The 57280-nt window shown below is 67.9% G+C and carries 52 protein-coding genes and 1 pseudogene (2 of these 53 cut by a window edge); 33 read left to right on the top strand and 20 right to left on the bottom strand.

All coding sequences use genetic code 11. The features are described from left to right. Positions 1 to 780, bottom strand: partial view of an integrase core domain-containing protein gene (locus tag ACQE2J_RS06150; protein WP_135540133.1) — the 5' portion only. The gene continues 513 nt to the left of window position 1, outside the view; only the first 780 of its 1293 coding nucleotides appear in the window; it begins with the start codon at positions 778 to 780; its stop codon lies off the left edge, out of view. A gap of 161 nt (positions 781 to 941) precedes the next feature. Between ACQE2J_RS06150 and ACQE2J_RS06145 the strand changes: the two genes are divergently transcribed. From ACQE2J_RS06145 to ACQE2J_RS06070, 16 genes are all read left to right on the top strand, one after another. Beyond that, complete coding sequence (locus ACQE2J_RS06145; RefSeq protein ID WP_135540135.1) at positions 942 to 1370, top strand: hypothetical protein; 429 nt, start codon at positions 942 to 944, stop codon at positions 1368 to 1370. A gap of 11 nt (positions 1371 to 1381) precedes the next feature. Beyond that, on the top strand, positions 1382 to 1555 hold the full coding sequence (locus tag ACQE2J_RS06140) for a hypothetical protein (protein ID WP_167854426.1): 174 nt from the start codon (positions 1382 to 1384) through the stop codon (positions 1553 to 1555). 262 nt (positions 1556 to 1817) lie between these two features. Next, on the top strand, positions 1818 to 2912 hold the full coding sequence (locus tag ACQE2J_RS06135) for an ArdC-like ssDNA-binding domain-containing protein (RefSeq protein WP_135540136.1): 1095 nt from the start codon (positions 1818 to 1820) through the stop codon (positions 2910 to 2912). 38 nt (positions 2913 to 2950) lie between these two features. Beyond that, entirely contained in the window at positions 2951 to 3844 is an 894-nt protein-coding gene (locus ACQE2J_RS06130; RefSeq protein WP_135540447.1) for a bifunctional DNA primase/polymerase, read from the top strand. After that, the gene (locus ACQE2J_RS06125) at positions 3841 to 4665 is read left to right on the top strand and encodes a DUF2637 domain-containing protein (protein WP_205683350.1); all 825 of its coding nucleotides are present in this window, start codon (positions 3841 to 3843) and stop codon (positions 4663 to 4665) included. Before ACQE2J_RS06130 ends, ACQE2J_RS06125 begins: the two co-directional genes overlap by 4 nt. After that, complete coding sequence (locus ACQE2J_RS06120; protein WP_135540138.1) at positions 4646 to 5035, top strand: hypothetical protein; 390 nt, start codon at positions 4646 to 4648, stop codon at positions 5033 to 5035. Before ACQE2J_RS06125 ends, ACQE2J_RS06120 begins: the two co-directional genes overlap by 20 nt. A 101-nt stretch (positions 5036 to 5136) precedes the next feature. Beyond that, positions 5137 to 6006, top strand: coding sequence for a hypothetical protein (locus tag ACQE2J_RS06115; protein ID WP_135540140.1), 870 nt, complete (start codon positions 5137 to 5139; stop codon positions 6004 to 6006). Positions 6007 to 6037: 31 nt separating this feature from the next. After that, a complete protein-coding gene (locus tag ACQE2J_RS06110; protein WP_135540142.1) occupies positions 6038 to 7126 on the top strand; it encodes a ParB N-terminal domain-containing protein in 1089 nt (362 codons plus the stop codon). Between the two features lie 60 nt (positions 7127 to 7186). Further along, positions 7187 to 7867 carry a hypothetical protein gene (locus ACQE2J_RS06105; protein WP_135540144.1) on the top strand — a complete coding sequence of 227 codons (681 nt, stop codon included), beginning with the start codon at positions 7187 to 7189 and terminating at the stop codon, positions 7865 to 7867. A gap of 23 nt (positions 7868 to 7890) precedes the next feature. Then, on the top strand, positions 7891 to 9540 hold the full coding sequence (locus ACQE2J_RS06100) for a M23 family metallopeptidase (RefSeq protein ID WP_135540146.1): 1650 nt from the start codon (positions 7891 to 7893) through the stop codon (positions 9538 to 9540). After that, positions 9540 to 9806 (top strand): DUF6112 family protein, encoded by a 267-nt coding sequence (locus tag ACQE2J_RS06095; protein ID WP_135540148.1) that lies wholly within the window; start codon positions 9540 to 9542, stop codon positions 9804 to 9806. The genes ACQE2J_RS06100 and ACQE2J_RS06095 overlap by 1 nt, the downstream gene beginning before the upstream one ends. Positions 9807 to 9936: 130 nt before the next feature. Then, entirely contained in the window at positions 9937 to 10263 is a 327-nt protein-coding gene (locus ACQE2J_RS06090; RefSeq protein WP_135540150.1) for a DUF6112 family protein, read from the top strand. Positions 10264 to 10304: 41 nt separating this feature from the next. Beyond that, a complete protein-coding gene (locus ACQE2J_RS06085) occupies positions 10305 to 11741 on the top strand; it encodes a conjugal transfer protein TrbL (RefSeq protein WP_205683351.1) in 1437 nt (478 codons plus the stop codon). Positions 11742 to 11746: 5 nt separating this feature from the next. Further along, on the top strand, positions 11747 to 13228 hold the full coding sequence (locus ACQE2J_RS06080) for a PrgI family protein (protein ID WP_205683352.1): 1482 nt from the start codon (positions 11747 to 11749) through the stop codon (positions 13226 to 13228). A gap of 61 nt (positions 13229 to 13289) precedes the next feature. Next, positions 13290 to 14240, top strand: a complete 951-nt coding sequence (locus ACQE2J_RS06075) for a hypothetical protein (RefSeq protein WP_167854427.1) — start codon at positions 13290 to 13292, stop codon at positions 14238 to 14240. A gap of 120 nt (positions 14241 to 14360) precedes the next feature. Beyond that, the gene (locus tag ACQE2J_RS06070; protein ID WP_135540154.1) at positions 14361 to 15845 is read left to right on the top strand and encodes an ATP-binding protein; all 1485 of its coding nucleotides are present in this window, start codon (positions 14361 to 14363) and stop codon (positions 15843 to 15845) included. Positions 15846 to 15958: 113 nt separating this feature from the next. Here ACQE2J_RS06070 and ACQE2J_RS06065 read toward each other — a convergent pair whose 3' ends face one another. Then, positions 15959 to 16324, bottom strand: coding sequence for a hypothetical protein (locus tag ACQE2J_RS06065; protein ID WP_135540156.1), 366 nt, complete (start codon positions 16322 to 16324; stop codon positions 15959 to 15961). 116 nt (positions 16325 to 16440) lie between these two features. On the opposite strand from ACQE2J_RS06065, the gene ACQE2J_RS06060 reads away from it, so the two are divergent. The 4 genes from ACQE2J_RS06060 to ACQE2J_RS06045 all read left to right on the top strand — a co-directional run bounded on the left by ACQE2J_RS06060 (position 16441) and on the right by ACQE2J_RS06045 (position 20029). Continuing rightward, entirely contained in the window at positions 16441 to 16950 is a 510-nt protein-coding gene (locus ACQE2J_RS06060) for a hypothetical protein (RefSeq protein WP_135540158.1), read from the top strand. Continuing rightward, complete coding sequence (locus ACQE2J_RS06055) at positions 16947 to 18731, top strand: TraM recognition domain-containing protein (protein ID WP_425119757.1); 1785 nt, start codon at positions 16947 to 16949, stop codon at positions 18729 to 18731. The genes ACQE2J_RS06060 and ACQE2J_RS06055 overlap by 4 nt, the downstream gene beginning before the upstream one ends. A gap of 87 nt (positions 18732 to 18818) precedes the next feature. Next, positions 18819 to 19394 carry a single-stranded DNA-binding protein gene (locus ACQE2J_RS06050; RefSeq protein WP_135540162.1) on the top strand — a complete coding sequence of 192 codons (576 nt, stop codon included), beginning with the start codon at positions 18819 to 18821 and terminating at the stop codon, positions 19392 to 19394. 17 nt (positions 19395 to 19411) lie between these two features. Continuing rightward, positions 19412 to 20029 carry a hypothetical protein gene (locus ACQE2J_RS06045; protein ID WP_135540163.1) on the top strand — a complete coding sequence of 206 codons (618 nt, stop codon included), beginning with the start codon at positions 19412 to 19414 and terminating at the stop codon, positions 20027 to 20029. A gap of 108 nt (positions 20030 to 20137) precedes the next feature. Here the strand turns inward: ACQE2J_RS06045 and ACQE2J_RS06040 are convergent, their stop codons facing one another. Beyond that, positions 20138 to 21676 carry a recombinase family protein gene (locus tag ACQE2J_RS06040; protein ID WP_167854428.1) on the bottom strand — a complete coding sequence of 513 codons (1539 nt, stop codon included), beginning with the start codon at positions 21674 to 21676 and terminating at the stop codon, positions 20138 to 20140. Between the two features lie 17 nt (positions 21677 to 21693). On the opposite strand from ACQE2J_RS06040, the gene ACQE2J_RS06035 reads away from it, so the two are divergent. The 4 genes from ACQE2J_RS06035 (at position 21694) to ACQE2J_RS06020 (ending at position 26317) form a co-directional block, all read left to right on the top strand. Then, a complete protein-coding gene (locus ACQE2J_RS06035; RefSeq protein ID WP_425119758.1) occupies positions 21694 to 23130 on the top strand; it encodes an ABC-F family ATP-binding cassette domain-containing protein in 1437 nt (478 codons plus the stop codon). Beyond that, positions 23131 to 23481 (top strand): TraR/DksA family transcriptional regulator, encoded by a 351-nt coding sequence (locus ACQE2J_RS06030; RefSeq protein WP_425119759.1) that lies wholly within the window; start codon positions 23131 to 23133, stop codon positions 23479 to 23481. A 48-nt stretch (positions 23482 to 23529) separates the two neighbouring features. After that, positions 23530 to 25029, top strand: a complete 1500-nt coding sequence (locus tag ACQE2J_RS06025; RefSeq protein ID WP_425119760.1) for an acyltransferase family protein — start codon at positions 23530 to 23532, stop codon at positions 25027 to 25029. A gap of 238 nt (positions 25030 to 25267) precedes the next feature. After that, positions 25268 to 26317, top strand: a complete 1050-nt coding sequence (locus tag ACQE2J_RS06020) for a homocysteine S-methyltransferase family protein (protein WP_426937307.1) — start codon at positions 25268 to 25270, stop codon at positions 26315 to 26317. Positions 26318 to 26483: 166 nt separating this feature from the next. On the opposite strand, the gene ACQE2J_RS06015 is transcribed toward ACQE2J_RS06020, so the two are convergent. Both ACQE2J_RS06015 and gndA read right to left on the bottom strand, forming a co-directional pair. Further along, positions 26484 to 27626 carry an alanine--glyoxylate aminotransferase family protein gene (locus ACQE2J_RS06015; RefSeq protein ID WP_425119762.1) on the bottom strand — a complete coding sequence of 381 codons (1143 nt, stop codon included), beginning with the start codon at positions 27624 to 27626 and terminating at the stop codon, positions 26484 to 26486. An 83-nt stretch (positions 27627 to 27709) separates the two neighbouring features. Further along, positions 27710 to 29293 carry an NADP-dependent phosphogluconate dehydrogenase gene (gene gndA, locus ACQE2J_RS06010; RefSeq protein WP_425119763.1) on the bottom strand — a complete coding sequence of 528 codons (1584 nt, stop codon included), beginning with the start codon at positions 29291 to 29293 and terminating at the stop codon, positions 27710 to 27712. An 84-nt stretch (positions 29294 to 29377) separates the two neighbouring features. Between gndA and ACQE2J_RS06005 the strand changes: the two genes are divergently transcribed. Both ACQE2J_RS06005 and ACQE2J_RS06000 read left to right on the top strand, forming a co-directional pair. Beyond that, positions 29378 to 29890: a gluconokinase gene (locus ACQE2J_RS06005; RefSeq protein WP_425119764.1), complete on the top strand. Its 513-nt coding sequence runs from the start codon at positions 29378 to 29380 to the stop codon at positions 29888 to 29890. 50 nt (positions 29891 to 29940) lie between these two features. Continuing rightward, entirely contained in the window at positions 29941 to 31344 is a 1404-nt protein-coding gene (locus ACQE2J_RS06000; RefSeq protein ID WP_425119765.1) for a GntP family permease, read from the top strand. 49 nt (positions 31345 to 31393) lie between these two features. Here ACQE2J_RS06000 and ACQE2J_RS05995 read toward each other — a convergent pair whose 3' ends face one another. From ACQE2J_RS05995 to ACQE2J_RS05985, 3 genes are read right to left on the bottom strand one after another with little or no spacing between them, the layout of a single operon-like run. Next, complete coding sequence (locus ACQE2J_RS05995) at positions 31394 to 32170, bottom strand: FadR/GntR family transcriptional regulator (protein ID WP_425119766.1); 777 nt, start codon at positions 32168 to 32170, stop codon at positions 31394 to 31396. Further along, positions 32170 to 33120 (bottom strand): 4-(cytidine 5'-diphospho)-2-C-methyl-D-erythritol kinase, encoded by a 951-nt coding sequence (locus tag ACQE2J_RS05990; protein ID WP_135540185.1) that lies wholly within the window; start codon positions 33118 to 33120, stop codon positions 32170 to 32172. The genes ACQE2J_RS05995 and ACQE2J_RS05990 overlap by 1 nt, the downstream gene beginning before the upstream one ends. Beyond that, on the bottom strand, positions 33117 to 34103 hold the full coding sequence (locus ACQE2J_RS05985; RefSeq protein WP_425119767.1) for a ribosomal RNA small subunit methyltransferase A: 987 nt from the start codon (positions 34101 to 34103) through the stop codon (positions 33117 to 33119). The genes ACQE2J_RS05990 and ACQE2J_RS05985 overlap by 4 nt, the downstream gene beginning before the upstream one ends. Before the next feature lie 116 nt (positions 34104 to 34219). On the opposite strand from ACQE2J_RS05985, the gene ACQE2J_RS05980 reads away from it, so the two are divergent. From ACQE2J_RS05980 to ACQE2J_RS05970, 3 genes are all read left to right on the top strand, one after another. Next, entirely contained in the window at positions 34220 to 35437 is a 1218-nt protein-coding gene (locus tag ACQE2J_RS05980; protein ID WP_426937306.1) for a class I SAM-dependent methyltransferase, read from the top strand. A gap of 67 nt (positions 35438 to 35504) precedes the next feature. Continuing rightward, positions 35505 to 36338 (top strand): sulfurtransferase, encoded by an 834-nt coding sequence (locus ACQE2J_RS05975; protein WP_426937305.1) that lies wholly within the window; start codon positions 35505 to 35507, stop codon positions 36336 to 36338. A gap of 339 nt (positions 36339 to 36677) precedes the next feature. Next, positions 36678 to 37544 (top strand): C40 family peptidase, encoded by an 867-nt coding sequence (locus ACQE2J_RS05970; protein WP_425119770.1) that lies wholly within the window; start codon positions 36678 to 36680, stop codon positions 37542 to 37544. A gap of 67 nt (positions 37545 to 37611) precedes the next feature. Here the strand turns inward: ACQE2J_RS05970 and ACQE2J_RS05965 are convergent, their stop codons facing one another. From ACQE2J_RS05965 to ACQE2J_RS05945, 5 genes are all read right to left on the bottom strand, one after another. After that, on the bottom strand, positions 37612 to 39276 hold the full coding sequence (locus tag ACQE2J_RS05965) for a glycoside hydrolase family 3 N-terminal domain-containing protein (protein ID WP_425119771.1): 1665 nt from the start codon (positions 39274 to 39276) through the stop codon (positions 37612 to 37614). A 52-nt stretch (positions 39277 to 39328) separates the two neighbouring features. After that, positions 39329 to 40843 carry a mannitol dehydrogenase family protein gene (locus ACQE2J_RS05960; protein WP_426937304.1) on the bottom strand — a complete coding sequence of 505 codons (1515 nt, stop codon included), beginning with the start codon at positions 40841 to 40843 and terminating at the stop codon, positions 39329 to 39331. Continuing rightward, a complete protein-coding gene (locus ACQE2J_RS05955; RefSeq protein WP_240689850.1) occupies positions 40840 to 41799 on the bottom strand; it encodes a carbohydrate ABC transporter permease in 960 nt (319 codons plus the stop codon). Before ACQE2J_RS05955 ends, ACQE2J_RS05960 begins: the two co-directional genes overlap by 4 nt. Next, entirely contained in the window at positions 41796 to 42737 is a 942-nt protein-coding gene (locus ACQE2J_RS05950; RefSeq protein WP_426937303.1) for a carbohydrate ABC transporter permease, read from the bottom strand. Before ACQE2J_RS05950 ends, ACQE2J_RS05955 begins: the two co-directional genes overlap by 4 nt. 124 nt (positions 42738 to 42861) lie before the next feature. Beyond that, positions 42862 to 44220: an ABC transporter substrate-binding protein gene (locus ACQE2J_RS05945; protein ID WP_425119774.1), complete on the bottom strand. Its 1359-nt coding sequence runs from the start codon at positions 44218 to 44220 to the stop codon at positions 42862 to 42864. A gap of 131 nt (positions 44221 to 44351) precedes the next feature. Between ACQE2J_RS05945 and ACQE2J_RS05940 the strand changes: the two genes are divergently transcribed. The 4 genes and pseudogenes from ACQE2J_RS05940 to ACQE2J_RS05925 all read left to right on the top strand — a co-directional run bounded on the left by ACQE2J_RS05940 (position 44352) and on the right by ACQE2J_RS05925 (position 49340). Further along, complete coding sequence (locus ACQE2J_RS05940) at positions 44352 to 45407, top strand: sugar-binding domain-containing protein (protein ID WP_168216743.1); 1056 nt, start codon at positions 44352 to 44354, stop codon at positions 45405 to 45407. Continuing rightward, a pseudogene (locus tag ACQE2J_RS05935) lies at positions 45404 to 46976 on the top strand (xylulokinase). The gene ACQE2J_RS05940 and the pseudogene ACQE2J_RS05935 overlap by 4 nt, the downstream one beginning before the upstream one ends. Positions 46977 to 46983: 7 nt before the next feature. After that, a complete protein-coding gene (locus tag ACQE2J_RS05930) occupies positions 46984 to 48081 on the top strand; it encodes an ABC transporter ATP-binding protein (RefSeq protein ID WP_135810101.1) in 1098 nt (365 codons plus the stop codon). A gap of 131 nt (positions 48082 to 48212) precedes the next feature. Beyond that, entirely contained in the window at positions 48213 to 49340 is a 1128-nt protein-coding gene (locus tag ACQE2J_RS05925; RefSeq protein WP_135810102.1) for a glutamate--cysteine ligase, read from the top strand. Between the two features lie 184 nt (positions 49341 to 49524). Here ACQE2J_RS05925 and ACQE2J_RS05920 read toward each other — a convergent pair whose 3' ends face one another. From ACQE2J_RS05920 to ACQE2J_RS05890, 7 genes are all read right to left on the bottom strand, one after another. After that, positions 49525 to 50079, bottom strand: coding sequence for an NUDIX domain-containing protein (locus ACQE2J_RS05920; RefSeq protein ID WP_168216744.1), 555 nt, complete (start codon positions 50077 to 50079; stop codon positions 49525 to 49527). Continuing rightward, positions 50066 to 51145: a tRNA (adenosine(37)-N6)-threonylcarbamoyltransferase complex transferase subunit TsaD gene (gene tsaD, locus ACQE2J_RS05915; protein ID WP_135810104.1), complete on the bottom strand. Its 1080-nt coding sequence runs from the start codon at positions 51143 to 51145 to the stop codon at positions 50066 to 50068. The genes ACQE2J_RS05920 and tsaD overlap by 14 nt, the downstream gene beginning before the upstream one ends. Next, positions 51142 to 51729: a hypothetical protein gene (locus ACQE2J_RS05910; RefSeq protein ID WP_135810105.1), complete on the bottom strand. Its 588-nt coding sequence runs from the start codon at positions 51727 to 51729 to the stop codon at positions 51142 to 51144. The genes tsaD and ACQE2J_RS05910 overlap by 4 nt, the downstream gene beginning before the upstream one ends. After that, positions 51726 to 52673, bottom strand: a complete 948-nt coding sequence (locus ACQE2J_RS05905; protein WP_168216745.1) for an aldo/keto reductase — start codon at positions 52671 to 52673, stop codon at positions 51726 to 51728. The genes ACQE2J_RS05910 and ACQE2J_RS05905 overlap by 4 nt, the downstream gene beginning before the upstream one ends. Before the next feature lie 94 nt (positions 52674 to 52767). Beyond that, on the bottom strand, positions 52768 to 55065 hold the full coding sequence (locus ACQE2J_RS05900) for a hypothetical protein (protein ID WP_425117986.1): 2298 nt from the start codon (positions 55063 to 55065) through the stop codon (positions 52768 to 52770). Positions 55066 to 55112: 47 nt separating this feature from the next. After that, entirely contained in the window at positions 55113 to 56471 is a 1359-nt protein-coding gene (locus ACQE2J_RS05895) for a hypothetical protein (protein WP_168216747.1), read from the bottom strand. Between the two features lie 3 nt (positions 56472 to 56474). After that, a protein-coding gene (locus ACQE2J_RS05890) for a heme ABC transporter ATP-binding protein (RefSeq protein ID WP_101638844.1) crosses the window boundary here: on the bottom strand, positions 56475 to 57280 show its 3' portion. It continues 40 nt past the right edge of the window; 806 of the gene's 846 nt are visible here — the last part of the coding sequence; its start codon lies beyond the right edge, outside the window — the gene reads right to left on this strand; its stop codon occupies positions 56475 to 56477.

The following is a 57280-nucleotide window of genomic DNA, read 5'->3' as shown; positions in this document are numbered from 1 at the left end:
GAACAGAGTCTGGTGAAACCTTTCGTTCTTGCCCTGTGTGGTGGGTCGACCGGGCTTTCCGGTGATCGCCTCGACGCCGAGCGAGGTGGCGTAGGTGACGAGCTGTCCTTCCCAGCCCCGCCGGGACGGGTTCAGCGCCATCCCGTTATCGGTCAGCAGGCGCTGGGGCACCCCACGCGAAGCGACGCCCTTGTTGAAGACCGCCAGAGCGCCCACGCTGGTCTCGCCACCTGCGACCTGGGAAGCGACCGCGACCCGGGAATGGTCGTCCTCGAGCTGGAAGATCACGCACTTGCGGCCCCAGGTGAGGACGTACTCGGTGGCGTCCAGCTGCCAACACGCGTTCGGCGCGGGATAGACGAACCTGCGGTAGGCGGCCCTCGGCTTCTTCCTCGGTTCGAAACGAGCGACACCGGCCTCGCGGAAGATCCGTGCCAGCGAAGCAATCGCGGGAGCGCCCATGCTCATCGCTTCCATCTTGTCATGCACGCTGATCGGTCCGTGATCCAGCCCCGAGGCCTCCAGTGAGGCGCGCACGTGAAGGGCGTGTTGTTTGGTCTCCTCTGTGATCCGGGTGGGGTTGGTCTGCGGGCGGCGTGAGCGAGGTTCCAGCACTGCGGCGGGGCCCTCTGTGTCCGCTCTCTTCCGCAGCGCGTAGAACGTCTTACGAGAGATGCCATGCTCCGCGCAGAACGTGCTCACCGCCCCACGTGGAGCATCATCGGGCCACCGGGCGATAGCGAGACGGACACGAGGCTCAACAGGCTGATTTCTACTCATCCACCCATCAGAGCGGTAGAAGTGTCACCACCAACACCGCCCACAGTGTCACCGATGTCCTGAGGTAGAACTGTTACCGAAGTCCTGCGACATAACACCCGCAGACGCAACCGTGCAGGACGCAACCGCAACCCTTCGCAATCTGGAATCCGACCGATGGGGTGTGGGAGACCAGTCAGCTCGACCTCTTCGGGCGCTCGGCGCCGTTCTCGGGGATTTGGCCGACCTCGGGCTTCATGCACGATGGCTCGGCCTACCGGCTTCCCGCGTCGGCGCTGCGCACAATCGCTTCCGGGTCTTCATCCTCGCCTACCGTGACGGCGCTGTTTCGGACGCCGCTGGCCTCGGACTCCTCGCGGGGCGGGGAGAGCCTGGACCAGGTGCGAGCGCGGCGGGGCACGATCGCCCTGTCGCATCAGATCATCGACTTCGCCCTGCACCGGCCGGATGGCTCGCCGGCCAGGCGGAACGAGTCGGAGACCCTGTTCGCGTTGATCGAGAGCATCTTCGCCGATGGGGGCGATACGCCTACGCCATCGCCCGGTGGGAGCACATCACCGGACGATGCGTCCCCGCGCCAGCGCTCGTGACCAAGGAGCAGATGCCGCGTCCAGCGCCGGAGTTCGTGGAATGGTTCATGGGCTTGCCGTCGGCCTGGGTCACGGGCCCCGAGCACGAACTGACACCGAATCAGCAGATCACCGCGCTGGGCAACGGGGTGCTGCCGCTCCAAGCGCTGACCGCGATCCAGGCGCTGACACCCGAGGGCGAATGACGCCGGACGCCGAGGGCTGCCCAGGTTCAGGACGTCGCCACCAGCCTTCAAGACCCCATCTCCGGGCTCCGTCACTGCGGCGCCCGGAGGGCTGGTAGGCCGGATTGTCCAAGGGTCAGGTGCAGCCGTTGTTCCTGATGGCCAACCTACCGATCTTGTTGTTCGCTGACCGTCTCGACTCGCCGGGTACGCCTGACTCACCTCGCAGGTGCAGGGCCAGCCACCGCTCCTGGTGGCTGGCCTACCGGGAGGAGGCTGCACGATGGCGACGAGGCAGGAGGAGGCCCGCCAGGCGCGGGAGGCGAAGCTCGACGAGCTCCACGAGAAGCTGACCGGCGCGGTCGAGCAGCTGGTCACGGGTGAGGACTGGGCCGATGCGCTGACGTTCGCCGCGAGGTTCCGGTCGCGCTCGTTCAACAACGTGATGCTCATCTGGGAGGCTCACGGGGCCAACTACGAAGCCGGAAACGTGCCCTCGCCGTTCCCCACGTATGTCGCCGGATACAAGCAGTGGCAGCAACTCGGCCGGCAGGTCGAGAAGGGCCAGGGCGGGTATCAGATCCTCGCTCCGGTCACCGGCAGGTTCGCCTCTGCGAACCCCTCGGACCCCGCCTCGTGGTATCGGCTGAATCGTGGCGAGAAGCCCAAGCCGGGCGAGGTGGTGCGCTCGCGGATGGTCGGGGTGCGTCCGGCCTACGTCTGGGATGTCTCGCAGACCGCCGGTGACCCGATCCCCGAGCCGCCGGAGCCGGCCCTGCTGGAGGGTGAGGCACCGGACGGGCTTTGGGAGGGGCTGGCCGGGCAGGTGGAGGCCGCCGGGTACGAGCTGGTGCGGGTGCCGCATGAGGGCATGATCGACGGCGCCAACGGGCGGACGAGCTTCACCGAGCGGTGGGTCGCGGTGCGCGAGAACATGGACCCCGCCGCACAGGTGAAGACACTGGCTCACGAGCTTGCCCATGTGCTGCTGCACGACCCCGACCAAGAGGACGCCCGCCAGCACCGCGGGATCGCCGAGGTCGAAGCCGAATCCGTCGCGCTCATGATCGGCGCTGCCCACGGAATGGACACCACCGGGTACACGATCCCGTACGTGGCCGGGTGGGCGGTGAACGTCGACGGCAAAGAGCCCGTCGAGATCGTCAAGGCCACCGGGGAACGAGTGCGCAAGGCCGCCGCCGGGATTCTCGACCAGCTCGACACCGCCCAGGTGCCCGATGGCACCCCGCCGGGTCTGACCCGCGAGATTCCGGACCGCAAGCTCCCGGAGCAGCGCTCGCCAGAACGAGGAGTGGAGCCGTTGCCTGAACCCGAGCGCGGCCGCGAGCGGTCTGGTGTCCAGGGGCGGGGGCTGTGATGGCCGCCCGGAGCAGGTTCACTGCCGCGGTGGCGCGGATGGATGCCTCCTGGACGCTGCCGCGGGCCGCGGCGGCATTCGCTGAGGCGGGGGTGCCGGTGTTCCCGTGCGCGCCGGAGGGCAAGCAGCCGATCACCCGGCGCGGGTTCCACGATGCGACCGCGGACACGGCGCAGGTGCAGGCGTGGTGGTCGCGGTTCCCGGCCGCGAACATCGGGATGCCCACCGGCGCCCGCAGCGGCGTGGTCGTCATGGACGTCGATGTGCACGGCGTCAACGGCTACGACGCCCTGCGCCGAGCGCGCCGGTCCGGGCTGGTGAACGGGTGGGAGACGATGGTGCGCTCACCGACCGGTGGCTTGCACATCTACTACCCGGCCGGGAGCGGCGAGCAGCCATCGTGGCAGGCCGGGAAAGCGGGGATCGACTTCCGCGGGGATCGCGGTTATATCATCGTCCCGCCCTCGCGCCGCCGGATCGACGGCGAGAGCGTGCTCTACCACCCCACCTCCTTCGCCCCGACCGACAGCCGGCCCCTGGACGCGCAGCGCCTGCGCGAGTTCCTGACCCCGCCCCGGCCCCGCCCGAAGGGGGTATGCCGGGATGGGGCGGCGCCGGTAGATGCGCAGCGGATGGCGTCATGGTTGGGCGGACAGAGCACGGATCGGAATCTCAAACTGTTCTGGGCCGCGTGCCGTCTGGCCGAGGGCAACGTGCCCGAGGACGAGGCACTGGATGCGTTCGTCCGCGTGGAGCAACCTGACTTCGGGGAGCGGGAGATCACCCGCACCGTCCAGTCGGCCTACCGCACCATCGCCACCGGGCCCCGAGGAACGCGTGGCCCCGAGACGCCATTGGCCGGGGCAGCCAGCGACCTCCTCACACCCGTCAAGGCAGACAGGCCGGCGTCGATGGGCAGGGGGCTGGGATGAACGCGCTCTGGGGCCGCCGGTGGGCGGTGGTCGCCGCGGCATCGGGCACGGTGCTGATCGGCGGCGGCGCGTTCTGGCTGAGCTTCGTCGCCCTGGCCGATCTGGCGGTGCGCTCGGGCATCGACGCGGGGCAGGCGTGGATATGGCCGCTGCTGGTCGATGGGCTGATCGTCGTCGCCACCGTCGCGGTCGTCGCCCTCGACCGGCACCGCTCGGCCTGGTATCCGTGGGCACTGCTCATCGCCGGCGCGCTGGTGTCGGTGACTGCGAACGCCGCCCACGCGATCGTGGCCGCCACCGCGTCCGTGCCGGGCCTGCTGGCCGCGACCGTCGCGGCCGTCCCGCCGCTGGTGCTGCTGGCGTCCACGCATCTGACCGTCGTCCTCACCCGCTCCACCAAGCCCCCCGAGGCCTCGACACCGCTGGCGGACGCGCTGGCCCGCGCACCGCGTCCGGCGCTGACCGAGGAGATGAGCGCGAGCCTCGTCGCACAGGTCGATCCTGTCCGGCCGCCGGAGCTGCCCGAGCGCGTTGCGCCAGCCGGCACCGAGCCAGAGACACCGCAGCCCCAGCCTCAACCTCAGGATGAGCCCGCCCTGACGCCGACGCCTGAACCGTCGGAGCCGGTGGGGGCCGGCCCGGGCCGTCGGGAGCGGGCAGAGGCGCTGCGTGAGGCGGGGTGGTCGAACAAGGCGATCGCCCGCGAGCTCGGCGTGCACGCCTCGACGGTTGGCCGCTGGTTCCCCCGGACCCCCGGCCCGGAGACCACGAAGGAAGAAGACAAGGAGAAGGAGTCTGATCATGAACCCCAACGAGTATGAGCATCCGGCCCGGCGCACACCGGCGCCTGAGGAGGCACGGCCCGACCCGGTGGAGGCGACGGGCGCACCCGATGCGATCCAGGCCGCCGACGTCGACCGCAAGCCCAACGCGGAGGCTGTTGATCCGGCGAAGCGGAAGGCCCGCGGGGTCGATTGGTTGCGCTCCTCGGACCTGCTGGCCCGTGGCAGCGGGGTCATCTCGCGCCTGGCCATCGACTTCGATGCCCATCTGGCCCACAAGGCCCATGATCCGCTGGCCCGCGGCGTCAAGGACGTGGCCTCCCGTGCGCGGGAGCTGCCGCCGATCTCGGCGTTCGGACGCGGCACCAGTCACGACAGCGCCGGGCGCGGCCCGGTCGGGATGAGCTGAGGTGACCGGCCATGACGACCACCGTGCCCGCCGATCTCGCAGGCCGCGCTTCGCGCGGTGGGGCGGGGTCGTGCACCTGCTCGCCAGGAGGTGCCTGAACCATGACGACCCCAACGATGACCGCCAGCGCCCCGGATGAGGGCGGCGGTGAGGACTACACGACCAGCGCCGGGTTGCGCGCCCTGCTGCGACGGCTCCACCAGGCCGGGGAGGGTGCGTGGGAGCACGACACCCTCGCCCGGGAGCTGATGCGGTTCGCCGCGGAGAAATACGGCGCGCTGGCCCGCAAGCACGGGTTGGACCCGTGGGAGGCCGCGTCCGCGGCGTTCGATGTGATGCGCACCCGCTCCGCCCGCGAGGCCGTCGATCCGTGGGGCGTGGTCACCCACGCGGTGCGAATCACCTGCATCGCCGAGGAACGCGCCCAAGGGCTGCTGTGCTCGACGCATCAGGCTCGCCGTCCGCACATCTCCGCGTTCCACGACGCCGAGCGCATCTCGGATCGGGAGACGCCGCTGTCGGAGTATCACCCGGCGTTCCAGGTCACCGACCCCGCACCCGAGGATCAGGCCGACCACGGCGAGGCAGCGTCGGCGCGATCATGCGTCTCGGCTGGCTCGGCGGTGGAGGACGCGATCGCTCTGGTGACGATGCTCGGCTGGGAGCCGGCAACCGCGCGGGCGTCGGTGGAGCACATCTGCGCAGCGCTGGCGAAAGCCGGGGCCAGGCACACCGCCTACGAGAACCTGCGCCGCGACAAGCATGCCCGCGCCTTTCTCGATCTGCCAGGCCGGTCGTGGACGGGGCTTCTCAAAGCGCTGCTGGGCAACCCGCACCCGGCGCTGGCGGCGACCAGCGCGGGCCGGGGTGTGCTGCTGCGGCTGCTGATCGGCGAGTCGCTGCCGATGCTGCTGTGCGATGACGACCTCGTGCTGACGATCTGCCTGGCCGCGCCCAAGCGCCGGAAGTAACACAACAAGGAAGGATCGGGGGTGAGCGGTAATGGGTATCGAGCTGGAACGCACGGTCGATTCGATCCAGGTCGGTGCCCGACACCGCACCGACCTCGGCGAGATCGAGGCGCTGGCGGCCTCGATCCACGAGCACGGCCTGTTGCAGCCGATCACCGTGACCCCCGAGGGGGTGCTGGTGTGCGGGCGGCGCCGGCTGGAGGCGATCCGCCGGCTGGGCTGGCGGAAGGTGAGCGTCTGGGTGCGCTCGGGCCTCTCGGACAGGCTCGGGCACCTGCTGGCCGAGCAGGACGAGAACCTGCACCGCAAGCCGCTGACCCAGCTCGAGGCCGCCGCCCTCTACCGGGAGCTCAAGCAGTTGATGGCCGAAGACGCCGCCCGGCGGCAGGCCGCCTCCCAGTTCAGCGCCGATCATCAGCCCGGAAGTGACGGTGGTGCAAAATTTGCACCACCGTCGAACGGGCCGGCAGGCAAGGCTCGCGAGCAGGCGGCGGCGATGATCCCCGGCGGTGCCTCGCATGCGACGTTGGAGAAGATCAGCCAGGTCCAGCGCATCGCCGACGACCCGCAGCAGCCCGAGCCGCTGCGGGAGCAGGCAGCCGCCGCCCTGGCGCAGATCGAGGCCGGCGGGCCGGTCGACCCGGCCTACCAGCGGGTGCGCGCCGCGGCGGCGGAGGCTGAGCAGGCCCGGCAAGCCGAGCTGCACGCGATGGCCGCCGACGCCGTCGCCCGCGTCACGACCTCAGGAGAGGGCAAACCTCGGAAGAAGCCCGGCTCCGCGGTGCCCGCGCAGGTGCCGGGGCGGTGGCCGGTGGCCGCGTTCGTGCAGACCTGGACCTCGTTGACCGGATGGTGGAACCACTACGACGCAGGCGAGCTCGCCGGAGAGCTCACAGAGGAGCAGGCCACGATCTTCCTGGATGTAGCCGAAGGCACGGCCGCGTTCGCCGCCCGCCTGCGCACCCTCCTCACCACCGACACCGGACAAGCCGAGGCAGGGCACGTCGAGGACAGCACCGATGCCGGTCCCGGCGGCGGGTCTGTCGAGACCGAGACCACTGCCGAGACCGAGACCACAGGCGAGACCGTGCCCTCGCGGCGGCATCTTCGCGCCCTCTAGATCGCGGACTCTCGCCCGGCGCCACTGTCGCGTGGGGTAGGGCCGGTGCACCTGGGCGGCATGAAGACTACCTCTGCCGACTCTCACTCACGTCAGCGTCTGATCGTGCTGCTGGCTGCCGGTCTGACCGTCCTGCTCCTCGCCGGGATCGGCGTCTACGGGCTGATCTTGGGGCCACGAACCGGGCCGCCCTCCGACGACGACGATGCGCCGGCGGCGACCGCGCCCTCAGAGCCTCCTCCCGCCTATCCCGAGCGGATCGCCCCGGTGCGAGCCAGCAGCGACCCGGACGTGTTCGCCCGCAACGTCGCCGAAGCGTTGTTCGCGTGGGATACCGGGGCGGGGTTCATGCCGCTGGACTACACCGCGGTGCTGATGGAGGTCGCCGACCCGACCGGCACCGAGCAGGCCGGGCTGGCCTCCGATATCGCCACCTACCTGCCCACGCGGGAGACATGGGGCGATCTGCGCCAGTACGCCACCACCCAGCACCTGGAGATCACCGACTCGTTCGTGCCCGAGGCGTGGGCGGACGCCGAGGCGCAGGCGCGACCGGGGCAACTGACCCAGGGCACCACGGCGATCACGATCGAGGGCGTCCGTCACCGAGCCGGGGTCTGGAACGACGAGGACGTCACCAGCGAGCACGAGGTGAGGTTCACCGTGTTTGTGATCTGTGAGCCCGCCTACGACACCTGCCATCTGCTGCGGCTGTCCGAGCTGGACAACCCCCTGCGCTGACCCGGAAGGAGAGGAGTGTCGTCGTGTTGAAGAAGCTCGCCATCGCCCTGCTCGCGCTGGTGCTCGCCGCACCGTTCATGTCGCTGGTGGGGATCGGGCTGCTGATGAACCCCGCCGCCACCGCGACGTGCACCGTCCCTGGCGGGAACATCATCGTCGGAGAGGTCCCCGACGAGCTCGACGTGGAAACCCGCGACGGGGAGACGTTCACCCTGAACCAGCAGCAGCTGACCCACGCGGCCACGATCATCGAGACCGGCTCGGGCATCGAGGGGGTCGGGCGCGACGGGATCATCATCGCGCTGATGGCGGCGCTGACCGAATCGACGCTGCGACAGCTGTCCAACACCAGCGTCTACCCGGAGTCGGCGGATTACCCCAACGACGGCGACGGCAGCGACAACGACTCCTTGGGCCTGTTCCAGATGCGGCCACAGGCCGGATGGGGCTCGGTCGAAGAGCTCATGGACACGACCTACCAGGCGGAGGCCTTCTTCGGCGGCCCGACCGGGCCGAATCATCCCTCGCCGCGCGGTCTGCTGAACATTCCCGGTTGGCAGGACATGGGCAAAGGCGAAGCGGCGCAGAGCGTGGAAGTCTCCGCGTACCCGGACAGGTACGACAACTACGAGCCCGTCGCCGAACAGATCATCGCCGCCCTCGCCGGCGCCGGCGGTCCCGCCACGGCCACCCCGGTCGCGCAGGCCGCGCCGGCGAACCCGTTGGCGGAGTCCTCGCGGGTGGTGTTCCCGTTGCCGGAAGGCACCTGGGTGCTCACCGACGAGTTCGGGCCGCGCACCCACCCGATCACCGGGGAGCAGTCCTTCCATACGGGAACGGACTTCTCGGCCCCCGACGGCACCGCGATCCTGGCGGCCGCGGATGGAACGGTGACCGTCGCCGAATACTCCGACCAGTGGGGCGGGCAGGTCGTCATCGAACACCAGATCGACGGCGCGACCGTGGCGACGGCGTACATCCATTCCTGGGCCGATGGCATCCATGTCGCTGCCGGCGACCAGGTGACGGCCGGGCAGCACATCGCTGATGTCGGCAGCTCGGGCATGTCCACCGGCCCCCACCTGCATTTCGAGGTCCGCGACGGCGGCACCGACGGGGAGCACATCGACCCGGCGCAGTGGCTCAACGCCAACGACGCCGCCGATCTGCCCGAGGCCGAGGTCGGCCCACCCGAGAACGGCTGCGACCCAGAGGGCGAGGGCGGCCAGGGCGGCGAGCCGGACCCGTTCGAGGGCGAGAACCCGGACGAGCTGGTCGATGACCCGACCACGGACGGGCAGATCACCCGCCGCACCCTCCACCTGTATGAGCAGACGGCCGCGGCGTTCCCCGAGACGACGTGGGCCTGCTACTCACCCCGCCCCGGCACGGTCTCGGAGCATCCGCTCGGGCGGGCGTGCGACCTGGCTTTCGGCAATGCCATCGGCCAGATGCCCACCCCACAGCAGCTCGAATACGGATGGGAGGTCACGAATTGGATGAAAGACCATGCCGAGGCCCTCGGGGTGGACTATCTCATCTGGCAGGACAAGATCTGGTCCCTCGCCCGCGATTCGGAAGGGTGGCGCGACTACGCCCACGGCACCGATATCACGACCCGTCATGAAGACCACCTCCATGTGACCGTCGCTGATTCGGGCGGTGATTCCTGATGGGCGTTTTCCCCGATTTCGAGGGCCTGGCCGGGATCGGGGACCTGGAAGAGGTCATCGGAGCATTGTTGACGTTCGTGCTGGTGATCGCGGTGCTGATGCTCATCGTATCGGGCATCATCTGGGCCATCGCCTCCTCGACGGGGAACTACGCCGCCGCCGGCAAGTCCCGCACCGGCGTGCTCGTCGCCCTGGGGGCGGCGATCCTCGCCGGCGGCGGGGTCGCGTGGATGAACTGGCTCATCGGCGTCGGCCAGCAGCTCTGACCCCGCCACTTGGCGGCATCGCGCTCCTTCCCGGCTCGCCGGGGGCGGGCGCTTCTGCGTGTCTGGGAAGGCGGGTGCACCTGATCGCGAGAACCCCTCTCTCGCCGTAGCCACAAAGGAGCGCCCTGCCATGACCATCCTGACCCTCGTCACCGAAGCCGCCAGCCTCGTGCCGGTCATCCCGGCCGAGATCGACATCAACCCCAATGACTCGGGGCTACCCGGAATCGACCAACTGCGCACCATCGTCGGCGCGATCATGACCGTCGGCCTGATTCTCAGCGTCTTGGCATTGATCGTCTCCGCGATCGTGTGGGGTTTCGGCTCCAATTCCTCGAATCCGCATTTGAGCGGGAGGGGAAAGATCGGCGTTCTGATCTCCTGCGGTGCGGCGGTGATCTGCGGCGCGAGCGTCACATTGATCAATTTCTTCTGGAACGTCGGCCAAAGCGTCTGAAACCGACTCGCGTCGACCCTGCTCTGTAAGGGAGGTTTGCGATGGCGCTGTGCGATATCCCCGTCATCTCCAATGTCTGCGATTCCGCCGGTGAGGCCGCTGCGTCGCTGATCTCTGCACCGTTCGACTGGTTCGCCCAAGCCGTCGGCGGGGCGGCGGGTTGGCTACTGGAGGCGATGTGGACGGTGTTCGACACCACCACGATGGTCGATGTCACCCAAGACGGCTACGTGTCCGTCTACAACCTGCTGTTCGGGATCGGGGTGTTCATCATCCTGATCTTCTTCTGCTTCCAGCTCATCCTCGGCCTGATCCGCCGAGACCCCATCGCCCTGAGCCGGGCGGCACTCGGGGCGGGGAAAGCCGTGCTCGGATCGTTCGTGGTCATCACCCTGGCCGCCCTCGCACTGGAGATCACCGATCAGCTGACCACCGGGATCGTCCAGGCCGCCGGGGAGACCACCGAGTCGATGGGCGACAAGATCATCCTGCTGGCCGCCGGGCTGACCGCCATCAACGTCTCCGCCCCCGGCGTCGGCGCGATCGTCACGATCTTCCTGGGCGGGCTGATGGTCGCCGCGATCGCGATCGTCTGGTTCAGCTTGCTGATCAGAAAGGCGCTGCTGCTGATCGCCATCGTGCTCGCGCCTTTGGCGTTCGCGGGGGCGGCGTGGGATGCCACCCGCGGGTGGATCGGCAAATGGGCCGCGTTCGTCCTCGCCCTGATCATCAGCAAGCTCGTGCTGGTCGTGGTGTTCCTCATCGCGATCACCCAGATGGCGACCCCCATCGAGGCGGACCTGACCGCGATCACCGAGCCGATCACCGGGATCGTGATGCTCGCGATCGCCGCGTTCGCCCCGTACATGGTATACCGCGTCATCGCGTTCCTCGGCTTCGACCTCTACAACGCCATGGGGAGCGAACAAGAAGCCAAGAACGCGATGAACCGGCCGGTGCCGGTCCCCGCCAAGCCGCAGGGCGACGGACCGAAGAAGGTCCTCGACGACGGCAACAACAAGGGAGGCGGAGGCGGCGGTGACGATCCGCCCCCACCCGGCGGCGGTGGAGGCGGCGGGAACCCGCCCCCGCCCGGTGGCGGAGGGGGTGGCGGCACCCCACCACCTCCCGGCGGCGGCGCCGGCGCGGGAGCCGGCGCAGGGGCGGGCGCGGGCGCTGGTGGTTCTGCCGCCGGAGCCGGGGCCGCAGCAGGACCCGCCGCGGCCGTGGTGATCGGCGCGGAGGTCGCCAAGAAGGCCGCCACCGCCGGCCCGGAGGCCGGGAAGGCCGTCGGCTCTCAGGCCGAGGCCGCCACCGACGGCGCCAACCAGAACACCGACAGCAGTGGCGGCGGCAGCGGTGGGTCGCCTGCCTCGCAGGCGCCCCCGCATCAGAATCCGCAGCCCCACGCCCCGTCTGGCCCGAACCCGCCTCCAGCCGGCGGTGACGCTAAGCCGCCGGCGGGCGGGAAGGAGTGAGACCTGTGAGCACAAAACACAGCATCGAGGACGCCGGCACGAGCACGGGCACCGAGTTGGTGCCGGTGAAGTTCTCCCGCTTGACGCGCCGCGGCGTGTTGTTGGGACTGTCCGCCTCGCAGCTCGCGGCCCTGGGCGTGGGCGTCCTGGCCCTGGTGGGCGCGTTCTACGCCGGCGGCGGGATGCTTATCGCCTACACCGCACCGGTCTGGATGCTCTCGATCGTGCTGACCTGGATGCGCATCGCGGGCCGTCCGCTCGTGGAATGGATACCCGTGGCCGGCTGGTGGCTCTGGCGCACCACGGGCGGCCAGCTGCTGTATCGGCGCCGGATCGTGGCGCCCCGGCCGGCGGGAACGCTCGCGCTGCCCGGCGACATGGCCAGGCTGCGCGAACATCTGGACCCCGAGACGGGAGCCGGGATGATCCACGACCCCCATCAGGGCACGTTGACGGTGGTGTGCCAGGTACGGCATCCCGCGTTCGTGCTGCTGGACCCGGCCGAGCAGCATCGCCGGGTCACGTCCTGGGGGCGGGTGCTGGCGACCGTGTGCCGGTCGGGGCGGATCGCGACCCTCCAAGTGCTGGAGAGGACCCTGCCGGACTCGGGCACCGGCTTAGCGGAGTGGTGGGCCGCCCACGGCACGCAGGATGACTCGTGGGCCTCGACCACCTACCAAGAACTCATCGACCGGGCCGGCCCCGCCGGGGAACGTCATGCGACCACCATCTCGCTGTCGCTGGACATGAAGGCCGCCGCCCGTCAGATCCGGACCGCCGGCGGTGGCCTGCGCGGGGCCGCCGGGGTGCTGCGGCAGGAGATGGGCACCCTGACCGCCGCGCTACGGTCCGCGGACCTCACCCCGACCGGGTGGCTGACACCGGGCCAGATCGCGGTGACCCTTCGCAGCGCCTACGATCCTGCGGTCGCGGCCACGCTGGAGCGCCACGGCGAGCTCGGTCAGTCTTTGGCGACGGCCGGACCGGTGGCGGTGAACGAGTCCTGGACGAGCCTGCGCACCGATTCGGCTCGTCACGTCGTGCTCTGGATCAGCGAGTGGCCCCGCTCGCTGGTCTTCCCAGGATTCCTGGCCCCGCTGGTGCTCTCCTCCGGGATCGGACGGGCGCTGTCGCTGCTCTACACCCCGATGCGCACCGATCAGGCCGCCCGCGACATCCGCAAGAAGAAAGTGGAGCACATCTCCGACGCGGCACAGCGGCGACGGATCGGTCAGATCGAGGACGCGAGCCAGACCGCCGAATACGAAGACGTGCTGCAACAGGAGGCCGATCTGACCGCCGGACACGGGGTGCTGCGTCCTTCCGGACTCATCGCCGTCTCCGCGCCGACGACCGAGGAGCTGGACGCGGCGGTCTCGGCGGTCGAGCAGGCCGCGATCCAGGCCTCCTGCGAGACCAGGCGGCTGGTCGGGCAGCAGGCCGCGGCGTTCACCGCCGCCGCCCTGCCCCTGGCCCGCCACATCTGACCCGGTCGCCGGGGTGCACCTGCTGGGCATCCGTGACCGTTCATCATCCGGGAGGCCCGTCATGCCCACGTTCTACGACCCTGTCGCCGACGCCAGCGAAGCATCGGAGGCGCTACGCGGCCTGGCCCACGCCAGCCGCGACTTCACCCACCCCGAAGACGCTTACGGGGTGATCGGCGACCTGCTTGCCGCGGCCCGCCGGTTCGAGCAGGTCCTCGACCAGCTCGCCCGCATCCATGCCGAGCCCGACGGCCGGGCCTTCGACGATCACGGCGACCAGGCCGCCGGCGTTCGTGACGCCAGCGAGACCGCGGTCGAGCTGAGCCGAGCCGCCCGCGTGCTCGGCCTGGCCGAGGAGCGGCTGAACGCCGCCTCGCAGGCTGCCGGACGCATCGCCTGGCACCCCGCCGCCGTGGACGCGGTTCAGGCGGAGGCCCCGGTGTCGCGGTGGGTGAACGTCGTGTTCCTCCAAGGCGGCGAGGCTGACGAGGTGCTGTGGCTGATCGACCGTGACGGCCCCGACGCCGCGATCGAGCACCTGGCCGGTTACGACTACGGCGCCGAGACCACGGACGCGGCGATGGAGAACGGCTACGTCTACGACACGCCACCGGTGGCCGCGCTCGACAAAGAGGCGACCTCGGGCGAGTACACGATGACCTACAACCCCGACATGGGGCATGTCGGCCTCTACCGCCGCCACCCGATCCCGCCCGAAGACAGCCTCGACGCCGAGACCCCCGCGCCCGCACCGACCGCCCCGGCCCAGGGTGCAGGCGGTGTCGCCGGTGGCGCGGCAGGCGCAGGAGCCGCGATGGGTGCCGGCGCGGCGACCGGTGCCGCAGCGGCGCTATCAAGACGGGCCACTGGGCCTCGCGATCCCGTCGCCCGCGGGCACCAGAGGCCCGCGCACACGGCGAAAGGCGAGCCGCCGATGCCGGAGACGGACGGGTCCTGGTTCGCCCATCCCGGAGTCGCGGCCGTCAAACGCGATCGCGGCCTCGGCCTCTGAGTCACCCCGGTTCGTGGTGCCGTCGATCCCCAGCGGGTCGGCGGCATCGCCGCGTTCCGGGGTCGGCCTGGTGCACCTTGGCCGCATCACCGTGTTCGCACCCGTCTGGGAAGGTCGCCGATGCCCACATACGAAAAGGAACGTCTGCATACCGCGGTGCTGGTCGCTCCGGCAGCGGAGCGGCGCCGGCTGCGCAAGCAGCGCCGCCAGGCCGCCGCGAAGCTCCAGGCCGAGCAGAAGCGGCAGGAGATGGCCGAGGCGAAAGCCAAAACCGCCGCCGAGCGTGCCGAACGCAGGGCCACCCGGTACCTGCCCGCCGCGGGAGAGCCCGGCCCGGCCGCGCTGAGATCGCCGGTCCGGTTCCGGCTGCCGCGGCACCAGGACACCTCCGCAACGCTCGCGGCACAGTACCCGTTCCTCGCCGAAGGCGGCCTCGGTGCTGCGGGCGTGTTCGTCGGCCAAGACCTCTACTCGGGAGGAAGCTTCGTCTACGACCCGTGGGTGCTGTACCAGGCCGGGGTCATCACCGCCCCGAACCTGGTGCTCGCCGGCATCGTCGGTTCGGGGAAGTCCTCGCTGGCGAAGTCGCTCTACACCAGGAGCCTGCCATTCGGCCGGCGCGTGTATGTGCCCGGTGATCCGAAGGGCGAGCACACCGAGATCGCCCGAGCGGTCGGAGGCCGGGCGATCCAGCTCGGCCACGGCCTGCCCACCAGGCTCAACCCGCTCGATGAGGGATACCGGCCCAGCGGGCTCAGCGACGCCGAATGGGAAACCACCGTCGCATCACGCCGCCGCGATCTGATCGGAGCGTTGACGGAGACGGTGCTGGCCCGATCGATGTCACCGTTAGAGCACACCGCGATCGACACCGCTTTGACCGAGACCGTGCGTGAGAACACGGTGCCGATCCTGCCGATGGTCGTCAACCATCTGCTGCACCCCTCCAACGACCCCGACGGGCGCCTGGCCGAGGACGGACGGATCGTGGGCCACGCGCTGCGCCGACTCGTCGCCGGTGATCTGTCCGGGTTATTCGACGGCCCCAGCACGGAGGTGTTCGATCCGACGCTGCCGATGGTCTCTCTCGATCTTTCCCGCGTCACGGAGAACTCCACCCTCGTATCGGTGCTGATGACCTGTTCGAGCGCGTGGATGGAGTCGGCGCTGCTGGACCCGAACGGCGGGCAGCGCTGGTGCATCTACGACGAAGCCTGGCGGCTGATGAGCGAGCCGGCGCTGTTGAAAAGGATGGATGCGCACTGGAGGCTTGCCCGCGCCTACGGCATCAGCAACATGCTGATCTTCCACAAGCTCACCGACCTGGAGAACGTCGGCGACCAGGGATCGGCCATGAGATCGCTCGCCAACTCCCTGCTCGCCAATGCGGAGTCGAGGATCATCTACCGGCAGGAGTCCGACCAGCTCGGCACCACCGCCAAGACCCTCGGACTCACCGGCACCGAACGCGAACTGCTGCCGACGCTGGGCACCGGGCAAGGGCTGTGGCGGATCAAGGACCGATCCTTCGTCGTTCAGCACCAGCTCCACCCGGCCGAATACGAGCTCTTCGACACCACCAGACGTATGGTCGAGAAAAGCTAAAAGTTCGCGCTATTTCTGAAGGTTTCGGCGGGAAATTTCTGCGGTCGATGATGTTGACAGACTAGTCGAAAGCGGATGTTCGGGGAAGGTGCTTTCTCACTTGCCGGGGCCGGCTATCGCGGCGGCGGCGAATCGTGAGCGGGTGCCGGGTCGATCTCGGCTGCGAGTACGGCGAGAAGCGCGGAGGCCTGTTCGGCGACGACGGTCTCCCGCTCGCGGGAGATGCCCTCGGTCTCCAGATCGGCGGGAGCCTGGTTCTCGGCGATCAATCGGGGAAGCTCCGCGCTGAGGACCGCAGCCCGGCGGAGCGCGCCAGGCGGGGAGCCCGCCTGTTCCCAGGCGCGGAGGACAGCCTGCCGGATCAGGTCCATCGCTTCGGCGTCGACTGAACCGATGGCGTCGAAGGCCATGTGCCGGGAGAACGCCCTGCTGGCCAGAGTGCGGGCTACTTCCTCGTCTCGGGTCGTTGCGACGTCCATGACTTCGACTCTAGGACGATCAACGCCCACCGGGTAGTGGCCCGGTAGGATCGCGTCCAGCGCGATGCCCAGCCTGGGGGCGGCATGCGCGGGCGCGGGCGGTGCACCTGGGCGGCATGAGACGACACGCCACCCAGCCCGAGCCTGCGCCGGTATCGATGCGCACCGTGATCCTCGACATCCAGACCGACGGGTCGATGACCGTCACCATCGACGGCGCCTCGTACCTGCCCGAGGAGGGGGCATGGGTGCGGGCGTCGTTCCCGCAGATCATCGACCACGCCAGCGATGAGCGCACCGTGCCGGTGCGGGTCGAGGTGCACGAGGCCGACGGCACGAGCTTCACCGAACTCCTCCCGGCCCGGTCACCCCGCCCCGAGCCGGCAGCCGAGCCCGCGCCGAAGCGGAAGAAGGACAAGCCGGCGTCGCCTGCGCTCATCGAGATCACCGGCGAGGGATTCGTCGCCGGCGAGGACGTGGCCTGCTGCGTCATCGTCTCGCACACCGACGCCACCCCGCACGGCACCGCCCGCGCCGTCCTTGAACCGAAGCAGGTCAAAGGGGTCGGTGAGGTGGTGCTGGTCGGGCGCATCTCCGGCACCGTCGTGACCCGGAGGCTGCCATGAGTACCCCGCAGGGCCGGCAGACCGGCAGCTTCGGCGACGAGCTGACCAACGCCGCGATGATTGCCCTGGTCGGGGTGTTCGGCCTCGCGCTCGTCCTGCGCGGCGCCGGGTCGGTGGCGACGTTCCTCACCGGCGTGGCGCAACCGGCGGCCGGGCCTGCCGCCGGGATCGGGGTGCTGTTCCGGCCGGGCGATCCCGCCGGCGCGCTCGATGCCCCAGGGTTGCATCCGTTCGCGTACTGGGCCGTGGCCGCGGTGCTGCTTGCCGGCCTGGTCGCCGGGGGCTGCTGGGTCTGGATGCGGCTGCGAAGGCATGCGCGCAAAGCCTCGACCGACCCGCACACCACCGCCGGCATCGCGACCCGCCACGAGGTCGCTGCCACCGCTTCCTCGACGGCTCTACTGAAACGCGCCCGGAACCTGCGGCCCTCGCTGGACAAGCCCGAGCCGGCAGACGTGGGCTACCGGATCGGCACCAGCCGGGGCCGGGAGGTCTGGGCATCGGTGGAAGACTCGATTCTGCTCATCGGACCGCCCCGAAGCGGCAAGGGCCTGCACATCGTGATCCCCGCGATCCTCGATGCGCCCGGCGCGGCCGTGGTCACCAGCACCCGCCCCGACAACCTCACTGCCTGTCTGCGCGCCCGCAAACGCGTCGGGCCGGTCGCGGTGTTCGACCCCCAGCATCTCGCCGAGGGATTGCCGGCGGGGATGCGCTGGTCACCCATCCGTGGCTGTCACGATCCGCTCACCGCGATGATCCGCGCCACCGGTCTCGCCTCGGCCACCGGTCTCTCGGCTGGCGGGGTCGAGTCCGGTGGGTTCTGGGAAGGCAAGACCCGCACCGCGCTCCAGGCCCTCCTGCACGCTGCGGCCCTGGATGGCCGCTCACCGGCCGAACTGTTCCGCTGGACGCTCGATCCCTCCGCCGCGGCGGAGGCTGTCGCGATCCTCACCAACTCACCCGATGCGGCGACCGGGTGGGCGGACTCGCTGGAATCGATGATCGATGCCGACCCCAGGACCCGCGACTCGATCTGGCAAGGCGTCTCCTTGGCGCTCGGAGCCCTGGCCGACCCCAGGGTGCTCGACGCGGTCAGTCCCGGCCCCGGTGAGGACTTCGACCCCGAGAGGTTCATCCGCGACAAAGGCACCCTGTTCCTTCTGGCCACCGGCGCCGGAGCCGGAGCCAGCGCGGCACTGGTGGCGGCGCTGGTCGAAGACCTCGTGGAGACCGCCCGCCGGATCGCCGCCCGGTCGCCCGGTGCGAGGCTGGACCCGCCGCTGCTGCTTGCCCTGGACGAGATCGCGAACCTCGCCCCGCTGCCCTCGTTGCCGATCTTGATGGCGGAAGGAGGCGGCACGGGGATCACCTGCATGCCGGTCTTGCAGTCGCTCGCGCAGGCTCGCGACCGGTGGAACGAGAACCAGGCCAACGCGATCTGGGATGCGAGCATCGTGAAGATCATCCTCGGTGGCGCCTCCAGCTCCAAAGACCTCCAGGACCTGAGCACCTTGATCGGCGAGCGGGATGAGTACACCGACAGCGTCACCTTGGGCGATCACGGCACCCGCCAGAACCAGCGGTCGGTGCGCCGAGTGGCGATCTTCCCGCCAGACCGCATCCGCACCCTCGCTTTCGGCACCGCGGTCACTCTGCTGCGCGCTGCTCCGCCCATCGTGACCGACCTGCGCGCCTGGCCGGCCCACCCAGATGCCGCGCGGTTGAAAGCGGATCGCGAAGAGATCGAGTCTCTGCTGCGCCGCCCCGACCGCCCCTGACAGGTCGGATCGGATCGCCGTCGTGCACCTGGCTGGCACAGCGGACGACACCACCTGTGACCGTCCCCATCAGACAGGAGCAGCACGATGGCCGAACAAGAACACCCTGGACCAGGCCGGGAGCCCGAGCCGCAGGCGGATGTGCGCGAGTCCTTCAAAGGTCGCATCACATCCGAGCCGACTCTGGGCACCACGCAGACGGGCAAGGCGAAGTTCTACGCGAAGGTCGAGCAGCGCCACTGGCGCTACGAGGACGACGGCACCTACACGCGGCTGCCGAACACCTATCACGATCTCGTGGCCTACAAGGGCGTCGCCGTCCGTGCGTACAAGAACTATGAAAAGAACGACTTCTTCATCGCCGAGGGGCGCATGGAGGACTACCGCAGCAAGAGCACGGGGCAGATGAAGCAGCGGTTCGTCGCCACCGCGTTCGGTCACAACATGGCCCACACCGACTACGAGGTCGACCGCACCCCACGCCGCGAGCAGGCCCAGCGCCCCGCCGCCGAACGCGAGGCCGCTTCACGCCGACTCGCCGGAGGCGAGACCCCCGCACAGCCGCAGGCAGCCGAGCGTCAGACGCCCGAGCGTGAGGCACCGGCCGCGTTCGCCCCGCCGGAGCACCGGTCAGATCGGCAGCCGCCGGCGATGGGCCTGTGAGGAAGGGAGCCACGATCATGACCGAACCGACGTTCAACCAGACCGATCCTGACCGGCCGCAGACCGACGAGACCCCCGATGACGACCTCGACCTCGACGACGAGTACGACGAGGAGGGATATGACGGTGAGGAGGAGGAAGAACCCGGCCCGCCGCATCCGGTGAACTGGTATCTGCTGCGCGCCGACGAGCTCGAAAAGGAGTGGTACGCGCTCAACCGGTGGGTCGAGACCATCCGCCGCACCTACGGGCTCCCCGCCAGCGTGATCCCGCCGTTCTGGCACCGACACGACGAACTGCTGTGGGAACTCAGCAGCCTGCATCTGCACTGGCTCTGCGCCTACCACCCCGAGCAGACCGGCTCCGCCCCGTTCGGCTGGCACCGCGACTTCGCCGACGCTCGACAGCGGCTGCGCGAATGGGTCGCCGCCTCCGGCACACGCCTGGACCGCGACCGACCCACGAGGCAGACGACCTGGCCCGGCGAGGACCCCGCCGACCCTGTGGAGGACGTGTTCGTCGCCGACCGCGACCGCGACTTCGTCGAGTACGTCGCCGAACAGGTCGCCGAACGCCGCGCCGCCGAAGACGCCTTCTACGCCGGCGCCGACGCACGAACCGGGGAACTGCCGTGAGCACCACGACAGCACAAGACGTGAACGCCGAGCTCTCGCGGCTTCGTGAGCAGGGGCGAGAGCTCGGCGCATCGTTCCTGCCGCCGACCGAGCGACAGGGCGCAGCGGTCAGGACGATTCTGCTCGCTTCCACTGATACGTCTCGGGAACCGAGTAGCGAGGCGTGATCTTGATCCGGTCCGGATTGAAGAACGGCCCCACCTGGGTGGCCTTCTCCACACGAATATCCAGCAGCATCTTCAGCAACCGCCGCTTCTCGACCAGCTCAAGACGCTCCCACGCCGCCTCCAGGTCGCTCTCCTGAATGAACGAGAGCAGCCCCTTGTCGGTCACGGGAGGAACCGCAGCCTTCGCCGCACGCTCGATCTCCGGAACAAGCCTGCGTTCGATGCTGGTGAGCATCGACATGCTGATCCGACCCTCGGCGTACTCACTCGCCGCCTCGTCAAGCCGCGCACGCAGCGCAGCGGCATGCTCCTCGGCCTCGCGGACCCGTTCATTCCAGTCCTCCTCCGGGCCGACGATCACCGCCAAGCTCTCCGGCTTCGACAACCATCCCAGCAGCACGCCCGTGACATAGGCGTCGGTGTTGCGCATGTCGATGCTGACCCTGCGGCAGCCGGGGCGTCCGCAGCTGTAGTTGTCAGAGCGCAACCCGGTGCGCCTGCGTACTTTCGTCCCGTGAATCCGCACCAGCGGATGCAGGCAGTACCCGCACCTCGCGACGAACGTCAGCAGCCAGCGCGGATGGCTGGGGTTGTCCTCGGGAACATAGCGGGTGCGCCGGGCCCGGTCATCGAGGAGATGATTGACCTTCTCCCACTTCTTCATCGGGATGATCGCGGGCCAGTCCGCCTCGCCGATCACCTCGCCCTGGTACATGCGCAGCCCGGCGATCGTGGGGCTCTTGATGATCTGCCGGATCGTGGCGGTTGTCCAACCACGCGAGTGCTCAGAAGTCGGCTTCATCGGCGTGGGCACGCCCGCCCGATTGAGGCGAGTCACGATCTGGTTGATCGACCCGCCATCGAGGATCTCGTCAACCGCTGAGACGATGATCGCGGCCTTCTCCGGGTCGATCTCCTGACGCACGAGAGCACGCGTCTGCTCGTCGTAGACCCTCCGGTACCCGTAAGGGAGCCGCCCGTGCGGGCGACCCTTCTGCGCGTTCAGCCGCACTGTGCGCAACTGCCGGTCACGGATGATCGCCGCATCCTTCTCGGCGCTCAGGAACTCCAGCCCCATCATGAAGCTGTCATCGTGGCGCGAGAAATCGTAGACGCGGCCCTTGGTCAGATACAGAACCCCCGCCTCCTGGCAGGCGGCGCGCAGCTGCACGTAGGCCAGCAGCTCACGGCCCGCACGCGAGGGCTCCCACGTCACGAACGCGTCGTACTCCTTCGACGCGATCAGTTGCAAGGCCTCCTCGAAACCCTCGCGTTCGCGGGTGCGCCACCTCGACGCGGACCGGTTGGCATCGGTGATGACCTTCGCGACTCCCCACTTCTCCTGAGCGCACCAGGCACGGCAGTCCGTCTCTTGGTCATCGGTCGATCGCATGAGGTAATGGCGATCCATCGAGGCTCGCGTGTAGATGAGCGCGTTGACCTCGGAGGCAGGCGGTCGGGTAAGTGATTGCGTCTCCATGACTGACAGGTGCTCCCTTGGCATCTGCCATCGAATTGCTGGGTGAGCCGACGAACCACCTCGACGTCGACGGCATCGCCTGGCTGGCGCGGCACATGAAGAACCGGTGGCCGAAGAATGCCGGTGCTCTGCTGCTGGTCACCCACGACCGGTGGTTCCTCGACGAGGTGTGCTCGAAGACCTGGGAGGTCCACGACCGCATCGTCGAACCCTTCGAAGGCGGGTATGCCGCCTATGTCCTTCAGCGCGTCGAACGCGATCGGATCGCCGCGGCCACAGAGGCCAAACGTCAGAACCTCATGCGCAAGGAACTCGCGTGGCTGCGTCGCGGCGCTCCGGCCCGGACCTCGAAGCCGAAGTTCCGCATCGAGGCGGCCAATCAGCTCATCGCCGATGTCCCCGAGGTGCGCAATCCCATCGAGCTGAAGAAGATGGCCACCGCGCGTCTGGGCAAGGATGTCGTCGACCTCCTCGACGTGTCCAAGAGTTTCGGCGACGACGTCATCCTCGATGAGGTCACATGGCGCATCGGCCCCGGTGAGCGCACCGGCATCCTCGGGCCCAACGGTGCCGGCAAGTCGACGCTGCTCAATCTCATCTCCGGAGAGGTCGAGCCCGATTCCGGTCGGGTCAAGCGCGGCAAGACCGTCCAGGTCGGCGTCCTCGACCAGCAGTTCAAGGATCTCGCCCGGATTGCGGAGTCCCGGGTGCGTGAGGTCCTCGCGGAGTCGAAGACGAACTTCACCATCGAAGGCAAGGACTACACACCGGCCCAGCTGCTCGAGCGACTCGGCTTCGCCAAAGAGCATCTCTCCGCTCGGGTCAAGGAGCTCTCCGGCGGGCAGAAACGCCGCCTCCAGCTTCTGCTGCTGCTCATGGCAGAACCGAATGTCATCATCCTCGACGAGCCGACGAACGATGTGGATTCGGACATGCTCGCGGCGATGGAGGATCTCCTCGATTCCTGGCCGGGCACCCTCATCGTCGTCTCCCACGACCGCTACCTGCTCGAACGTGTCACCGACCAGCAGTACGCGATCCTCGATCAGGGGCTGCGTCATGTCCCCGGAGGCGTCGAGGAGTACCTGCGGCTGCGGGCCGAGCAGGCCCGCACCGGTGGTGCGAGCGGTTCGGGATCGGCCTCGAACGGGGCCGCATCGGGAGCCGGCGGGACCGGTTCCGGTGGGGCCGCCTCGGCGACGGAGGGGTCGGGCTCCTCGGCGAAACTCACCGGTGCCGAGGCCCGCGCGGCGAAGAAGGAGCTCTCGTCGATCGAACGGCGGATGGACAAGCTCAGCGGTCAGGTCGCGCAGAAGCACGAGGAGATGGCCGCGCACGACCAGACGGACTTCGAAGGTCTGGCCGCGCTCACGGCTCGGCTGCGCGAGCTCCAAGACGAACTCGACGAGCTCGAACTGCGCTGGCTCGAGACCACCGAAGCGCTGGAGGACTGAGTGGTCGACCGGGAGAAGATGCGCGAACTGCTCGAGGCCGAACGGGCCGATGCGCTCGCGCTCATCGGCCGGCTGACGCAGGGCATCGACGAGGTCTCGGCAGCGCGCGAAGGCGACAACAGCGACGACGAACACGACCCGGAGGGGGCGACGCTGGCCTTCGAACGATCGCAGGCTGCGACGCTTCTCGAGCAGTCGCAGAACCGCCTCGAGGAGATCGCCGAGGCATTCGCTCGGCTCGATGCCGGCACGTTCGCCACCTGCGTCGACTGCGGTGGACCCATCGCCGAGGCGCGACTGGAGATCCGCCCCTACGCGGCGAAATGCGTCGATTGCGCCGCACGCGGCTGAGAGCCTCGACCTTTCCCGTTATCGAGTCATGTGCGGTAATGTATCGGCGTGTCTTCCCGTGATTATCGCATCGACCGCGCCAAGGGGATCCTCATCTTCACGGTGGTCCTCGGCCACCTTTTAGCGCGCACCTCCCCGTGGGAGTCGCCGATCCTGGGCGCACCGATGTACCTCATCTACTCGTTCCACATGCCGGCGTTCGTCTTCCTCGCCGGGATCACGGCGAAGTCGAACAGGTTGGCGGAACGGGTGCTCACCTACTTCGTCCTGCTCGCGTCGGTGCTGCCGCTGATGTGGGCGTGGATGTGGCTCTTCGGGCTCGATCCGGACTACAGCTTCCTCACCCCGTTCTGGTACACGTGGTTCCTGCTGTCCATGGCCTGGTGGATGATCACGGTCCCCTTCATCGAACGCTTCCCCCGCACGATGCTCGTCGCCTCCCTGGTTCTGGGACTCTTCGGCGGGATGCTGCCGATCCTCGACACCGAACTCTCCGCGGCACGAACGATGGCGTTCTGGCCCTTCTTCGTCATCGGCAAGCTCTACGGCAAGCAGATCATCGAATGGGCCGGAGGGCTGGCGATGTGGCAGAAGATCGGCTTCAGCGCCGCCGCCCTGGCCACGATCGGCTACTTCTACTTCGACCAGATCGACTACAAGTGGTTCTACGGCAGCCTCAACTTCGCCCACTTCCATGTCAGCGTCCCCGAAGGTGTGGGTCTGCGTCTCATCATGGACATCGGTGCCGTGCTCATGACCCTGGCGCTGCTGTCGTGGCTGAGCAACACCGAGGACACCATCGCCATGATCGGCAAGCACAGCTTGGCCGTCTACGTCCTCCACGGCTTCGTCGTCCGCGGTCTCCAACCGGTCCTCGACGGCAGCCGCGATGTCCTCCACGACGCCTTCGTCCTGCTCATCTGCCTGGCCCTGGCCGTGGTGTGGACGGGCGTGCTCGCGTGGACTCCGTTCGAACGCGCCCTGCGCTGGTACGCCTCGACCGCGACGGCACTGATCCTCGCACCTTTCCCGTTCCTGCGACCGAAGTCGGAGCGCACCGGCCGCAGTGATTCTGCCGGTTCCAGTGTTGGTGCCGGTGCCGGTGCTGGTCACGGCGGGGCCTCCCTCGAGGGTGCCGGTCACAGCGGCGCTCACCTCGAGGGTGCCGATCAGGGCGCGGCCGCCTACGGCAGCTACCCGGGCGACGCCTACAGCGAGGGCGACGGACCGGACCGGCAGGGCCTCGGCCTCCAGCCTCAGCCGGGCACCGGCTATGCGCATTCGGTCGGTTTCGAACAGTCCCCCGTTCAGCACTTCCCCGGCTCTGACCATCAGCCGGGACAGCACGACGGGCAGCCGCACGTGTATCAGGAGGTCTCCCCTCCCGCCGGAGCCGAGCAGTATCGGCTGCCGGGCTCGCACCAGGTTCCGCAGAACAACGCAACCTACGAATCCACGCAGGAAGTCCCCGCCGGCACCGCCCAGCGTGCCGTGCGCTACCGCCGCCTGCCCGTCTATCTCAGCACCCCTCCGGACGACGACCGCTGAGCGCCGGGTGCCGTGAACCCACCGATCACGCGAACTCCGCGGTCATCGGGAGGGCGGCACCGCCTCGGCGAGGGCAGCCCCGCCTCGGCGTGGGGACCATGTTCATTGACGTTTCGGGTCGTCGGACGTCGGAATATGTCGATGTGACACACGCCGCAGAGGCGGTTGATGGTGTGATACCAGAGTTCGGGTCGCCGCCCGGACGTGGACGATCCCCCACCATCGATTCGGAGTTCCCATGACCGCGACCAACGCCCTGACCCAACGCCTCGACGCCGGCCCCGTGATCTGCGCCGAAGGCTTCCTCTTCGAGCTCGAGAAGCGCGGATACCTCTCCGCCGGCGAGTTCGTCCCCGAGGTGGCCCTCGAATTCCCCGATGCCCTGCGCTCTCTCCACGTCGACTTCCAGCGCGCCGGCTCGGACATCGTCGAGGCCTTCACCTACAACGGTCACCGGGAGAAGATGCGCGTGATCGGCAAGGAGGACCTGCTCGAACCGCTCAACCGTTCGGCCTTGCAGATCGCGCGGTCCGTCGCCGACGGCAAGCCCGGGAACTTCATGGCCGGAAACATCTCGAACTCGAACATCTGGGACCCCGCGGACGAGGCCAAGCAGAGCGAAGTCCGCTCGATGTTCGCCGAGATGGTCGGCTGGGCCGTCGAGGAGGGCGCCGACCTCATCATCGGAGAGACCTTCTACTTCGCCGGTGAGGCCATCGCCGCGGCCGAGATCGCGAAGGCCAGCGGTCTGCCCGTCGTCCTCACCCTCGCCCCCATGGCCTTCCAGGAGATGGCCGACGGGGTCGGCATCGTCGAGACCGCGCAGCGTCTCGAACAGCTCGGCGTCGACGTCGTCGGACTCAACTGCTTCCGCGGGCCGGCCACGATGCTGCCGTGGCTCAAGGAGATCCGCGCGGCCGTGTCCTGTCACGTCGGCGCTCTGCCGATCCCCTACCGCACCACCGAGGACGAACCGACGTTCTTCAACCTCTCCGATCCGCGCGCCGAGGTGCCCTCCCCACACGGGCGCACGTTCCCCACCGCGCTCGATCCGCTCCAGACCAACCGCTACGAGATCGGTGCCTTCGCCAAGGAGTCCTACGATCTCGGTGTCAACTACATCGGCGTGTGCTGCGGCGCGACCCCGATGCACATCCGTGAGGTCGCCGAGGCGGTCGGGCTGAGCACCGATGCCAGCCGCTTCTCGGAGAACATGGCCAACCATTTCATGTACGGAGACAATGAGCGCCTGGCCGACAACGTCGTCGCCCTCGGTGACACCGCCTGAGCATCCCTCACCGTCAGCGGCTCCACATACAGTCAGCGCCATCTCCTCTCGTTGCAACGGGAGGAGATGGCGCTGAATGTATGTCGTGCGGCGAGCTGCAGGATCGTGCCGACGGCGGTGAGGGATGCGGTCTCACCCGCCGAGGCGGTCCGTCGTGCCGAGGCGGTCAGGCTTCGGCGGTCACACCGATCGAGTCGAGAGCGGCCTCGAGGCGGGCGATGGTGCCGTCGATGTCGCCGAGCTTGTCGAGTCCGAACAGGCCGATGCGGAAGCTCGAGAAGTCCTCGGGCTCATCGCACTGCAGCGGCACGCCCGCGGCGATCTGGACGCCGACTTCCTTGAAGCTGGCGCCGGTGGCGAGCTTCGGGTTGTCGGTGTGGACGACGACGACACTGGGCGAGGCGAACTCCGGTGCCGCAACCGAGGGCAGTCCGCGTGCGGCGAAGACGGCGCGCACCCGTTCACCGAGTTCGTTCTGTGCGGCGGCGAGCTTGTCGAAGCCGCGCTCTTCGCTCTCGGCCATGAGCTTCGCGTTGTGTGCCAGCGCATCGGTGGGCATCGTCGCATGGTAGGGCGCGCGGCCCTCTTCGTACTCGTCGGCGATGAACAGCCACTTCTTCAGGTCCATGGCGAAGCTCGTCGACGTCGAGGCTTCGACGGCGGCACGGCCGGCGGAGCTGAGCATGACGTAGCCGGCGCACGGGGATCCGCTCCACCCCTTCTGCGGGGCGCTGATGAGCACGTCGACGCCGAGGTCGGTCATCGAGGCCCACACCGCACCCGAGGCGATGCAGTCGAGGACGAAGATTCCGCCGGCCTTGTGCACGGCTTCGGAGACCCGGCGGAGGTAGTCGTCGGGCAGGATCATGCCCGAAGCGGTCTCGACGTGGGGAGCGAACACGACATCGGGCTTCTCTGCCTCGATGGCCGCGACCACCTCGTCGATGGGCGCCGGTGACCACGGCGACTGGTGGGCCTCGGTGTCCGGGGAGGCCCTGAGCACGGTCGTCTCCGACGCGATGGCACCGGCGTCGAGGATCTGCGACCAACGGAAGGAGAAGAGACCGTTGCGCACGATCAGCGCCTTCTTCCCGGTCGCCACCTGGCGGGCCACGGATTCCATCGCGTAGCTGCCGCCGCCGGGGACGATGGCGACGGATTCGGCGTCGTAGGCCGAGCGCAGGATCCGGTTGATCTCCTGCATCACGGATACGAACCGCTTCGACATGTGGTTGAGCGATCGGTCGGTGAAGACCACCGAGTATTCGAGCAGGCCGTCTGGGTCAACATCTTCGTGTGGCAAAGTCATATGCCTAACATAGCCACAAGTCCGCCATTCGGGCCACCGTCCTCGCTCATTGAGACTCCTCAGACCCTCGCCGAGGCGGCCGGTCAGATCTCGATTTCGCTGCGGTCGCCCGACCACAGCGTGTGGAACGTGCCGTCCCGGTCGGTGCGTGCATAGGTGTGCGAACCGAAGCGATCGCGCTGAGCCTGGATGAGAGCGGCGCTGCCGCCTTCGGTGCGCAGCCCGTCATAGTAGGACAGGGTCGAGGCGAGACCGGGCACGGCGATGCCGCGCTCGATGGCCTGGACGACGGTGCCGCGCAGGGAGTCTTGGCAGCGGCCGGCGACCTCGCGCACATAGTCCGAATCGAGCAGGGTCGCCGGCGGGTTCGCGGTGCCGAAGGCCTCAACGATGCGGTCGAGCAGGCGCGCTCGGATGATGCATCCGGCCCGCCAGATCCCGGCGAGCTCACCGAGGTCGATGTTCCACCCGTGCTCGCGCGCGCCGGCGGTGATCTCGTGGAAGCCCTGCACATAGGCCATCACCTTGCCCAGCAGCAGGCCTTCGCCGATCTCCTCGATGCGCGCGGCACGATCGTTCGAGGCAGCGACGGTCGAAGCACTGGTGTTCGTCGCCGGGGTGGTGGTCCCGGGACGGGGCCCGGCCAGCCGGACTCCCTCAGCGCGCAGATCCGCGGCCGATGACAGCGAACGGGAGAAGACCGCCTCGGCGATGGTGGGGACCGGCACCCCGAGGTCGAACCCGGTCTGCCCGGTCCATGCACCGGTGCCCTTGGCCTTCGCGGCATCGGCGACGATGTCGACGAAGGGCCGGCCCGTGTCCGCATCGACGTGGGCGAGGACCTCGGCGGTGATCTCGATGAGGTAGGACTCGAGTTCCCCGGTGTTCCAGTCCTCGAACACCTCGGCGATCTTCGCCGGGGCCATCCCGAGCCCGTCGCGCAGGAGGGTGAAGGCTTCGGCGATGAGCTGCATGTCCGCGTATTCGATGCCGTTGTGGACCATTTTCACGAAGTGACCGGCACCGTCCTCTCCGATGTGAGCGACGCAGGCATGGCTCTTCGCACCTGCAGGTTCGGCACCAGCGGTTTCGACGCTGGCGGTTTCGACGCTGGCGGTTGCGACGCTGGCGGTTGCGACGCTGGCGGCGATCGGTTCGAGCAGCGGCCGCAGGCGCTGCCACGCGGCATCCGATCCGCCCACCATGAGCGAGGGCCCGAGAAGGGCACCGACCTCTCCGCCGGAGATCCCGACCCCGGCGAATTCGATGCCCGTACCCTGCAGCCGTCGGCCCCGGGCGATCGTGTCCTGGAAGTGGGAATTGCCGCCGTCGACGATGATGTCGCCGGCAGCGAACACCTCGGCGAGGTCACCGATCGCCGAATCCGTGGCCCCTCCGGCATTGACCATGAGGATCGCCACACGCGGTTCGGCGAGCTTGCCGGCCAGATCGGCCGGATCCGCAGCGACGAGGAGATCGGCTTCGGGGAATTCAGCGGCCACGGTGCGGGCACGGTCGACGTCACGGTCGTAGATCGCGACCCGTCGACCCGACCGGCGGGCGAGGTTCCGGGCCAGATTCGACCCCATCACACCGGTCCCGATCACTGCGACATCGGCCTTCATGAGCATTCCCCTTCCTCGGGAGGCGACGGTGTTGACAGTCACTCGCCACCAGCACTACGGTGCAATAAATCTGTTTTAATAGTCGATTATAGATATTTCTTCATATTTTATCGAGAGGTTTCGGACATGGGTCATCACCCTTTCCTTCCGCCGCTCGTCATCATGGGTGTCTCGGGAACCGGAAAAACCGTCCTCGGCGCGCAGGTGGCGCAGGCTCTCGACCGCAGATTCGTCGATGCCGACGATCTCCACTCCGCGGCTAACAAAGCGAAGATGGCCTCGGGTGTGCCGCTGACCGACGCCGATCGCGGACCGTGGCTGGATGCCGTCGCTGTCGAAGCCGCCCGCACCCCGGCCCCGGTCATCGCCTGCTCCGCCCTCAAACGCACCTACCGGGACCTGCTGCGCGCCTCGGCACCCGCGCTCGTGTTCATCCACCTCGACGGACCGCGTGATGTCATCGCCGCCCACCTGGCCTGCCGTGATCACGAGTTCATGTCCCCGGATCTGCTCGACTCCCAGCTGGCCACCCTCGAACCGCTCAGCGCCGAGGAGTCCCATGCCACCGTCGACGTCGACCGTCCGATTCCCGAGGTTCTCCATTCGATCCTCGACAGCATCGCACGGTTGAGACCGTGAACTGCCCGCCCACTGTCCACCCAACCATCTGACCTCAAGGAAGAGGAACCATGACCGACCTCGACCTGGCCTGGACTCTGTCCACGCCGGCACTTCTGGCAATCGCGGCAGCGGCGATCGGCCTGCTGCTCCTGCTCATCATCAAGGCACGGCTGCACGCGTTCATCGCCCTCGTCATCGTCAGCGTGCTCACCGCACTGGCCGCCGGAATCGGCCCCGGTGACCTCATCGACGTCCTCTACGACGGCTTCGGTTCGACCCTGGCCAGCGTGGCCCTGCTCGTCGGGCTCGGCGCAATGCTCGGACGCATGCTCGAACTCTCCGGCGGCGCCGAAGTGCTCACCGATGCCCTCATCCGCCTGTTCGGAGAGAAGCGGGCGCCCTTGGCACTCGGCGTGACCTCGCTGCTGTTCGGCTTCCCGATCTTCTTCGACGCCGGCCTCGTGGTCATGCTGCCGATCATCTTCACGATCGCGCGCCGCCTCGGCGGGTCTCTGCTGCTGTACGCGATGCCCGCGGCGATGGCGTTCTCCGCCATGCACATCTTCGTGCCCCCGCACCCCGGCCCGGTCGCGGCCTCCGGTCTGCTCGGGGCGAATGTCGGACTCGTCCTCATCTGCGGAATCATCATCGCGATTCCCGCCTGGTACCTCACCGGCTACCTCTTCGGACTCATCATCGGCAAACGCATCGACGTCGCCGTGCCCGATGTGCTCTCGGCCGGCCGGAACGACTCGTTCGCCGACTTCGCCTCCCGGCCCAAGCTCGGCCACGTGATCTTCCTCCTCGCCCTGCCGCTCGTGCTCATCTTCCTCAACACCGGACTCAACTTCGCCGGTGAAGCCGGCTGGGTCGATACCGACTCGACGCTCATCGCGTCCCTGCGGCTGCTCGGCGAAACCCCGATCGCGCTGCTCATCACCGTCGTCGTGGCCATGTGGCTGCTCGGCTGGCGGCAGAACAAGGACCGGTCGCTGGTCGAGACCGTCGTCGACTCCGCGCTCGGACCGGTCTGCTCGATCATCCTCATCACCGGCGCCGGCGGAATGTTCGGCGGCGTGCTGCGCGCCAGCGGAATCGGAGACTCGCTCGCCGACTCACTCGCCGCACTCGGTCTTCCCGTCATCGTCGCCGGCTTCGTCATCGCCGCGATCGTGCGCATCGCCCAGGGTTCGGCCACGGTGGCGCTGACGACCGCGGCCGCGCTCGTCCAGCCGATCGTCGTCGGCAACCCGGACTTCTCGAGCATGCAGGTCGTGGCCATCGTGCTCTCACTGGCGGCCGGTTCGGTCTTCGCCAGCCATGTCAACGATTCCGGCTTCTGGCTGGTCTCGCGGTTCTTCGGCATGGACACGAAGACGACGCTGAAGACCTGGACGGTCGCCGAGACGCTGCTGGGCACCGTCGGCTTCGGACTCAGCCTCGCCCTCTACGGGGTCGTCAGCCTGTTCTGAGCTCGGCTCGATGAGTCATCGTCGGCCGTTCGGGCCGGGTGCGCCGCCGTCAGCGGCCGGTGCGCCGGGGCTCGTCGGCCCACACGCTGCCCATCTCGGCATCGGCCTTCGCCACGATCTTCGCCATCGCCTCTTTGGCCCGGTCGGCATCCTGCCCGCCGATGGCATCGGCAACATCGAAATGCCACTGCAGCGCGTCGGGGTGCGGATACTTCGGCATCAGTCCCGCCCCGGTGCGACCGGCGAGGATCTCACCGATGACAGTGTCGAAGGCGGCGAAGAGTTCATTGCCCCCGGCCCCGAGCACGGCCCGGTGGAACGCGACATCGGCGTCGAGGAAGGCGTCGACGTCTCCGCGTCGGCCCGATGCCCGCATCCGGGCGGCGAGGCCCATGATCTCCTCGGCGGCTTCTGCGGGAGCGTGCTTGGCCGCCAGACCGGCCGCTTCGGGTTCGATGGCGACCCGCAGTTCGGTGAGGGAGCGCAGCTGCCCGGCCGGGGCCTCGGTCATCCGCCACCGGATGACGAGCGGGTCGAGCAGCATCCATTCGGACATCGCGAGCACGACGAGACCGACCCGTCGGATCGGCTGCAGCATCCCTAAGGATTCGAGGACGCGCACGACCTCGCGCACCACCGACAGCGACACGTCGTAGCGGGCACGCAGATCCTCGGCCTTGATGATCGTTCCGGCCTCCAGCCGACCGGCGACGATGTCCTGTCCGACCTGATCGCGCAGCTGCTCATGGAGGTTTCCCCGGTTGCCCGTGGCCCCCGCTCGCTCCGAAGCCGCTTCGGCGAAGCCCCTGCCCTTCTCCCCCGCCATCACGGAACGTCCACGATGTGCGCGCCGGGGGCGGGCCCCGTTGTGCGCAGGGCTTCGTTGACGCCGCGCGTGGCCTGCAGCAGCACGGCCAGATCGAGGGCGTGGTGGGCGTCGCGGGCGAGGAACCCGATCGTCGGCCCCGAACCGCTGAGCAGGGGCAGCAGTGCCCCGGCGGCGCGTCCGGCCTCCATCACTTCGGCGATTTCGGGCATGAACGACACGGCCGCCTCGGTGAGGTCGTTGACCGCGAATTCGGCGAGCGTGTCCGGTTCGCCGGCAGCCAGCGCCGTGAGCACCTCGTCGGGCACCTGGGCCGGGGCCGGGGTGTCGTTGAGTTCGTCGAAGCGGGCATAGACGTCGGGGGTCGGCAATTGCCGCGCCGAGGTGGCCATCACCCAGTGGAAGACCCCGCGGGTGAGGACGGGGCTCAGCTGTTCGCCGCGACCGTGGCCGATGGCCGTGCCCCCGCGCAGCAGGAAGGCGACATCGGCGCCGACCGAGACCGCGCAGTCGTGGAGGACCTCGTCCTCGACTCCGCCGAGGAGGTGGGCGGCGCCGACGAGGGCAGCGGCCGCATCCGCCGATCCCCCGCCCATCCCGCCGGCCACGGGCACCTGTTTGTCGATGACGATGTCGAGGTCGCGCAGCACGTCGACGTCACGATCGTCCTCGAGGGCTGCGATGAGGAGGTCGACGGCACGGCGGGCGACGTTCGAATCATCGACCGGCACCGCGGAATCCGCGTAGCGTCCCTGGACGAGGATCGATCGTGTTCCGCCCGGGATGAGGGTGAGCGTCTCGCCGAGGTTGAGCGCCTGGAACACGGTCGCGAGCTCGTGGTATCCCTCGTCGTTCGCGGCCCCCACGCCGAGGTGGATGTTGATCTTGCCCGGTGCCTGAACCTTCACTGGGGCCGGGGTCGTCGTCGGTGGGTGCAGCGGGGTGGTCATTGAGACGGATCCTCCGCGGTGGCCTCGGCGGGGTCCGGAGCTTCGGCGGGTTCCGGAACTTCGGCGGCGGCGAGTCGTTCAAAGTCGGTCACGGTCAGCGCCTCACCTCGGGCCTTCGGATCGATGCCGGCCGCGGTCAGCAGAGCCTCGGAGCGCTGCGGGCTGCCGGCCCACCCGGATAGGGCCGCGCGCAGGGTCTTGCGGCGTTGGGCGAAGGCCGCGTCGACGAGGCTGAAGAGGCGGCGCCGGTTGACCGGGTCACGGTCGGTGCGGGTGATGTCGATGCGCACGAGCCCGGAGTCGATGTTCGGGGCCGGCCAGAACACGTTCTTGCCGATCCGTCCGGCCAATCGCACGTCTCCGTACCACTGGGCCTTGACGCTGGGGACCCCGTAGGTGCGGGATCCGGGAGGGGCTGCGAGCCGTTCGGCGACTTCGAGCTGGACCATGACGAGCACGGTCTTCAGGCTCGGGAAGGTTTCGAGGAAGTGCAGCAGCACGGGCACGGCCACGTTGTAGGGCAGGTTCGCGACCAATGCCTCGGGCTGGTTCGCGGTCGCGGGCTGGTTCGCGGTCGCGGGCTGGTTCACGCTCGCCGTCGCGTCGGTGGCCGCGGCGGCAGCGGCTCCTCCGCTGTGCGGCAGCGTGGGCAGTTCGGTGACGCGGAGGGCATCGGCGTTGACGAGGGCGAAGGGCGCCTCGGTGCCGGCGAACCTCGCGACCGTCTCGGGCAGCTTCGCCGCGAGGACTTCGTCGATCTCGACGGCGGTGACGCTGTGCCCGGCCTCGAGCAGGCCGAGGGTGAGCGAACCGAGCCCGGGCCCGATCTCGACGACGTTCGAGGCGTCCTCGAGCCCGGCCGCGGCGACGATCGACCGCACGGTATTGGGGTCGATGACGAAGTTCTGCCCCTTCTGCTTCGTTGGGCGCAGACCGATGTCAGCGGCTAATTCGCGGATGTCGCGGGCGGTCAATAACGTCACAGCCAACAACTTACCGCACCACCCGGCCGGCACAATCACCCTGCGCACCGCGCGCCCGCCCGGCCCCGCCTCGGCGAGATGTCTGCACGTGGCCCGCGGACGATAGGGTGAAGGCTATGGATCCGCAGACTCTGACCGAACTGCTCGACGTCGCCGTCCTCGACCGGCTCGACCGCATCGACGACTTGCCCGGCGACGAACTCGCCCGGTCATCCGCCCTGCGGAAGGAGGGCTTCTCCGCCGAGGTGACCGCCGCGCTGCTCACCCAAGCACAGCTGCGCAGAGAGGCCGGTGCCAAACTCGGTCCCTTCGCCGATGACATGCTCTTCACCCGCGACGGACTCGCTCAGGCCACCCGTTTGCCGGTCGCCGCCCACCACGCGCGCCGCCTCATCGGCGAGACCGCGGACGGTGAGACCTTCCGCATCGCCGACCTCGGGTGCGGGATCGGCGCGGACTCCGTCGCCTTCGCCGGGATGGGAGCGCAGGTATCCGCCGTCGACGCCGATGAGGTCACCGCCGCCATCGCCGCGTTCAATCTCCGCCACCTCCCCGATGCCTCCGTCGACCACACCCGCGCCGAGGATGTCGACCTGTCCGATTTCGACGCCCTGTGGTTCGATCCTGCCCGCCGCACCATCGGCAAGTCCGACAGGCGCGGATCGACGGCTCGGATCACCGACCCCGAAGCCTTCTCCCCCTCCCTGTCCTGGGTCATCGACCAGGCGATCCGAGCGAAGGCGGCCGGGGTCAAGCTCGGCCCGGCTCTCGACCACGGCCTCATCCCCGAGGAGGCCGAAGCCCAGTGGGTGTCCCACAACGGCGAGGTCGTCGAAGTCTGCCTCTATTTCGGTGCCGCCCGCCAGCAGCCGGGGCGCGGGGCCCTCGTCATGGGCGAACGCACCCTGCTCGTCCACGAAGACGACCTGCCCGAATCAGATGAAGAGGGCATCGGGACGCTGGGGCGGTACCTGCTCGAACCCGATGGTGCGATCGTGCGCGCCGGACTCGTCGCCGCTCTCTGCGCACCCCTGCAGGCCAGGCGGGTGCACCCGAAGATCGCGTACCTGACCACGGATGTCGAACCGAGCGGACCGGCCGCCGCCGGAGTCACCGCCTACACCGTCACCGATGTCCTGCCCGCGAAGATCCCGAGCCTGCGCAAGGAACTCGTCTCCCGCGGCATCGGCTCCGTCGTCATCAAGAAGCGCGGCGCCGACATCGTGCCCGACCAGGTCCGGCGCCAGCTCAAACTGCCCAAGGGGGACAAAGCCACGCTCGTATTCACCCGCCTCGGCGAGCGTCACGTCGTGCTGCTCACCCAACCCGTGTGACTGCACCGGTCGTGGTGTTGGCCTCACGGCATCGACCTCACCCCTCCGCCCCACAGAAGGAGAATCCATGACTCGCTCCGACGTTCTCATCAGTGCCGATGAGCTGCTCTCCCGGCTGCGGACCGCACCGGCGCCGAGGCTGCTCGACGTCCGCTGGACCCTGCCGAAACCCGATGGCCGCGACGACTTCGCCGCCGGCCACATCCCCGGCGCGCTCTACGTCGACCTCGACACCGAGCTCGCCGACCACGACAGCACCGACCCCACTGCCGGTCGGCACCCGCTGCCCACGGCCGAGGCGTTCCAGGCAACGGTCCGGTCATGGGGCATCGATGCCGACACCGAGGTCGTGGTCTATGACGACAACTCCTCGCTCGGTGCCGCACGAGCCTGGTGGCTGCTGCGCTGGGCCGGGCTGAGCGCGCGAGTCCTCGACGGCGGGCTCACCGCCTACCGGAAAGCCGGCGGTGAGCTGGCTGCCGGCGACTCGGCTGAAGTGGAGCCGAGTTCCATCGTCCTGAGGCCGGGTTCCCTCCCGGTCATCGACGCCGATGCTGCGGCGGCCTGGGACGGAGTCCTGCTCGATGCCCGTGCCGGTGAGCGCTTCCGCGGAGAGACAGAACCGCTGGATCCACGGGCCGGCCACATACCCGGGGCGAAGAACGCCCCGGCCACCGAGAATGTCCCCGCGGGGACGTTCCTGCCCGAGACGGATCTCCGACAGCGTTTCTCAGCCCTCGGTGCCCTCGATCAGCCGGTCGGGGTCTACTGCGGGTCCGGAGTCACCGCCTGCCACAATGCTCTGGCGCTGGCCACTCTCGGTGTCGAGGCCAGCCTCTACCCCGCGAGCTGGTCCGGTTGGTCATCCGATCCCGACCAACCGGTCGAAACCGGCGACTGAAGCTCAGTCACCAACGCACTCGCGGTCACGCGCCGCTAGCATTCTTGGGTCGATCCACGGTGGTTTGCGCGCGAATAACGCCGCGGATCGCCCCGCAAAACACACTTCTCGAATGTCACGAAACGTTATTCAAGGCTGAGACTGCGCGCTGAATCACAGTCGCAATCGGGCGGAACCACAGCCTCTCACTAACCGTTCTCGTCAAAAATAAGCCTGTGACCTGCGATTATGCACCACAATCTGCCTGAGAATACTTTTGTAACAAAAACGTGACATAAGATCACGAATTCGTTACAGTGGAGGACATCGTCACACTCAGACAGGCAACGAGAGGAAATCGTGGCATCCAAGCAGCACGGCCGCCGCGCCGCGAACGCCAAGGCCAAGACACCACTGACCGAGCTGAGCGAACTGCTCGCAGCGAACTCCGGCGCATTCGGCCGCCGTGCCGCAGTCGTCGCCGCCAGCGGCGGACTGCTCACCGCAGCAGTCCTCCCCGCCGCCGGGCAGGGGGCCGACGATGAGGCGCAGGTCGCAGCCGAGTCCGAGAAGCAGGCACCGGTCGAGTTCAAGAACCAGACACCGACCATCGACGCTGGCGGCGCGTCGAAGGAGGGCGATCAAGAGGCTGAAGTCACCGTCGACACGGACGTCGTCACCGCCGAGGCCGCGCCCAAGCCGAAGCCGAAGCCCGAGCCGAAGGAGGAGCCGGAGACGACCGTCGCCGAGCCGGCTCCCGCTGAAGAGCCGAAGGAGGAGCCGAGCGAGTCCTCGGATGATGATTCCGGCAACCCAAACGCGGGGTCGAAGGATGAGAGCCCGAAGAAGGATACCGGCGGCTCCGACGACTCGGGCCCGATCGATGGGTCCAAGGCCGAGCAGGTCCTCGGCTGGGCAGAGAAGGGCGTCGGTACCCCGTACGTCTTCGGCGGAACGTCGCAGAGCGGCTGGGACTGCTCCGGCTACACCTCCTGGGTCTACAGCCACGTCGGCGTCGACCTGCCCCGTCAGTCGGGAGCTCAGAAGGAATCAGGAACGGTCGTGTCCGAGTCAGAGGCGAAGCCCGGCGACCTCATCTGGCACCCGGGACACGTCGGAATCTACGCCGGCGACGGACAGATGTACGATGCCGGTTCGCCCGGATCCGGAACATCGAAGCGCAGCTACAGCTGGATGGGCGACGTCACGTTCATCCGCGTGCTCTGATCCCCACCCGGAACCGAACACACAGAGAACCCCTCGTCGGCACTGCGCCGGCGAGGGGTACTTCGGCTCACCCGCATTCGGGAGCCTTCTCGCTGCCGTCGTATTCGGCAGGCAGCTGACCCGATGCCTCGAGGTCGCCCTTGAGCCACTTCGCTACGGCCCGCAGAGCATAGGGGTTCGAGTCATAGGCGGTCACCGCGGTCTTCGCTGGGGTGCTGCGCATCGTCCACGGGGCGGCTGTTCCCACAGCCACCTCGGCGGAGGTGTTCGGGCTCAGGCTCACCGAGGTTCCACCGGAGCCGACCGTGAGCCCCTCGGCCTTCGCCGCTTCACTCAGCTCCGTCTGTTCCTTCTCGCTGCCGCCGACGATGGAGATCGCATCGGTGCCGGCGAAGGAGCATTCGCCCTTGAGCACGGTCACGGACTTCTCGGCCACCTCGGTGAGGGTCTTCGCCGCATCCTTCGCACCGGAATCGTCCGCATCACCCGAACCGGAACCGGACTTCTCCCCCGCCTTCATGCTCTGCTGCGCGGCCGCGGTGGCCAGCTGCTGGGCGACGACGCGTTCGGATTTCTCGACGAGATCCTTCTTCTTCAGCGTCCCGTCGCCCATCGCCGCGACGATCGCTTTCTGCGCAGCACCCGAGTCCGGTGGCATGAGCGCAACATCGGCACCGGCGGCGATCGCTTTGACGGACTCGCCGCCCTCGAGGTTCTGCGGCACGGCCTTCATGTTCAGCGCATCGGTGGTGATGACGCCGTCGAAGTCGAGGGTCTCACGGACCGCCGCATACGCCTTCGGGTTGAGTGTGCCCGGCGTCGTCTTCGCATCCGGCAGACCGATATGGCCCATCATCACCATCGGCACCCCGGCCTTGACCGCGGACTTGAACGGGAGGAGATCCGTGTCCTCGAGTTCCTCGATCGACTTCTCCGACACCGGCAGACTCTCATGCGAATCCACGCCGAGGCGGCCGTGCCCGGGGAAATGCTTCGCCGAGCTCGCCACCCCGCCGGACCGGTATCCCGTGACCGCGTCCCCGACGACCTCGGCGGCGTCCTTGTGGTCGGTGCCGGCCGAGCGGACGTTGATCGCCTTGTCCTTGGGTCCGACGGTGACATCGGAATCCGGAGCGAAGTCGATGGTGAACCCGAGGTCGGTGAGGTTCTCGCCCTGGACGCGGGTCGCCTCGGTGATGAGGTCGGAATCATCCGTGGCGGCCAGACCCATGAGCGGCGGGAACGGCAGCGCCGCGGTGCTGAGGCGGGACACGGGCCCGCCTTCCTGGTCGACGCCGATCGACACCGGCTGACCCTTCGTGCGCGCTTGCGAGATCTGCTTCGTCAGTGCCGTGACCTGGTCGGTCGTCGGGTTCTCCTGGAGGTTGTAGCCCATGACGATGACCCCGCCGAGGTGGTTCTGCTTGACCATGTCGACCGGGGTCTGCGTGTCCGTGCCGTCCCAGGTGCCGATGGTGAGGGAACCGGCGAGTTCGTCGTCGGAGAAGTCGCCGACGATCTTCTCGGCTTCGTCCTCGAAGTCGGCCGGGTCAGCATCGGCCGGGTCGTCGAGGGAGGGCTCGGCGACCGCTTGTGACTGCGATTGCGAGTCGGATCCGGCGGAGGGCTTCTGTCCGCCGGCAGAGGAGTCGGGGGCCTTCGCCCCGCCGGAACAGCCGACGAGCGCGAGAGTCGTGGTCAGGGCCAGGATGCCGAGGCGAGAGCGCAACATCCCTCCATGCTAAACGGTTGCCCGGCCCGGTGCCCTCACGCGCCCGCTGGTCTCACAGTGCTTCGTGGGCTGCCAGGCGACGTGCGGTCTCCTTCGCTCCCCGCTCGTGCAGCGATGTCAGTGCGGCGAGGTACGGTGCGGTGAAGCGGGGTTCTTCGGCGAGCTCGCCGAAGAACTGGTCCTGCCGGACGAAGGCCAGCGCGTCGGTTCCCTGTGTCGCGGCGACGGCCTGCAGCCGTTCGGCGTAGCGGTCGACGATGGTGAACCGACCACCGGTCTCATCATGGCCTTCGGCATATCGGGCCCAGGAGGCGCAGATCGCCGCGGACACGTCGACCGGGTGTCCGGAGGCCAGGTTGTCCTTGACCACAGGCAGCAGCCATTTGGGGATGCGGTCGGAGGATTCGGCGCCGAGGCGGGCGAGGGTGTCGCGAATCTCAGGGTTGCTGAACCGTTCGATGAGCGAGTCCTTGTACGCTTCGAGGTCGATTCCCGGCAGCGGGGCGAGGCTCGGCGTGCCTTCCTCATCCATGTATCGGCGCAGGTAGGCAGGGATGTCGGGGTTCGCCATCGCCTCATGAGCGAAGGTGTAGCCGCCGAGCAGACCGAAGTACGCCAGTCCCTGGTGTCCGGAGTTGAGCAGGCGCAGCTTCATGTGTTCATAGGGCTGCACATCGTCGACGACCTGCACGTGTGCGTCTTCGTAGGGCGGACGGCCGGAGGTGAAGGAGTCCTCTAGCACCCACTGGAAGAAGGGTTCGGCCACGACCGGCCATGTATCGGTCACGCCCGTATCGGCGAGCAGGTCCTCCCGGTCGTCGTCGGTCGTGGCCGGGGTGATGCGGTCGACCATCGAGTTCGGGAAGGCCACGTTCTCACCGATCCAATCAGCGAGTTCGTCGTCGACGAGTCGGGCGAAGGCGGTGAACATCTTCGCCGCGACCTCACCGTTCTCAGAGATGTTGTCGCATGACTGCACCGTGAACGGTGCCACGCCTGCCGCCCGACGCGCCCGCAGGGCGGCCACGACGTAACCGAAGACGGTGGCCGGCAGCCGACCGGCCCGCAGCGCCTCGACATCGGCGACGATCGTCGGTTCTTGCGTGATGAACTCCCCGGTGACGGGGTTGACGTTGTAGCCGCCCTCGGTGACGGTGAGCGAAACGATGCGGATGTCCTCATCCGTGAGCAGCTCGAGCAGCCCGTGCGGATCATCGGGTCCGAACCGGTAGTCGATGATCGACCCGATCACCCGCCGCTCCTTCGCTCCGTCCGGATGCTTGAGGGTGAGCGAGTAGAGGTGGTCCTGCCCGGCCAGAGCATCGCGCATGCCCGCATCGTGAGGCAGCACTCCGGCACCGACGATCCCCCACTCGAAGGCACGACCGGTCTGGAGCAGATCGTCGATGACCATGGCCATGTGCGCACGGTGGAATCCGCCGACGCCGAAATGGACGATGCCCGGGCGCACCGCCGCCCTGTCGTAGGCGGGGACGGTGATGCCGGCTGCGGCGATGGCCGGGAGGTTGCCGGCGTTGAGGGTGAGTGCGGTTCGCGGTGCGGTCATTTGACGGCTCCCATCGACAGGCCTTGGACGAGTTTGTCCTGCGCGGCGATACCGGCAACGAGCACGGGTACGGAGATGATGAGCGAGGCCGCGCACACCTGGGACAGGAACAGACCCTGCGAGGTGACGAAGCTGGTGAGGAACACCGGCGCGGTCGAGGCTGCGGTGGAGGTGAGCACAGTGGCGAAGAGGAGCTCGTTCCAGGAGAAGATGAAGCAGATGAGCGCGGTGGCGGCAAGGCCCGGTGCGGTCAGCGGCAGCAGGATCTGGACGAACACCCGCGGCAGCCTCGCCCCGTCGAGTTCGGCGGCTTCGAGGACCTCGACGGGCACTTCGGCGAGGAAGGACCGCATCATCCACACCGCAATCGGCATGTTCATCGCCGAGTAGATGATGATGAGCAAAAGCCAGGTGTCGAGGATGCCGGTGGACTTCGCCACGAGATAGACCGGCAGGAGACCGGCGACCATCGGCAGCATCTTCGTCGACAGGAGGAAGAAGAGCACATCGGACCAGCGTTCGATACGGCGGATGGCCAGGGAATACGCGGCCATCGTCGAGAGCACGAGGACGATGAGGGTGGACACGATCGCGGCGACCGCGGAGTTGATGAGGAACGGCCACGGGTTCGCGCCGGTGCCGCCGCCGAAGAAGTTCACGTAGGAGTCGAGCGTGAGTGGGGCGAAGAAGCTCGGCGGGTTCGTCGATGCGTCGGTCTCGGCATGCAGGCTCGTCAGCAACATCCACAGCAGCGGCGAGACGAAGAGGAGTCCGACGAACCACGCGAAGAGGCCGAGCAGGATCTTGCCGACCCGACCTTGGCCGGGCCGCCTCGGTGCGTTCGCCTTCCGCCGAGGCGGCTCGACCGATCCGGGTCCGCCAGGTTCGGCCGGGGTGGGGGTCACCCCGGGCTCGGGCTGCGTTCCCACGGTCGTCGAGAGATCAGGGGTGCTCATGAGTTCTCCTCCTTGAGCAGGGTGGATGCGGTGCGCAGGGCGAAGGTCGCGATGATGAGGGAGGCGGCGACGACGATGACGCCGACCGCGGAAGAGACTCCGTAGTCCTGGGCGACGAAGAATTCCTGGTAGATGACGTACGGCAGGGTCGCGGTGCCCAGCCCGCCGGAGGTCATGGTGAAGACCATGTCGAAGTTCTGCACGATGTAGATCGTGCCCAGCAGGGCGGCGAGTTCGATGTAGCGCCGCAGGTGGGGAAGGGTGATGAAGCGGAAGGTCTGCCAGGGTCCGGCCCCGTCGACCAGCGCCGCCTCGTAGACGTCCATGGGTCGTGATTGGAGACCGGCGAGCATGATGAGCATCATGAACGGCGTCCACTGCCACACGAGCACGAGCCCGATGCCCAGCAGCGGCGAGGACGTCATGAGGTCCGGCTGCGGGGCGTTGTCACCGAAGACGGTGGTCAGCAGCCCGCCCAGCAGACCGTAGGAGGGGTTGAAGATCGCGTGTTTGAACAGCAGCGCCGCGGCCACGGGCACGACGAGGAACGGGGTGATCATCAGGGTGAGGACGAGTCCGCGGCCGATGAACTTCCGGTCAAGGAGAAGAGCGATCCCAAGCCCCAGCAGCGCCGAGGCGAGCACCACCCCGACGGTGAGGCCGACGGTGACGAGCACCGCCCGCAGGAGGTTCGCATCTGTGAACACGGTGATGTAGTTCTGCACGGTGCCGAAGCTGATGTCGTCCGGATAGGCCGCATTCCAGTTCATGAACGAGATGATGATCGTGATCGCGAACGGGATCTGGGTGACGATGATGACGAAGATGAGCGCCGGCAGCATGGGCGCGCGTTTGAGCCATCGGTCCTTGGCACGGGGTCTGGGCGGCGTGATCGGCTGCGATGCACGCTCGGCGGCGGGTGCTGACACTTCGAACATCCTTCATCAGATCGGTGGTGGCCCCAGGCGGTGAGGCCGGGGCCGCGGGCGGAGGGTCCGCAACCACGGGACGGCCCGGGACGCTTCGGGGCGGGTTCTCACCGTCCGCCCCGAGGCTGCGCGGTCATTTCTTGTACTTGTCTCCGACCTTCTCGGCTTCCTTCTGGCCCTTGGTCAAGGCCTTGTCGACGGTCGTGCGTCCGGCGATGGCGGAGCTGACGTCTTCGGAGATGCCTGTGGCGAGATCCGCGAATTCCGGGATCGTCACGAACTGCACGCCGAGGGTCGGGCGCGGCTGGACACCCGGGCTCTCGGGATCGGCCGAGTTGATGGCATCCTCGGTCTGCTTGTAGAAAGGCTCGGCGGCCTTCTGGTAGTCCGCGTTCTCATAGGTCGAGGTCCGTTTTCCGGCCGGGACGTGCTGCCAGCCGAGTTCGGAGGCGACGGTCTCCTCGTAGTCCTTCGACGAGGCCCAGGCGACGAACTGCTTCGCGGCGTCCTGGTTCTTGCCCGCGGCCTGGATGCCCCAGGCCCAGGTGTAGAGCCACGAACTTGAGTCCGTCTCCTTCACCGGGGCGGCGACATAGCCGATCTTGCCCTTGACCGGGGAGTCATCCGCCTCGAGGGTGCCGGTGGCGGCCGTCGAGTCGTACCACATGGCGACCTTGCCCTGCTGCAGGTTCGTCAGGCATTCGGTGTACCCAGCCTGCGGGGCACCGGATTCTCCGTGGTCCTTGATGAGGTCGACGTAGAAGTTCGTGGCCGCCTTGAACTCCTTCGAGTCGACCTGTGCATTCCAGTCCTCGTCGTACCAGGTGCCGCCGAAGGTGTTGACCACTGTCGTCAGCGGAGCGAACATCTCGCCCCAGCCGGGCAGACCGCGCAGGCAGATGCCCTTCGTGCCCTTCTCGGCACCGTCGACCTTCGCGGCGAGATCGGCGACCTCATCCCAAGTCGGGTTCTCCGGCATCTCGACTCCGGCCTTGTCGAAGATGTCCGTGCGGTACATGAGGAACGAGCCCTCACCGTAGAAGGGTTCCGCGTAGACCGTGTCATCGACGGTCAGCGACTCGGCCATGGGGGTGAGGATGTCGTCCTGGTCGAAGCCCTCGGCATCGGCGACGCCTTCGTCCATGGGGGTCAGCCACTTGTTGTTCGCATACGTCGGGACTTCGTAGTTCGAAATCGACGCGACATCGTAGTTGCCGGCTTGGGCGGCGAACTCCTGTCCGATCTTCGCCCGCACCTCGTTCTCCGGCAGCACGGTGTAGTTGACCTTGATGCCGGTGTCCTTGGTGAAGTGGTCAGCCGTGAGCTTCTGCAGGTCCTGCATCTGCGGGTTGTTGACCATGAGGACGTTGACCTCATCGCCTCCCCCGCCGCTGGAGCTGCCTCCGGCCCCACCGCACCCTGTCAGTGCGAGCGCTCCGACCATGCCGATGGCCGCCCAGGTGGCGCCTCGGCCGGTGATCCTGTGTTTCATCGTTGTGCCTTCCCTCATCATCGCGGGATTGCCGCCCGCCATCGGGTTCGCTTCGAGAAATTCATATGAGCATCGGCGCTCATATGTGCAATACTGTGTCACGGAACACACAGATGTGCAAAACTTCACATATGAGCGAACACAATGCCGTCGACGCCGAAGGGAGGACGATGAGCACCGCGCCCACCGCCCGCCACCGCCGGTTCCTCGCGCAGCTGGCCCGCGATCACTACCTCGAAGGACGATCGAAGGTCGAGATCGGCAAGGCCAACGGACTGAGTCGATTCCAGGTCGCCCGCCTCCTCCAAGAGGCCGTCGACACCGGGGTCGTCACGATCACGATCGAGGCCGATGCGGGTGAGGACACGGATCTGTCAGAGCGCACTGCCGCCGCCCTCGGCCTGCACTCGGTCGTCATCGTCGACATCCCGGACCAGGCCGAGGCCTCCCAGCAGATGGGCCGAGCGGCCCTCGCGCTCGTCGGCCGCAAGGCCCGGGCGGGGATGCGCATCGGCCTGTCCTGGTCACGCACCCTCGACTCCGCGGCCGCCTTCACTCCGGCGCTGCCGAGGTGCACGATCGTGCAGCTCGCCGGTGCCCTGCGGCTCGAATCCCACCGTCCCAGCTCCGAAATCTTCACCCGACTGGGTCAGGATCCGGCCGTGAGCATGGTCCGTCTGCCGGCCCCGCTGCTCGTCACCGAGGCCGAAACCGCCGCCGACCTGCGAGCCCTGCCCGAGATCTCGGGCACGCTCGCCGCCGCCGACGACCTCGACCTCGCCGTGGTCTCCGTGGCTTCGTGGGCCGAGGGGCTGTCCTCGGTGTGGGAGAAGTGCACCCCCGTCCAGCGACGGTCAGGCATCGATGACGGCGCCGTCGCCGAGGTGTCCGGACGTCTGTTCGATGCCGCCGGTGAAGACGTGACCACGATCGATGACCGCGTCATCGCCGTCACCCTCGACCAGCTGCGCCAGGCCACGACGACCGTCGGGGTCGCCCGCGGCGCTGAGCGAGCCCGCGCAGTGCGAGCCGCGTGTGCGGCGGGCATCGTCGACGTCGCCGTCATCGACCGTGACCTCGCCGATGCCGTGCTCGCCGAGGCGGCTCGTGACGAGCCTGATCGTGACGACGTTGCTCTCGCCGAGGCGGCTCACATCGAGGCTGCACCCCACGAGGAGGAGTCATGACCGCTGCCCGCCGCTTCGTCGCCGGCATCGATTCCTCGACGCAGAGCTGCAAGGTCGTCATCGCCGACCCTGACTCCGGCGACATCCTGCGCACCGGTGCGGCCCCGCACCGAGGTGGACCCGCAGTATTGGTGGACCGCCCTGCAGGAGGCGATCGAGTCTGCCGGCGGACTCGATGACGTCGCAGCCTTGAGCATCAGCGGCCAGCAGCACGGGCTCGTCGCCCTCGATGCCGAGGGCCGCGTGATCCGCGACGCCCTGCTGTGGAATGACCTGCGCAGCGACGCCGCCGCCCGGGACCTCATCGCCGAAGTCGGCGCTGAGGACTTCATCGCCCGCACCGGTGTCCTGCCCGTGGCCTCCTTCACCGGCGCGAAGCTGCGCTGGCTGCGCGACGACGAACCCGCCAACGCCGCCGAGGTTGCCGCCGTCGCCCTCCCCCACGACTGGCTGACCTGGCGGATCCTCGGTTACGGAGCCGCCGATTCCTCGATCCACGGCCCCAAGCTCGAGGCCCTCATCACCGACGCCTCGGATGCCAGCGGCACGGCCTACTTCGACCCCTCATCGGGCGAGTACGATCTCGACCTCTTCCGCATCGCGTTCGGCCGCGATGCCCGCGCCGCTTTCGGTGCCGACCCCCGCGAGGCGGTCGGCGCTATCACGCTCGACAACACCACGCCGGACCTCGACCAGGCGGCGACCGACGGTACGGAACCGGAAGCTGCCTCGGCGATCATCCTTCCTCGTGTCCTCGCTCCCAACGAGGCGGCCGGGCGCACGGACGAGGGGGTCCTCGTCGGACCCGGGGCCGGGGACAATGCGGCGGCGGCGCTGGGACTCGGGGTCACCTCGGGCGATGTCGTCGTCTCGATCGGCACCTCGGGCACCGTCTTCGGCACCACGGACCTGCCCATCGCCGATCGCAGCGGCACGGTCGCCGGTTTCGCCTCCGCGGACGGCGGTCGCCTGCCGCTGGTCGCGACCCTCAACGCCGCAAGGGTCCTCGTCTCGGCAAGCACTCTGCTGCGCATCAGCCATGACGAGGTCGCTGCTCTGGCACTGGCTTCGAGGCCGGGGGCGAACGGGATCACGCTCGTGCCCTATTTCGAGGGCGAGCGCACCCCGAACCTGCCCGATGCCACCGCCCGGCTCGAGGGGATGACCCTGGCCAACGCCTCGGCGGAGAACGTCGCCAGGGCCTTCGTCGAGGGCATGCTCTGCGGACTCGCGGACGGACTCGACGCGGTCCTCGCACAGGGCCTGACGGCCCGCCGTCTGCTCATCATCGGCGGGGCGGCCAGGAATCCGGCGGTCCGCGAGGTCGCCCGGGACATCTTCACCGTACCCATCGACGTCCCCGAACAAGCCGAGTATGTGGCCATCGGCGCCGCCCGGCAGGCGGCATGGACGCTGACCGGGTCGCTGCCCGAATGGGCGGTCGAACTCGTCGCCACCCTGCACCCGAGACCGTCTGGGGTGCGGCAGCAGTACCGGTCCTATACGCACGACAACTCACTGCACGATCACCGTCGATCATCGGATGCGGACGCATCCGCGAAAGGTTGAGAACACCATGGCCACTGTCACCTTCGACAAAGCACTGCGTCGGTACCCCGAGGCGCTGGCACCCTCCGTCGACGAGATCAGTCTCGACATCGACGACGGGGAGTTCCTCGTCCTCGTCGGCCCCTCGGGCTGCGGGAAGTCGACGACCCTGCGCATGCTCGCCGGGCTCGAACCCGTCGATTCCGGGCACATCCGCATCGGAGACGACGACGTCACCTCACTCTCTCCACGCGAACGCGATATCGCGATGGTCTTCCAGAACTATGCGCTCTATCCGCATATGAGCGTGCGCGAGAACATGGCCTTCGCCCTCAAGATCGCGGGCGTGGCGAAGAAGGAGCGGGACGAACGCGTCGAGGAGGCCGCCCGGCTGCTCGACCTCGAGCCCTTCCTCGACCGCAGGCCCAAGGCGCTCTCCGGCGGACAGCGGCAGCGCGTGGCGATGGGCCGCGCCATCGTCCGGTCCCCGCAGGTCTTCCTCATGGACGAGCCGCTGTCGAACCTCGACGCGAAGCTGCGGGTGCAGACGCGTGCGCAGATCGCGTCACTGACCCGCCGCCTCGGCGTGACCACCGTCTATGTCACCCACGACCAGGTCGAGGCGATGACGATGGGCGACCGTGTCGCCGTCCTCGCCGACGGGCGTCTGCAGCAGGTGGACACACCGGCGAACCTCTACGACCGGCCGGCGAACCTCTTCGTCGCAGGCTTCATGGGATCTCCGGCGATGAACCTCGTCGAGGTCGGTCTCGAGGGGTCGACGCTGCGCCTCGGCGATGTGCAGATCGAACTCACCGCGGACCAGCGCGGGCAGGTCACGGGTGAGACGGTCACCGTTGGGGTACGTCCCGAGGACCTGCGCACCGAGGGCGAGCACGGGCTCACAGTCACGGTCGATCTCGTCGAGGAACTCGGTGCCGATGCCTATGTGCATGGGCGGGCGGGTCTGCCCGGCGAGGAGAGGACGGTCGTGGCTCGGGTCGCCGGACGGTCGACGATCCGCCGCGGTGACAGTGTGCGGGTCGTGCCGGATGCCGCGCGTCTGCATCTCTTCGACACCGATTCGGGACGGCGGATCGAGGACGGTGTGCGACAGCCCGCGTGAGGACTGCGCGGGATCGATGGCTGCCGGGCCCCGCTGCCGCATCGATGTCGTCCGAGGCCTGCGGGTGAGGACACGGGCCGAAACACAGTGCCGAATCAGGCGAAACGGGTACGCGCCATTATGATCGACCCATGGTCGATTTTGCACGCTCTCCCCGCTCCACCCTCGGTGTCGAGTGGGAACTGGCTCTGCTGGATTCTCGCAGCCTGGACCTGACCCCGGCTGCCGAGACCCTGTTGGCGGATGTGGCCGAGCACGCGCCCGAGTTCGAGAAGCACATCGTCGGTGAGATGCTGACGAACACCATCGAACTCGTCACCGGCGTGCATACCCAGGTGTCGACCGTCGCCGAGGATCTGGCCGCCTCGATCGGGGCGCTGCGGAAGCTGACCGAGGCGCGCGGGGTCGAGCTGATGTCGGCAGGCACTCACCCGTTCGCGCAGTGGCAGTCGCAGGAGGTCCGGGCCAAGGACCGGTACCTCGAGCTCGTCGATCGCACCCAATGGTGGGGCCGGAACATGCTCATCTTCGGAGTCCACGTCCACGTCGGCATCGATTCGCGAGACAAGGTGCTGCCGATCGTCAACGCTCTGCTCGCCTACGTCCCGCATCTGCAGGCACTGTCCGCCTCCTCCCCGTTCTGGGGCGGCACGGACACCGGGTACGCTTCGAACCGAGCGATGATGTTCCAACAGCTGCCGACGGCGGGGCTGCCTTTCCAGTTCGATGAGTGGGCCGACTACGAGAAGTACGTCGACGACATGCTCACGACCGGAATCATCGACAACATCAATGAGATCCGCTGGGACATCCGCCCCGCCCCACACTGGGGCACCGTCGAGGTCCGAGTCTGCGACGGACTGCCGACGCTCGAGGAGATCCTCGCGATCACCGCGTTCATCCAGTGCCTCGTCGATGACATGTCGGCCCGCCTCGATTCCGGTGAGACCCTGCCGACGATGCCCGACTGGTTCCACAATGAGAACAAGTGGCGGGCCGCACGCTACGGCATGGACGCGATCATCATCGAGAATGCTGCAGCCGACGAACGCCTCGTCACCGAGTGCCTGGCCGATGAGGTCGAACGCCTCTCTCCCGTTGCCGAACGCCTCGGCTGTGCCGAAGAGCTGCACTCAATCACATCGATCATCGAGCGCGGGGTGCCCTATCGCCGCCTGCAGAAGGTCTTCGGCGCCACGGGGTCGCTGACCGAGGTGACCCGTTCGCTCATCGGCGACCTGCGCAACTCCTACAGTTGAAGGGCTGCGCGGCGCCAGACTGCCTCCTCCCTCGATTTCCTGGTCGATCCCCGGCGTTCTGAGGGCTTGGGTCGCGGTGGATCGACCAGACAATCCACCGAGGAGACACTTCGGAGCGCCCAAGGTCTCCGTTGTTGACCACTATTCGGCGGGGCCCTGCCCAACCTTCATCACACTCACGCGCTCACAGGTGGGGGCGCAGCAGCTCCAGCAGCGTCGGCAGTGCGGCGGCGACTCCCGGGTGCAGCTCGTAATCGTCGAGCTCGTCAAGGGGTACCCACGTCAGTTGGATGCTCTCGGGGTCGTTGATGACTGCGTCGAAGCGCCGCAGGGTCTTCGCGATCACCGTCGTATACGACCAGGTGTCGAGGTCGAGGACGTGCGTCTCGACGATCTCGATGCCGGTGCCGTCCTGGTCCGGCACTCCGGCTTCCTCCCAGGACTCGCGGATCGCGGCCTCCACCGCGGACTCCCCTATGTCCCGGGCACCGCCGGGGAATCCCCAGGTCCCGCCCTCGACCGACCACAGCGCCCGATGCTGCATGAGCACCCCGCGCTCGGGATCGACGAGCATGAGCCCGGCGGCCCCGTTGAGCCCCCAATGCTTCTTCCCGTCCGATCCGTAGGTCCACCCGTCCCCGGATCGCCGAGGCGGCCGACCGTCGGGCAGGCGCGTGGACTTCGCCGCCTGGGCGTTTCTTTCGGCGGCGCTGTTCGGGTCGTTCTCAGACGAGGACATGATCGACATCCAATGAGGAGACTGCGGCGAAGGACAGATCGCTCGGCCCGATTCCGCGAGCGACGAGCTCAGCACCGAGGGCCGCGACCATGGCTCCATTGTCGGTGCACAGTGTCAAGGGCGGCACCCGCAGGGTCACCCCAGCCTCGGCGCAGCGTTCAGCGAGCACCTCACGCAGGTGAGTGTTCGCGGCCACTCCCCCGCCGAGGACGACGTGATCGATGCCGGTGTCGGCCGCGGCCAGCAGGGTCTTGGTCACGAGCACGTCGACGACCGCGTCTTCGAAACCGGCCGCGATATCGGCCACGCGCAGATCGGTACCGAGCGTCTCTGCCTTCGTCACCTCGCGCAGGGCCGCGGTCTTCAGCCCGGAGAACGAGAAGTTATACCGACGCTCCGGATCACGAAGGTCCTGCTTCTTCGCCAGTCCGCGCGGGAACGTCACGGCTTTCCGATCGCCGGGGATTCCGGTGCCGTCGAGAAGGCCGAGGGCCGCCTTCGAGATGTTCGGGCCGCCCGGGTAGTTGAGCCCCAGCAGACGCGCGGTCTTGTCGAAGGCCTCACCTGCGGCATCGTCGATCGTGGAGCCGAGGAGTTCGATATCGGTGACGACATCTCCGATGCGCAGGATCTCCGTGTGTCCTCCGGAGACGAGGAGCGCGATCGTCGGCGTGGTCAGCCCGTCGATATCCTCGGCGACGAGGTCGACGGCGACGTGTGCGGCGAGGTGGTTGACTCCGTAGAGCGGTCTGTTCAGTGCCGCTGCGAGCCCCTTGGCCGCGCCCACACCGACCATGAGCGCACCGGACAATCCCGGCCCGGCCGTCACGGCTACGGCGTCGATTTCGGACAGCTCCACCTCGGCGATCTCACACGCCGAGGCGATGGCCGGGCCGATGGCCTGCACATGCGCCCGGGAAGCGACCTCGGGCACGACTCCACCGAAGCGGACGTGCTCGTCCATCGATGAGGACACCGTGTTCGTCAGCAGCGTGCGTCCGCGGACGATGCCGACCCCGGTCTCATCACAGGAGGATTCGATGCCGAGGACGAGGGGGTCGCTCACGATTCGCCCTCAGCACCAGCCGAATCAGCACTGGCCGAGTCCGTGCCGTCCCCGGAGTCCGCAACCTCGAGCGCGAGATCGGAATAGGCAGCGACGAGTTCGGGTTCGGTCGCCTCTGCGGCGTCGAGGCCGAGGACCCGCACGAACAGACGCAGGTGGGTGTCCCACATAGGTCCGAATTCGGCTGCCTGGGTTCGAGCAGATTCGACGTCGGCGGCGGTGTGAGTGAACACGAGCAAGGTCTCGTCACCCGAATCACCTTCGACCGGCAGCAGCCGGATACCCAGCACACCGAAGGCCTCGAGTTCGAGCAGCACATGGTCGTATTCCTCGCAGCTGAGCACCGCTCCGTCCAAATCGGCGTCCTCGAGTTCGAAGGTGATCGGACGGGACGCAGGCACGTCGGGATCGTCCCCCGCATCTGACGATTCTTCGCCGAGGCGGAACGGCGCGAACCATGTGCCTGCGGTCTCGCTGTCGGTCAGGGTGTCCCAGACGGTCCCGACATCGCGGGCCACCGGCAGCTCGATGACGAGGTCGGTTCCGTTCTCCCAGGTGACCAGGCGCGGACTGGTCGCGGTCATGCTTCCACCCAGGCTCCGTCGAGGGCGGCCTTCTCCTCATCACTCAGCTGCATCTGCGTGCCGGCCAGCAGCTCGGTGAGCTGTTCGGGCACCCGCGCCGAGGCGATGGTCGAAGGAATGAAATCGTGGCTGAGCTGCCAGGCGATGGCAGTGGCCGTCATCGTCGCGTTGTGGGTCGAGGCGACATCGTGGAGGACCTCGAGGGCGCCGAGTGCATTCTGGTCCTCAACGAATCCTGCGACTCGTTCGCCGCGGACGCTGCCTGTGGCGTCTCCACCGGTGTGCTTGCCGGTGAGGAACCCGGAAGCCAACGAGTGGAAGGGCAGTTCGGCGATCCCTTCGGAGCGCAGGTATGCCTGCTTCTGTTCGTCGACGGCAGCGCGGGAGACGAGGTTGAACCGGTCCTGGACGACGCGGTAGCAGGCCAGGGAGAACTTCGTGGAGATCTTCCTCGCCGACCGCAGCCGGTCGAGACTGAAATTCGAGGCGCCGAGGTAGCTGACCTTGCCGGAGCGGACGAGAGCGTCGAAGGTCTCGGCGACGGCGACCTGGTCGACCTCGTCGTCATCGACATGGGCGTAGTAGACATCGATGTGATCGGTGCCCAGGCGACGCAGCGAATCGTCGACGCAGTCGCGGATGTTCGCCGGATCGAGGCCCTTGTGCTTCGGGTGCATGCCGACCTTCGTCGCGATGACCATCTCATCGCGGTTGCCGCGCGACTTCATCCATTCGCCGATGATCGTCTCCGACTCTCCGCCGGAGTTGCCGTCGACCCAGGCCGAGTACGCATCGGCGGTGTCGATGAAGTTTCCGCCGGCTGCAGCGTAGGCATCGAGGACAGCGAAGCTCTGATCTCGGTCCGCTCCCCAGCCGAAGGGATTGCCGCCCAGCTGAAGTGGATGGACGGAGAGATCGGTATCTGCCAATTGCACACGTGTCATATGCTCCAGCCTACCCTCCGAGGCATACGGGACTGGGCCCGGTTCACGGTGAGATCCACCGCGAACCGAGCCCTGCTCGACCGGTTACGCACCCTCAGACGAGGTCGGAGGGATCGAGGCCGATGTGGCGGCGGATTCCCGACCGGATGCCGAACCCGGCCACGACCGCGACCGCCAGACCGGTGCCCATGACGATCCAGGCGCGCACAGGCACCTCGGACGCGGCCCGGACCTCTTCGGCCTCCTCGGCGAAGATCGTCTCATCGTCGAAGTCGCTGCCCTTGCCCGACTTCTTGTCACTGGAGCCCTTGCCTGCACCACCGGCAGAACCGCCTCCGCCTCCACCGGCTCCCGGCTGACCGCCGGCGCCCGGGGCGTTCTGTCCGGGTGCGCCGTTGCCTGCTGCCGCGTTGTAGTCCCCGGCACCCGGTGAGTAGTCTCCGAGCGAGATGGTCATCGGTTCGGCCGGCTTGTAGGGATCGCGGACGCCGTCGGAGGTGAACCAGTACGAGTACTGGCCGGTCTTGTGCTGGAAATCGACGAAGTCCTGCGGGAAGGCGCCCCAGTGGTCGGAGTTCTCTCCGGACTTCTTCGCCTGCGCCGAGGCGTTCTCGTCCGAACCGCCGACTGCGCTGCCCGAGGACCCCGACTTGCCCTTGTTGTCGTACTTCACGCCGAGGTAGTCAGGGGTGGCCGTGATGTGACCGTCGTCGAGGAGTGCGTCGATGTCGATGTTCTTGAAGTTCGCCATCGTGATCGACTCGGGCTTGAGCGTGATCCACTTCGAGGCGTCGAACATGTCGGCTCCGTAACCGCTGAGGCTGGCGACGAGCCGGCCCTTGCCATCGGCGTCGACTTCGAGCTTCGGGTCGGTCGCCGACCAGTAGGTCATGCCGCCGTAGAAGGCGACGGTGAAGCTGCCCTTCCACTGCACGGTCACACCGTCATCGGATTCGCTGACTTCGCCGTCCTTGATCGCCACCCGCGACTGCGTCCATGAGTCCTTGCGGGTAGTCGACACGGCTTCGCCCTTGGAGTCCTGGCACCGAGAGTCCCAGGAGGCCTCCTTGAACGTCGAGCCCGTCGGCTTCTCAATCGTCACGTTCCCGGACTTCGACTTGTAGAAACCGCCACCTCCGGAGGGCCAGACGCGGGCACTTCCGGAGTCCTTGGCCTTGCCGGCGGAGAGGAAGTTGCAGCCGCCGAAGAAGGCTCCACCGTTGGCCTCCTTATTCAGTGACCAGTACAGAGTAGCCGTGCCGTCGCCGGAGCTGTCCTTGCCGTCGGATCCCTTATCGCCCTTGCCGTCATCGCCCGGGTCATCGGGCTGTCTCGGATTGTCATCGGGGTTCTCTGTGTGGTCTCCGTCATCGGGTTCTTCGACCGGCTGGGAGTAGCTGACCTCGAGGTCGTTCGTCTTCTTGCGCGGTTGGATGGAGGTGCTCGCTCCGGCGGTGGTGTACCAGTACGAGTCCTGACCGGTCTCGACGTTGAAGTCGATCCAGTCCTGCGGCATCGCGCCCCACCAGGATTCGTTCTCCGCGGTCTTCTCGGACTGCAGATTGCGGCCGTCGGTGTCAGTCGACACACCGAGGTAGTCGGGGGTGAATTCGAAGCCGTCGTCGGTGACGTCGACTTCGCCCTGCTGGATTTCGACGATATCGCCGTCGCGAGCATCGAGTTTCTTCCAGATGCTCAGGTCGTCCATATCGGCGCCAAAGCCCGAATAGGTTCCCGTGATCGTGCCCTTGCCGTCCTTGACCTCGAGCTTCGGGTCGGAGATGGTCCAGTAGGTCATGCCGCCGTAGTAGGCGAAGGTCCAGGAGCCCTTCCATTGGATCGAGGCGTTGTTGTTCTTCGGGTCGACTGTTCCCTCACCATTGGTGATTCTCACCGTGTCGCCGGTGTGGTTGTTCTCGGCTTCGGCGTTGACCTTGCCGTTGACCAGCTCGCCTCCGCCGGTTTCGCACCGTGATTGGAATGTCGAGTACTTCCCGTTCTCCTTGACGATGGAGACGTTTCCGTCGGTGAAGTTGCCGGCTTTGTTCGTCTTGAACAGTGTGCCCGCGTCCTTGTCCGTCCAGATCCGAGCCATACCCGTGTCCCCGGCTTCACCGGCGGCCAGGTAGTTGCACCCGCCGAAGTAGGACCCGCCCGTGGATTCGTCGTTGACCGACCAGTCGAAGACCGCATCATCGATGTCGAGGGGACCGTCCGTATCCGGCGCATCATTTCCGGGATCCGCAGTCGAGGTCTCCCCTGGCACCGAATACGGCGCGGTCACCGCTTGTGCGGGACCGGTGAGCCCGAATCCGAGCAGTGCCAGGGCCGCGATCCCGGCCGCGGTGCGTGTGAATATCCTGCCCCTGCGGGTGGATGTGTGAGTGTGCATCGTGGTTTCTCGTCCGTTCTCGTCCCGCAGGACGGTCCGTGCGCGTGTCATGAGTTCGTCGTCGGGATGGTGGTGGTCTCGGCGTCGCCCGCGGCCACCCGGGTGAGAACCCGCGTGTCCTTGTGATCCTCCGGATCGCTCTCCCCCGCCGAGGCGGTCCCGCCGTCCCCCGAAGCCGTGCCGTCGGCGACCGGTCCGGCGGAGAGGGCGCTTCCGGTGTAGAAGCTCGGCGCCGAACCGACGTCGTCGCCTCCGCTGCGGTTCCCCGAGGACTTCCGGTCCTCGTCCTCGAAGAAGGCGATGACCTGCGGCGGGAGCTTGCCGTTGCCGGGGCCGAGACTCTGATGGTTCGCGTGCGCCACGGCACGGTCGGAGCCGCGTTCGAGCTTGGCCAGCTGCAGCTTCTTCTTCCGTTGGATCGCGAGTCGGCGTTTGGCCAGCTTGTGCTGGGTCCGGATCCGTTTGCGCTCGCGCCGGTCGCGTTCCTTCTCCATCGCCGCCGGGCTGACTCCCAGCAGCAGACTCTTGGCCGCGAGGTACCCGCCGATGCCGAACCCGAGGCCGATCGCGATGATCGAACCGAGCACGAGCACTCCGGCGAGGATGGCGAAGAAGATCAGCCATGAGGTGCTCATCGGCGGTTCACTGGCCACCGGTGCCGCATTCGGGTTCTGCGCGGGGTCGACGGCCGGAGCGTCGCCCCCGCCGGAGCCCCCATCGTCCTTCTTCTCATCCTTGTTCTCGGACGACTTCCTCTCGTCATTCTCGTTCTTCTCCGCATCCTTGCCGGCGGCGGCACCGGAAGCGGCGAAGTCGACGGGGGTGAAGGATTCGTTGTTGGCGTTGTCGACGCCGTGGGCACCGATCGTGATGATCCCGCACTGGACCTCGCCGCAGTCGACCTCGGTCTCGTTCTGGGACCGGTCGTAGGTTGTGAACTTCTGGCCGGGGATCTTGATGGTTCCGCTCCAGGTGCCGTTCGCCGCGACTTCACCGCCATTGGCGGCATACGCCGTGCTTGAGCCGGGGAAGGTCACGAACAGCTGGTATCCGGCCGGTTTGGTCTCATCGTCGTACACGTAGCGGTAGTTCGACCCTGTGACTCCGCCCTTGCTCGGCCGCCATCCGCCGGAAGCGTCGTCGACCCAGCCGAAGAGGACGTAGATTCCTCCGAACCCGCCTTCGACGGATTGGAAACCCGATCCCGAAAGCCCCAGTTCGGACTCACCATCGGCCTTCGGGGTGCCGGACACGGACACCTTCGGGGCCGCCTCGGCGGGGGTGGGGTTGAGCATCGTCGCCGTCAGGCCCACGGCCACGGCCAACAGCGCGGAGATCGTGATGAGCGCGAGGATCCGCTTCACCGGTACCGAGGCGATGGTCCGGTTGAGTGCGTTGTCAAGCATGGGTCAGTCTTCCTTTCGGCCGGCACGAACGGGCACGACCAGCGGTGCTCCGGTGTTCGGGTCGGCCAAGATGGATACGGGGTAGTCGTAGACGTCGCTGATGCGGTCGGCGGTGAGCACCTCGGCGGGTGGACCGTCGGCGATGATCGATCCGTCGGAGATCATCGCGATCCGGTCCGCGTAGGCACCGGCGAGGTCGAGGTTGTGGACGATGATGACCACGGCTCCGCCGGTGGAGGCGTAGTCGCGGGCCTGCTGGAGGACGAGCTCCTGGTGGCGGATGTCCATCGGCGCGGTCGGTTCGTCGAGCAGCAGCGCCGGGGTCGCCTGCGCGAGCACCCGGGCCAGGGCCACGCGGGCCTTCTCACCTCCGGACAGGGAGGTGAACTTCCGGGCCGCGAACTGCACGGTCTCGGTCCGCGACATCGATCCGGCGACGATGAGGTCGTCGTGCTGGGATTCGCGCATGCCCGCCCACGGGGAGCGGCCCATCTCGACGACCTCGAGGACGGTGAACGGGAACGCCATTCCGATGTCCTGGAGGAGGACCGCCCGGCGCATCGCCAGTTCGCGGGTCGACCAGGAGTACTCCACCTCGTCGTCGATGAACACCTTCCCGGCTTCGAGTTCGACGTCGGCGGTGATGACGTTGACGAGCGTCGATTTGCCGGCACCGTTGGGGCCGACGATGGCGAGCACCTCCCCGCACCGGATGTCGAGGTCGATGCCGTCGAGAATAGTGCGTTCGCCGAAGCTGACCTCGGCTCCGCGCACGGAGATGATGGGTTTGCCGGCGACGGGGAAGTCCG

Source organism: Brevibacterium sp. LE-L (assembly GCF_050214925.1).
Classification (GTDB): domain Bacteria; phylum Actinomycetota; class Actinomycetes; order Actinomycetales; family Brevibacteriaceae; genus Brevibacterium.
Note: the sequence above shows the minus strand (reverse complement) of the source record. Positions and strands in the feature narration are given on the sequence as shown.

Coding starts and splice junctions, on each gene's coding strand:
- ACQE2J_RS06140 (WP_167854426.1), top strand. CDS start 1,382: ATGCCGCGTCCAGCGCCGGAGTTCGTGGAATGGTTCATGGGCTTGCCG.
- ACQE2J_RS06135 (WP_135540136.1), top strand. CDS start 1,818: ATGGCGACGAGGCAGGAGGAGGCCCGCCAGGCGCGGGAGGCGAAGCTC.
- ACQE2J_RS06130 (WP_135540447.1), top strand. CDS start 2,951: ATGGATGCCTCCTGGACGCTGCCGCGGGCCGCGGCGGCATTCGCTGAG.
- ACQE2J_RS06125 (WP_205683350.1), top strand. CDS start 3,841: ATGAACGCGCTCTGGGGCCGCCGGTGGGCGGTGGTCGCCGCGGCATCG.
- ACQE2J_RS06120 (WP_135540138.1), top strand. CDS start 4,646: ATGAACCCCAACGAGTATGAGCATCCGGCCCGGCGCACACCGGCGCCT.
- ACQE2J_RS06115 (WP_135540140.1), top strand. CDS start 5,137: ATGACGACCCCAACGATGACCGCCAGCGCCCCGGATGAGGGCGGCGGT.
- ACQE2J_RS06110 (WP_135540142.1), top strand. CDS start 6,038: ATGGGTATCGAGCTGGAACGCACGGTCGATTCGATCCAGGTCGGTGCC.
- ACQE2J_RS06105 (WP_135540144.1), top strand. CDS start 7,187: ATGAAGACTACCTCTGCCGACTCTCACTCACGTCAGCGTCTGATCGTG.
- ACQE2J_RS06095 (WP_135540148.1), top strand. CDS start 9,540: ATGGGCGTTTTCCCCGATTTCGAGGGCCTGGCCGGGATCGGGGACCTG.
- ACQE2J_RS06090 (WP_135540150.1), top strand. CDS start 9,937: ATGACCATCCTGACCCTCGTCACCGAAGCCGCCAGCCTCGTGCCGGTC.
- ACQE2J_RS06085 (WP_205683351.1), top strand. CDS start 10,305: ATGGCGCTGTGCGATATCCCCGTCATCTCCAATGTCTGCGATTCCGCC.
- ACQE2J_RS06075 (WP_167854427.1), top strand. CDS start 13,290: ATGCCCACGTTCTACGACCCTGTCGCCGACGCCAGCGAAGCATCGGAG.
- ACQE2J_RS06070 (WP_135540154.1), top strand. CDS start 14,361: ATGCCCACATACGAAAAGGAACGTCTGCATACCGCGGTGCTGGTCGCT.
- ACQE2J_RS06065 (WP_135540156.1), bottom strand. CDS start 16,324: ATGGACGTCGCAACGACCCGAGACGAGGAAGTAGCCCGCACTCTGGCC.
- ACQE2J_RS06060 (WP_135540158.1), top strand. CDS start 16,441: ATGAGACGACACGCCACCCAGCCCGAGCCTGCGCCGGTATCGATGCGC.
- ACQE2J_RS06055 (WP_425119757.1), top strand. CDS start 16,947: ATGAGTACCCCGCAGGGCCGGCAGACCGGCAGCTTCGGCGACGAGCTG.
- ACQE2J_RS06050 (WP_135540162.1), top strand. CDS start 18,819: ATGGCCGAACAAGAACACCCTGGACCAGGCCGGGAGCCCGAGCCGCAG.
- ACQE2J_RS06045 (WP_135540163.1), top strand. CDS start 19,412: ATGACCGAACCGACGTTCAACCAGACCGATCCTGACCGGCCGCAGACC.
- ACQE2J_RS06040 (WP_167854428.1), bottom strand. CDS start 21,676: ATGGAGACGCAATCACTTACCCGACCGCCTGCCTCCGAGGTCAACGCG.
- ACQE2J_RS06020 (WP_426937307.1), top strand. CDS start 25,268: ATGACCGCGACCAACGCCCTGACCCAACGCCTCGACGCCGGCCCCGTG.
- ACQE2J_RS06015 (WP_425119762.1), bottom strand. CDS start 27,626: ATGACTTTGCCACACGAAGATGTTGACCCAGACGGCCTGCTCGAATAC.
- ACQE2J_RS06005 (WP_425119764.1), top strand. CDS start 29,378: ATGGGTCATCACCCTTTCCTTCCGCCGCTCGTCATCATGGGTGTCTCG.
- ACQE2J_RS06000 (WP_425119765.1), top strand. CDS start 29,941: ATGACCGACCTCGACCTGGCCTGGACTCTGTCCACGCCGGCACTTCTG.
- ACQE2J_RS05995 (WP_425119766.1), bottom strand. CDS start 32,170: ATGGCGGGGGAGAAGGGCAGGGGCTTCGCCGAAGCGGCTTCGGAGCGA.
- ACQE2J_RS05990 (WP_135540185.1), bottom strand. CDS start 33,120: ATGACCACCCCGCTGCACCCACCGACGACGACCCCGGCCCCAGTGAAG.
- ACQE2J_RS05980 (WP_426937306.1), top strand. CDS start 34,220: ATGGATCCGCAGACTCTGACCGAACTGCTCGACGTCGCCGTCCTCGAC.
- ACQE2J_RS05975 (WP_426937305.1), top strand. CDS start 35,505: ATGACTCGCTCCGACGTTCTCATCAGTGCCGATGAGCTGCTCTCCCGG.
- ACQE2J_RS05965 (WP_425119771.1), bottom strand. CDS start 39,276: ATGTTGCGCTCTCGCCTCGGCATCCTGGCCCTGACCACGACTCTCGCG.
- ACQE2J_RS05960 (WP_426937304.1), bottom strand. CDS start 40,843: ATGACCGCACCGCGAACCGCACTCACCCTCAACGCCGGCAACCTCCCG.
- ACQE2J_RS05955 (WP_240689850.1), bottom strand. CDS start 41,799: ATGAGCACCCCTGATCTCTCGACGACCGTGGGAACGCAGCCCGAGCCC.
- ACQE2J_RS05950 (WP_426937303.1), bottom strand. CDS start 42,737: ATGTTCGAAGTGTCAGCACCCGCCGCCGAGCGTGCATCGCAGCCGATC.
- ACQE2J_RS05945 (WP_425119774.1), bottom strand. CDS start 44,220: ATGAAACACAGGATCACCGGCCGAGGCGCCACCTGGGCGGCCATCGGC.
- ACQE2J_RS05940 (WP_168216743.1), top strand. CDS start 44,352: ATGAGCGAACACAATGCCGTCGACGCCGAAGGGAGGACGATGAGCACC.
- ACQE2J_RS05930 (WP_135810101.1), top strand. CDS start 46,984: ATGGCCACTGTCACCTTCGACAAAGCACTGCGTCGGTACCCCGAGGCG.
- ACQE2J_RS05925 (WP_135810102.1), top strand. CDS start 48,213: ATGGTCGATTTTGCACGCTCTCCCCGCTCCACCCTCGGTGTCGAGTGG.
- ACQE2J_RS05920 (WP_168216744.1), bottom strand. CDS start 50,079: ATGTCCTCGTCTGAGAACGACCCGAACAGCGCCGCCGAAAGAAACGCC.
- ACQE2J_RS05910 (WP_135810105.1), bottom strand. CDS start 51,729: ATGACCGCGACCAGTCCGCGCCTGGTCACCTGGGAGAACGGAACCGAC.
- ACQE2J_RS05905 (WP_168216745.1), bottom strand. CDS start 52,673: ATGACACGTGTGCAATTGGCAGATACCGATCTCTCCGTCCATCCACTT.
- ACQE2J_RS05900 (WP_425117986.1), bottom strand. CDS start 55,065: ATGCACACTCACACATCCACCCGCAGGGGCAGGATATTCACACGCACC.
- ACQE2J_RS05895 (WP_168216747.1), bottom strand. CDS start 56,471: ATGCTTGACAACGCACTCAACCGGACCATCGCCTCGGTACCGGTGAAG.